The following is a 57,671-nucleotide window of genomic DNA, read 5'->3' on the forward strand; positions in this document are numbered from 1 at the left end:
CAGAGCAGTTTGACAGGACCGAAGACTTTATTCAGGGCTACCTTGATCAGGGATACATGCTAAATGAAGTGATTACCGCTCTGTATAAAGCCAGAGAGGAACAGATCGGATTCGACGAAGCCTTACAAGCCATTCGCCCACAGGAAATAAACGAATCCGCTACAGTCACCAGTGATGTCTATACCGATCCCGCTTTAATCGCCGAAACGCCGATCACCGGCGTGGAAGCCGACCAATCCGGAATTATGCAGCGGTATGAAACGTTTGTGGTAGAGGAGGAACTGGCCTCCCCACCGGAAACAGAGCTACAGAAAGATGAAGAGTCGGAAGAAGAGGAAGACAAGAAAACTGAGGATGAGCAAAACGATCAGACCGATCCAAGTGACAAATCAGAAGACTCATCGCCTGAGGGAGAAACGGAGTCCACAGAAACATTACCACCAGTAGAAACGACGAACAATGATGAGAATGCAGCTCAAACTAATCAGGATGTAGGTCAAGAAACGCCTTCAAGCGAAAATACTATTATCCTTGGAGAGATGCCTGCTGCTGAGCCCAAAGCAACGTCATCGACACAGGGAAACGAAGTTAGTCCAGCTTCAACGTCTAAGGAATCGAAGACTATTTCAGAAAAAATAACCAGAACAAAGCCTGAAAAAGGACTAGCTAAAGAGAATAAGGATGTTTCTGTTACAAATGAAAAACAATCCGGGGTATCGTCTACACGGAAGCAGAAAACGAAATCTGATGTGAAACCGCTGGCAGGACAAACATCTACCAGTATTCCAGACCCAGGAAAACATATTGCGGAAAAAGCACCTGTCTATAGTAAAAGATCATTTAACGAGGCCCCTTATACAGTGGGAGAAAACGGAGAAACCATCTCGACATTAAGTGGCGGTCTTATATTGGAGCATGTCGATGCGTCCTTACCTGGCCGTGCAGGTATGTCGTTTGCACTGGAAAGGCAGTATAACTCTACCTTAGCCCAATTTTATGATCCGGTTGTAGGAACGAATACATATGACTATCCGGTTTATAATTATTTTCTCACGTACCAGACAGTCAAGAAAAAAATTATTACAAAATATCATGTCAAATATAAATTAAACAAGTGGGTTCAGGAAGACTATAATGGCGATGGATTAAAAGATAATGACACAATCGTAGTGGAGACTCCGACTGTACTACAAGGTACATATAGTACTGGGACAGAGGCTCGGAATGCGGCGAATACACAAATTGTATTTTGGAATCCAGCTGAAAGTCGCATAGAGCAGCAAACCCGTAGCGGCAGCATGAGCAGCCTTCCTACAAGTTTAAACTATAGTCAGGGTGGATACAGCGGGACTTTGAACAAGTCAGGTAGTGCCCAGGTCATTTCTGGACAATATCAGCCTGCCCGTACGATAAACGCTCCAACGCAGACGTGTACCAATTCCATTCCTGGAAAATATGATGCCAAAGGTAACTGGACGCAGACCGGTACGGGTAGCCCATGTCCAGAGACGAAAACAGCGACCGTGGAAGGAAAGACGATCACACTCACTCGTTCCTCGGTTACACCTACCAAAACCTGTCCTTCTCCAAACAATTCGGTTACTGCTAATTCAATTTGTACTAAATCGTGGGAAGCTCGCTATGACGGGTCAGTATCGGTTCCAGCTTCAGACACCCGCATCTATTCCCAAACCTATTCCGGTAATGTTGTTAAGGCTGGTCAATATTCTTCAGAAAAATATGATCCTTGGATTGCAGGCAAGGCACCATACCAGTATCGCTATGTCTATACAGTACGAGAGCAGCCATGGGTAGAGCAGGAAATAACAGAAGGCCCGGCTGAAACAATCACTTTATATACCGATGGTACACCAGACTGGTCTGCAGTGAATGATCTGAAAAACAATGTGAATAGTAGCCCTGGATTAGATATCTCTTCTTCTATGATGGATAGTGGTTACAATTATTATCTGGCATCAAATCCGTCTGCGGAGATAAGAGCGTACCAAGTAGGTAGTAACACCGATGTCACATACTATAACAAAACTGTACCTGCCGCTGCGGATAAACGAGCACCACTTGGCAAAGGATGGTCTTGGAAACTGCCTTATATTGAAACCGAAAATAGCAAATCGTATGTTGTCATGACAGATGGCGGCCGCTACGAAATTGCAGGCAATACGCTTAAAGGCTATGACTGGGAAGGCATCACCGTTCGCCCAGACACTTCAGTCAAGGTAGGAAGCGATGTATCTGCGCAAGTAATTGTTTCGGCAGATGGACTGAGTAAGCAGTACTTTAGTTCAGATGGACGGTTACTTAAGTTGTCGGACTCTCGAAATAATGACATTCAATTCTTCTACGAATTCAATACAATATATCAAGGCAAGCTACTAACTAGTGTGAAAGATGCATTGGGCAATACAATCCAAATTGCTTACATGCCATCTGCAGTGACAATCACCCAAGGTGATCGCACGGTTACTTACAACAAACAAATAAAAAATGGCGTGGAATTGCTCGATTCTGTTATTGATCCACTTGGACGCAAGACGACATATGCATACAAACTGGCCGATGCCAAATTCAATCTACTCGGTTTTAGTCCGGAACGGGCCGTAGCTAACCCTTATGCATTATTAACCGGGGTGCAACATACAACTGGAGCCAAAACAGTATATGAATACGAAAATAGCCCGGTGCGTCGTTATATTGGAGCGGACTCTTTAAATGAAGCGTACCGTGTATTGACTCGCAAAGACCAAATCGTGTATGAGAATGGAAAAGTTGAAGACTACAATCGACAAACTCTAAGTTATACGTCTGATATAGGAGCAAGTTATGGGCAAAATGCTACATTTAGCTCGATTATCAGTAGCGGATTGACTGAAAGTCAGTCAACATATCGTAAAGTGTTTGTGAATAATGACACACCAATCACGTTTTATAGAGATCGAACTGTTGTAAGCGCCGAAGGGCGTGTAGAGACATCGACGTATACGTATGGCAAAACCGTAAAAAACAGAGCCTACCCGGTCGCTTTACCTACAGTAACTATGATTAAGGATAATAAGAGCAATGATTCCTTGACCACTACCGTACAATATGACGACTACGGCAACGTGACGTCTATGACGGATGCGACTGGTAGAACAGTAACCAGTACATATGACGGTACACGTCAATGGCTGACTGGTGTTACTGAAATGGTGGATCGGAGCAATAAAAAAGTCACAACGCTCACTCGTAATGAGCAAGGCGATATTACTAGCATTGTCAGTAGGCAGGGGAGCAATAGTGGCGAGCCGTTGCACCAATCGAACTATACCTATGATACCTATGGAAACGTTCTGACCCAACGCATTTCAAATGATACACAGGATCAAGTGACTACCGTGGAATATGATAGTAGATACCAGCAAGCATATCCAACCAAAACAAGTATTGCTGTGACAGACATCGACGGGAAGCTAAGCAACGTGTCTACGGGAGCTCAGTACAGCCCAGCAACCGGAGAATTACTCAGTTCAACGGATGCGGAAGGCCGAACGACTCGGTACCAGCAGGATGCCCTTGGTCGAACCATTGAAGTGGTTCAAACGGATGGAAGTGTATTGCGCGCCATTTACGATGATATCGGAAATAAAATTACTGTTACCGATGAAAATGGGCATCAGCGCGTGACCCAATGGAATGCACTTGGGCAGCAAATCGAATCAGGATATAATTCCGGAGGCAACTACGTCGTATCTAGCCGTACAGGCTATGACCCTTATGGACGTACCATTTGGTCTGAAGATGCGTTAGGAAATCGGACTCGTGTGCAGTATGATAGTTGGAACCGAATTATTTCCACAACCGGAGCCGATGGTGTTGCTATCAACGCGCAATATAATGATACAGAACGAAGCGTAACCACTACCGATGCGGAAGGATACTCTCGTACACAAACCTCAGATATGTGGGGGAACCTCTTGCAGGTGCAGGAGAAAACACAACAAGAGAATTCATTACGTACTTTAGAGAAAAACACCTATGATATCATTAGCGGTAACTTGATGGAGCAAACGGATGGTAACGGGAATACGAAGCGCTATACGTATGATGTACTCTCTAGGCTTACCAAAGTGACCAGCCCCAATGAGGAGCAAACGACATACACTTATGATCGTTTAGGTAATCTGGTTCAAACAACGGATGCGGCAGGCCAGGTCAAAAAACATCGCTATGATGAAATGGGACGCCGGATTCAATCAACGGACAAGTTAGGACAGTCTACCCAGAGCCGCTATAATCCAGACAGCAGTCTTAGCCAATTTGTAGATCGTAATGGTAACATCTTTACGTACGCCTATGATGCTCGTGGCAATCTGATGAGCAAGAGTAGCTCGGAAGAAACAATTCGTTATACCGTTGATGCAGTAGGCAAACGTACAAGCATGCTGGATCAGACGGGAACAACAACATACCAGTACGATCCAGCAACGGAGCAACTGACCCAAATAAGCTATCCTGATGGTTTGTCAACGGCCTTTACGTATGATTTGAACGGAAATCGGACGTCCATGACGAATCCGTTTGGGATAACAGTCTTCTATGGTTATGATGCCATGAACCGCCTAACATCTGTAGGCACAACTCCAGACCGTTTAGATGCGCAGTACAGCTACTACTTGAATGGATTAAGCAAAGAAGTGACATTACAGAATGGTGTGCGCAATGCAAAACAATATAATGGTCTTGATTTGATCGAGATGTCACAGAAAAAAGATGAAGTGACACTGCAAAACTATGGCTATGGCTATAGCTATGATAATAATAAAAACATTGTGGCACTCAATCAGGCTGGTTCTAAGGATACGTTTACGTACGACAATTTGGATCGGATTTTGACCTCAAGCGTGAATAACGAAGGATATCAGTACGACAAACAAGGTAACCGCTTGACTCTCGCTTCCGAAGCTGAATCTAACATCTCAGATGCTTCATATACGTATGATTTAAGGAATCGCTTGACGAACGTACGAAAAGGCGACAATCAAGTCGGTTACACGTATAACGGAGATAATCTACTGGTCGAACGATTGGAAAAAGGCTTAGCTGCACGTTATTACTACGATGATAGTGCACAAATTATTGCTGAAGCTGAGGTACACAACGGTACACCAGTGCTAAAAGCCAGCTACATCCGGGGAGCGAAACTTGATGCAATCCAGTATGCAGATGGTAGTAAAGCTTATGTGCAAGTGAACGGACATGGGGATGTTATTGAACTTCGTGATTCAAACGGAGAGGTTCTCAATCAATATGTGTACGATATTTGGGGAAATATTTTATCCAAAGAAGAGAAAGTGCACAATCCGTTCCGCTATTCGGGTGAGCTGTGGGACGACACGACTGAATTACAATATTTGAGAGCACGTTGGTATAACCCTGGAGAAGGTCGGTTCCTGAATGAGGATACGTATAATGGAGAACTCGATGATCCGCTGACTCAAAATTTGTATACGTATGTGCTCAACAATCCATTACGCTATGTAGACCCCACCGGGAATAAACAATGCGAAGGAGCAACCACGTGTGAAGGCGATCCGGTAGAAACGAAGTTAAGAAATATGATTTACAACAAACTTCAATCCGGTTCGTACAATAATGTGGATCAATTTGCTTACGATATTGGTACGTTAATGATTCATATTGATCAAAAAAAGGCTGGATTAACATTTAATGCGGATACGAGAGATCTATATCGTAAAATGGCTAAATTGGCGGTGTATGGAGCCGAAAAAGAGGCTCGAACATACGGGCAAGTCGATATGGCCAATCTTGCAGCACTATTTTTTGTGGGATCGTTCAAAGGATCAGCCTCCAATGTACTTAGCGGGAAATTCAATTCTTGTAATTGTTTTATAGCGGGAACCAAGGTATTAACATCTGAAGGAGAGAAGAATATCGAAGACATTGAAGTCGGAGATAAAGTTCTCGCTAAGCCTGAATACGATTCAAATGGAGAATTAGCTTATAAGGAAGTCACTGCTTTATATCGTAACCAACGTGATGATATTATTAAGTTACATGTTGGAGAGCAGCTCATTGAAACAACGAATAATCATCCGTTTTGGGTTGAAGGCAAAGGCTGGGTCTTCGCAGATGAACTTCAGGTTGGCGATAAACTCAAAAAGGCTGATGGAAGTAATCTTACGATTGACTACGTGGAGACTGTTAAGCTCGATAAGCCAGTAACGGTTTATAATTTTACGGTTGCGGACTTCCATACGTATTATGTAACTGATTTAGGGATTTGGGTGCATAATACTAATTGTTTCAGTGGTTCAGGGGCTGACTTGGCAAAGTTAGCCAATAATTCTAAGAGTAATGATGGGCTTTCAGGCACTGCTTCTTTAGGTACAGTTAATGATGGTGCGAAAAGCTTTGTAGGCTCTAATTATACTACGTTGAACAAAAACGGATATACATGGTATTATAGCCAGAATGGTACAAAACGAGTGAGAGTTATGAATAAACAAGGAAAAGATGGTATACTTGAAGCCAATTTTGAGACTTTTAATGAAGGTTTTAAATGGAATAAAGTAGGGAATAGACTAACAAATTATCATGTTCAAATAAAATAAATAAAATAAAAGAGGTGACTGACGTGATAAAACCGGTTTTGAAAGATCTCATCATTACTGGAAATCCCAAAATTCATGGGAAGTTACAATTTACAGAAACTGAGGACATCGGAGACGACTTTTATTTGTCAGGTACAGCTTGTATCGGAACTGAGAATTCTAAAGGTGAGGACAATTTTGATTTTACAATCATAACCCCCAAAGCGCTCGAAAGAGAACTTGGAGAAGGCTCAGATATCATATTGGGTGCAGGGTATTTTATTGTAAACAGGCTGGATTTTGAGTTGATTACCAAAGAAATTAATCAAATTCTTCTGAAACATCAAGGGGAGACATGGGAGGATATAGCTAAAAATCTCGCTCCTTATTTCAGCTGGGAATATGCTGATTCCGTACGTTTAAATGGTGAGGAAGAGCTACTTGAGATGATCAAAAGACATTCAAATGAGAGCGAAGATTAGACTTCAAACGCTTGCCTGTTCGGATTGAAGTAGAGTTGACAGCTCATGACGGAATGTAAAGGAAGACGAATTAACTGCTAAGGTACTAATTTAAGATTCCTAAAGATATAACTTCTATATAACTTCTCTTATTAGTTGACTCTAACAACCTTGAGGGCTTTTGCCTTTCAAGGTTGTTTTTTTACTGCCTACACTTGAAAAAAGACACTTATTATACTGTTATATAGAGAAAGTAATGTAATATTGATTGAGTAAAACTTAAATATCATGTATTATAAAGGCATTATTACTGCTATTACTTCATTTTTGTTCCTATTCGGGCGTGTACTTCAATTCTAAGAAGATGCCTTTTGTATGAACAATGGACATGAAATGCTTTACCTCATGGAACAATGAAGATCGACGTGTACCACTCTTCGAGTGAGATGACGTTTTTGCTTTTGAACAGTGTCTTTAAGATTTTTTTTGAAAAATCTAATGAACACTTTTAACAGTGAAAAAGATCTTAATTGTTACTACAAATTCAGAAAATACTAATATCATTGTTTATCTAAAGCGAAATTCCTTTACGGAGTTTCGCTTTTTTTGCGTTCAATGATAAAAGGGGGCCAGAGAATAGAATTCATGTTTGATGAATCAGTTTGATAAATGCTGCGGGTACGAAAAGGTACCGGGCAGAAGGAATTTGATTATTATGACTGAACACATTAATACCAAGGCATTATCCTTGGTTGAAATCGAAGCGGCTTACCAAGAGAGACTAGACTATGTGGGGGACTACATGGAGATTGGGGTTGCTCGGATAGTAGAATCGATTAATAAACGATTAGGGACGAACTGGGTACCGGATGAAAGAAAATCAGCTGAGATGGGGAACCTCCTATCTTATTTGGGGTGTGTATGATCCATTGATTAAAAGATCCTATCTCTCTCTTGATTTTAATTATGAGGAACTTCCAATGGATTCCGGAAGGGGGTTTTACTACAACCTAGTACTTAACCCTTCAGCATCTTCATGTATTGATCTAGGTTTTCCTATGGAATATCTCGTGATAGATGAAGGACAAGTCCAGATTGATGTAATAACAAGTGCTGATGATGAGAATATTGAACCCTTTATCAGTTTTACCAAGCCTGTTTCTAAAAAGTTTCTTTTTGGTGAAGATGCCGCTTATGCCGTGAAAACACGAGATGAAAAAATCCGGAAGATAGAAACAATACCTTGTGATCAGAAATCATATGATGCTGTAAAAAATGTGTTTACATGTTTACCTTCGTATGAAATTGTAGAGCAGGCTCTCCTAGGAAGTAGTGTATTACTACTAGATTGGTATGAAGAAGTAAAGCACCTCGAGGAATCCCCCTTCATGACTCAATATCAAGCGTACCCCACTATGACAATCAAAGGAAGCGGTGAGATAAGATTTATTCTTCCCTTTACTTCTAGGGTTGTACATCTACAGAGATTAAATGAACATTCTACTATGGATGTGATCTTTCCTGGAGTTGGAAGCACCAAAGAATCAATGTTAATCATTGAAGCACTCCGTACATCTGAATGCAGCGGTCGAGTCGTGGAATTCGGAGGTTCTGTTCTCACAATTAGGGAATACATGCCGCTTAAAAGCAGTGAATCAGTGCTGTATGACGTGGAGTTGTACAATGGGTTTGGTGAGAGGGTAGATTTGGAAAATCCCTTGAACATCGTTACAGAGGCGTTTCCCAACAGTAAAATATTGAGTAGACGATTTGAAAATGATCGAGATCTCAATACATATGTTGAGGGGAGTATGAAAGAGTTAATCAGTATCTGTGACTTTAGTGAAGCTATAACGATCGCAAAAATCTACAAATCTTCAGATCACGGTTTTCGTTTACTATTAGGTTTTGCCTGGGCTAAAACACCAACACACAAAGGATGGGAACCAGACTCGAAGTTCAACCTGGCTATCTCAGCAAATTCAGGATTAGAAAATGTATTCGATGTAAGTACATTCAATATCACTCTTTTGAATAATTAATAAATGACCACAAAAACCACCTTTCAAATTCATTAGGTGGTTTTTGTGTTTTTCTATTCAAGTAATAAAGAGCAGAGAGATGTCCATCTTTGTGCATTCAAGGTTTATAGAAAATGAAGCGATGGTCGATAAAAAAATATAACACTAATGGAGGATAATATGAATTACAATCAACTGATTTTGAATGATTTAATTATTGGACTAGTATGGTCTGTTATTGTGTGTGCATTTGTTCTGCGCGGAAAAGGTGAGAAAACGATAAGAAGACTCAAAAATATTGAAAAGAGTATCATATTGTCATTTGTTATAGTTGTATTAGCAAGTGGGGGAGTTGGGTTTATAAGTTCGACCTTGGTGATACCCCACATTCTTTTTGTATTAATAAGCATCTTAATTCCAATGTCTATTCTGTATACTATTACAGTTTCACGGGTGAAAACACTATCCAGAGGCCATCTACACGATTATAAAAAAGGATTCAAGCAGCATCTTTGGTCAGAGAAATCCTATAATTATCTTCAGTCCATTGAATGGGACAATACTGTATTTAAGAACGTACAAAGCAAGGATGTAATTCATTTAAGCCGTGATCCAGAGAATCCATCAATTATAATGAGTGTAAGTGCAAACAGAGCTCAACATGAACTTAAATTGTTTGAGATTACAAAAGATCATTACAGTGTTCGATTTATTTGTTCGGACCTGCAGAATGCAAAGGTTGAAGCGAAGCTAGTTGATGATAAGCGCTTTAGTTATTTAGACGGTAATCGTGACGCATTTAACCTTTCTGAGACATTGTGTGAGTTACAGCTGGAGAAAGTAAATGTCCTGTTAGACAAAAAAGGGGCCCTATGGCATAATGCCTCTCAGGTAAAAGTAGACGAATTCTTTCAAATAGCATATAAACATCTGAATAGTGATGGAGTTTTAATTATAGATGGGAGTGTACAAAGTAGCCTTAAACAAATGGTGAGCTATGTCTATTATCATTTATTTGATAGAATTATATTTCCTACCGAGAGATCTACAATATCGAAAATTAAAAAATACATTGGGCCAGGTAGTTTTGCTGGAGATCACTTTGAAAAATATGAGGTGGGGAGTGGAATGTACCGCGTCATTGTATTCAAAAAGAAAGAATTAAGAGGAGCATAACGTTGAATAAACTTTTTAAGAATTACACCCTGCTAGCGAGAATCTTAATCTTGACTTCAATCAATATTTTATTATTTGGTATCCTGATCATGTTTCTTGGTTACCTCATTCAGAAACACACACTCATAGAGCAGCTGCACAGTCAATTGGTTATCAATAGCCAGGAGTGGGCTTCCAAAATAAATCCTGCTGACGTTGAGCAGGCTCGGAAAGAAGAGAGCTTTGATGATCCGACTCAAACTAAATTACGTCTCTTCTTAGATCAAGTAGGTTATAACAACTCCAACATAGCCCAAGCCTACATATTTGGCGTAGAGCTTGAGAATGGCAGAGATACATCCATTGTAGCTATGCCTACAAACCTGACGAAATCTTTTAATGAGATGGGCATGTCTGTAGGTTCGATGTACGAGCAGCCGATAGAAGTAGCCAACGGAATCAGTAGCATGCTTGATTCGGGAAAGGTGACATTTACAAGCTTCTATGATGATATCTTTGGTACGTGGACCACAATTTTATATCCGTTAAAAGATAATCATGGTGACACCTTTGCTTACTTCGCGATTGACACTAATGCCAGCAGTATTCCAATCTCACTGGGGAAATATATATCAACTGCGCTTTATGTATTGATCGCATTTATTATCATATTCATTAGTACGCAATACTTTACTATGAAAAATATTCTAAAAAACAACTCGATTTAAATATATACTCACATAAAGGGGAATTATAAATGTACACTCAAGAACTATTTGGAATCCGACTGTTTGATTACGAAGAAGTTCAAACGTGGGATGAAGGAACACATTACATTAATACCACTTTCCATCTGGAGGAATTGCAGAAGTACAATGGATTCCCAATTGAAGTCGATCAAGAATGGAATATCAAAATTTGGTCCGTTGATGGTAAACAGGTTAACGTCTTCTGTATTATTGATATAGAAGAATTTAAATCAACTCTATTAAAGCGTATAAATTAACTGTTTTCTTATAGAATTCTTTTTACAATAATCCACTTATTCTTACCGAATAGGTGGTTTTTTCATTTTACTAAAAACTGCAGCAATAAATCTTGACCTTTAACGTGTATTCATATATTACTTTAAATGTAAATCACGAAGAACATTTTGTTTTTTTTGACATCCTTTTCATTTCCCCGAATTGGATGTCTTTTATTTTGTTGATTTCTATGGGTAAAGGAGAAAAATTAAATTTGAATACTAACTCAATAACTCCAAAAGAGGTGATTTCCCTATTAGGAGAACTGCAGTCTGTTGTTTTACGACTTCAGCAAACTACAGCAGCTGCACCAATTCTTGTCCAAGAGGCACTAAGGATCTCTGAAATTGAAGTTGAACTGCCAGGGGATCTGATCATGAACTGGACAGAGAAGTCTATTGTGAACTTAGCATCGATTAAAAATAGTAGTGTCGCTACAGCTAGTACTGAAGGGAGAGAGTTTGATTGATGCCGACAGGATCGTTATTGGGATACTGCATAATTGGGGTTGGCATAATCTTTTGTGTCATTCAGTTCAATGTAAATCGAAGATTAAACTTTGATATATCCAGACTACTTATTCAAAAGTCAGTTGCTGAAGAAATAGCATGGCAAGAAGCTATCTTAACATCGTATCCTCCCTTTCCTGAGGGGGAGATTGGTTGGAGAATCAATAACAAAACTATGTATCTGCTTGGGGACAAATTAAACCAGGCACTTCGAGCTAATTCATATGAGGAAAGAATCAAACAAAATATTCTCATTAGTCATCCGGAAATCAATCTCAATGAACTGAGTTGGCTGTTTATAGAGTTCAAAAGATTCCTTATCCTTCATGAGTTGTTGAGGGTAGCACCAGTGTATTCAAAAAGAATTGATCTAGTATGGAAAGAGGCTATCAAGTTAACTGATGATTATAATCGTTTTTGTTGCCATTTCGCGGGCCGCACAATACATAGAGGCAATAACGCCTTTAGAGTCAACGACTCTGCTGCCAGAGTGATCTATGAGAATGTATATTCCTACCTCTTTGTTTGTCGTACTGAAAATAGGTTACTTTTAGGGGAATTTATAAATCCAATCCATACACTGCCGGCTAAATTTAAAAAGGACTTAAAATCTAGCGGTAATTACTGGATACGTGAAAAGTATTTCAACAAAGCACAATGTAGAGAAGTGAGTTTTATCATCAATCATATAATTGTTTACTTCAAAATTATGCTGAATCCTTCCATACCAACAATAAATGATAAAATGTTGAGCGATATATACATTATGTGACTTAATCCAAGGAGCTGGTATTGCCATGAATAAAGAGAAGAGTGGATTAGAGAAGATCCTGTCGCGAATTGAGCAGGAAAAAGTATCTGTTGTCGAGATTGACAATTTGATTGATGAGAGCAATCATCCATTACAGTACTATACTGTCGTTCAAAGAGGATTCGGTGGTACATATATCACTTTCCCAAAACATAAGGACTTGCGTCCGGAGGAACATTTATTTGCGCTAGCACATGAATTGGGTCATATCATACTCTGGAGAAAGAGGTCTAATTCAATGAACCAGTGGACGAGAGTATCCAGATCTATGATGAATCAAGGTCATCTTATAGGAATTCTATTGGTTATAGCGGAGGAGATATGTGCATGGATTGAAGGTTATAACGTATGCAAAGAAACTGAGATCGAAACGACCCATTTCATTACTCAATCTATTTATTCATTAGGTACCTACGTAATGTTTATCCCGAGAGTAATATATAAACTAGCAAAACAAGTATTAGGTATCTATTTAGGCGCGTTCTTTTTTGTTAAAGTTGCGAGTATGCATCCTCAAATTCAATCCTATTTTGAACTGTCTGGTGTCTTCACTGTTGATTTTAAATGGGTGACGCCCCTTTTCCAGTACTTAATAATCGTGTTCTTCATTGGACTATTTCTTAAGCAGAGTTATCATTTGATACGCGCCATCTGACTGGAGTGTATCAAACGGTAGCTATACTCAAAAGAAAGGATATTGATATTAGATTGACAGTAAACTCAACTATTCTTAGAATTATCATGTGTGCTACTTTACAACTATAAGAGGTATACATAATTAGCGGTAAAGGAAACACTATCATTACAGTAGATAGTGTTTTTTGAAATGAATCGGAGGATAAAAAATGAAGGATAAACAGGATGTAAGTGCCGGGGATTTAATTAAAGAAACAAGAATTAAAAAAGGGTTGACCATGACTAAGGCAGCTGACCTTGCTGAAATGTCACTTTCGACATTCTCTTTGGCTGAGAAAGACAGTGAAAAGCATCCATCCACGTATGACACCATTTATAAAATAGCTCATGTGTTAGATTTAGATCCTTTAGTATTGATCGAAATGTCACCTCATTTAGACGTCACCGAAGCACCTGATATCGCACTAATTAAAGGTGAGTCAAATGATCCAAAGGTAGTTTTAGCAAGAAGATTAAAAGAATTGCGGAAAGATAAAGGGATGACGCAAAAAGAAGTCCGCAGGATAGTGAATATGTCAGAAATTCGGTTTAGCCATATGGAGTTAGGCCGGTACATGCCTGATGAGATAAAATTGGAACAAATAGCTGAAGTGTTAGGAACTACAGTGAAGTACCTGAGCGGGTTATCAGACATTAAGACCGCAGAGTAATTGGAGAGTTGATATTATCAATTGCTATACTATATTTAAGGTTATCAGATTATCAATTAGGGGGTTACGTGATGGATGAGGAGAGACTGCGGGAGATTGAGAACAATATAATCAATAATCCGAAGGTTGATTTGTTTGTGGTACAGCAAGTTTTGCTGGAATGTGTGGATGAAATTCGAACTCTCAAGAATACAGATACGGGAGTACCAGGGAGGATCTTTGATCCAAGGCAAAACATTGGGAAAACGATAATAATTACTAGAAATACTAACTCTCACGAATTCGAGATAGGGCAAGAGTGCGTTATTGTTGAATGGGATAATTTCAGTGAAGAAGTGGATGGACATTCTGGAGTAGAAGCAATGGCTGTAGGGGATGTAGAATGCGACACTTGGTATGTACTGCATTCTGACTATGATTTTAAATAGATATCCAAGATATATGTAAGAATTAAAAGTAGCCTACATAGCTACTTTTTTACTTTAAAGGTTAAAGAATAAAAAATTAAATCAATTATCATCTTATTTTAAACTGGTAATGGATACTGAAATATTGTTTAGTAATAAATCTTTAAAAAAGCACTAGTACTATGTTATAGGAGGGGTTATATGTCAGAAAAGTTGTTCACACACTATAAATCCAATGCATCATTTCAGGCTTTAATATATTCTAAAATGGACAAGTTTTATAATTTCTACAAATTCTTTATTTTCTTTGTGCTTTGTTTAGTAGTATTGGCACTTCTCACGGGTCTGATTCTTCAAAATACGCTGTTTTATATGATTTTTATAACTTCTACCATTTTCCTACTGCTAGTAATTTATCAACTGATTAGGATATTTGATAAAAAGGCTATGGGAGTACTTAAAAATCATTATTCAATTAAATCAAGTCCAAGTGATTGGAGTAGATATGCTTCCGATGTAAGTATTCACTACGTAACAGAATATTTAATAGAAAATAATCTATACTCACGTTGGAAAATAGAAAGGTTAATTTCAGGGTTTGAAAAGGATAATGAAAAAAACAAGATTCCTCCATTAGTTGCTCCTAGCATTATACTTGCTGTTTCAGTCCCCAATCTCACACAATTGCTATTACATGTTTATACTTTCTTCAATGATAATCAAAATATTCCTCTTTACATACAGAATCAAAGTGGAGCAAAGATTATTGTAAATGGTGTTATTTTTGCGGTAGTGTTTTTTATATCTTTGTTGATAGTTTGGGGAATATCTATATTCAATAGACTTAAAGAAGAGATCCGAGAAGTTTTTCTAAATAATGAAGGTTCTAAGAGAAAAGGGTTAATTTCCACCCTTGAAAGTATTTTGTATCAATTTCATGAAATAGAATCCTAATTTTTGAATATACCAGTGATGAATTAGGTTTTTGGCTCGGAATAAAGACAAGAACTTAATTTCTGTGACAGAAATTGATTATTTTGTATTGAGCTTATAGGGGGGAAACATCATTATAATTTTTTTTGATGTTTTCACCAAGCTAAGAAAATATCAAACGATATCAAAATCCTAAAGACGAATTATTCAAATATATACTAACCCAAAAGCAAAGTGAGGTATAATCTATAAACTCTGTAAAATTACCATTTTTCATTAAATAGTAAATCAAAGGACAACGCGAGCATCACACTGTACGCATCAAATTGGCCATTTCAAGTAACATGACCCGTTTTGCCATTCGATAATTCCGAAGTACTCATTACTTGAAACATCATTTATAGCCATATATGCTTCTGAAAGTATATGTAATAGCTGTAGCATTTTATCGGCTCATACTAGCAGTAGTCATCTAGAAGCGAATTAACCATTTTAATCGCTCAAAGATACCCGATTACGGTTAACGGTTGTCCACCAATATATACAATACAGGTGGTTAGCAATGAAATGGTAAGCTCAGGAGAAATATCAATGAGTTTCACATTTGAGAGGGTTTATTAGTGACTTAAATATATAATTTAATTTAAACCTGATTCTCTTTTCACATTTAAATTAATATCGTAATAGTTTTACCCTATTCAAAATCATACTTGAAATCTAAAATTTAGAGGGACACATTAGGAATTACAACACCATGGTGCGCCAGATCTTGAAATATGTAGAGAATAATCTGGATCATTTGCTAAGACGTACATTGGAGAATTAATAACAAAAAGTAGGAGGAGTTCTTGTGAACGTGCAGTTGGATTTTGTTTCAGATTGGAAGGAAATATGCATTAAACAGATGGAAGATGAAGGTCTTCATTTCACGACTAAAACCCAAAAAGATAGATTAATTATACAATATTTGAACTATAGACGTAAAAAGGGTGGTGATCCCCATCCTAGAAATGTTCATTTTTCAAAGGAGTTTTTTTGTCCATCCGCCGTTCAGAATGGGTTAGAACAACTTGTAAATGCAATAGAAACTGGGAAAAATATCTCTCCTTACTTTAGCACAAGAGTAGAGAATATAATTATCTGGACGGTATGTATAATGATTGGGAGGTTCTTCATCTCCATCTTGGAGATCAACCTGATACAAAAAATTCAAAATTCGTAAAGCGTACTAATGAATTGTTATTTCTGATACTGAATCAAAATAGTGCTTATTTTATCAATGTGCTTACTCATAATGGGAACTGGACGAACCGATCTCTTCTCCAAATTGTTTATAATAACTGGCCAGAATTAATTAATCCATACATCATTAATGGTGCCGTGGGTCTGGCTTGGAATTATACAAATGAGCAACACTTCAGACTACGTAAAGCAGGATATAACGTCATTATGGAACTAAGAGACTCGTCCGGTAAATCGTTTGTAATTGGGCCACCAGGACAAGGGATAACTGCGTCAGGTAACTCTTTGAAAGATTCTACCAGATATGATGATATTATTAGCGAAATCTTAAGAATTGAACATATGGTTATGGATAATATTTCTGTTTTTTTAGATGTATGTTCTGTTTCTGAACCTATAAAATTAAAACTAGTGATAATCTCTAATGATTGGTTTGTTGAAGAACAATCTAGCGGAAATATGTGGAAACTGGAAAAGGTTTGTTAACATACTTTAGAACGATGTGTTGGTGAGTCATAAGTCGATTTTACTAGTTAATCTCTTTTTGAAGTTGCCACCTGATGATAACGAATCTAGATATAAAGGTTGCCGCAATCTTTCGTTGCTAACAGCTTATGTAAAATGAGATAAGGGTTATCCCATAGATGCTCTTCTAAGACTTTAAGTACTGTGTTAAGCTCACTATTTGATAGGCAAAGCCCTCGGTTTAATACCTTTAGATTATTTGTATTATCACCTCATTTAGATTTTATTCAAGCACCAGATATTGCAATTATAAAAGGTTAGACAAATGATTAAAAAGTAAAAAGTGCTCTAACAAAAGGTTACGTCTGAAACCTTACAGTGATTTAGAGCTAAGTAGACTCATGCATGAAGGAAAGAAGTTAGAAAAACTAGCTACAACTTTAGAAACTTTTGTGGAATATGTAACTGGCCAAGCAGACAATGAGGTTTTTGGTTGAATCAATCGTTGTGTTGTTATTCTCAATTTTTGTAGTATATTTTGATTAGTCAATTGTTAATGAATTTAAAATGCTCATGATCGTTGATTGATACTATCTTAGGCGAGCGGACGAGAATCGCCCCATTTGGATGTGGGAGATAAAAGTTAACCTTACCGTATCCTCTTCTGGTGGTAGAAAAAGTCCTTATTCATGTTAACAGAATTTTTTAATTGCAACCTTAGTTTGAGCTCGGAACAAGTAATTAAGAAAACCATTAAAAATTTAAAGACAGGAGACGGCTAATGCAGAGAACCTACAAATTCCGATTGTATCCGACCAATGAGGAGAAAATAAACATTCATTTTGTGTTGGAGCGTTGCCGTCTTCTCTATAATCGTTTGCTTGCTGAACGAATCGCTGCCTACAAGCAAATGGGACAGAGCCTAACCTATTACGAACAGAAGGCAACGCTGCCAGAGAGAAAACAATATATTCCTGAACTCAAAAACGTCCATTCCCAAGTCCTTCAACATGTTGTAGAACGTTTGGATACGGCATATAAGGCATTTTTCCGACGCGTCAAGACCGGCGAGAAAGCGGGCTTCCCTAGATTCAAGTCAGAGAGTCAGTACAACTCTTTTACGTACCCGCAAAGCGGGTTTGCCATAGAAGGAAAACATATTCAGCTTTCCAAAATTGGGAAGGTGCGGATTCGACTTCATCGTCAGCCGCAAGGAACAATCAAAACTTGTACGGTCGTGGTCAAGAACAGCAAATATTACGCCTGCTTTTCTTGTAAAGTCGAGAATGAACCGCTCCCATTTTCAGCAAAACAGATCGGAATTGATCTTGGGATTTCCAAGCTTGCTGTTACTTCAGATGGTGAGCAGATCGAGTCTCCCCAATTTCTTCGTAAAAGCGAACAAAAGCTGAAGCTAAAGCATCGTACCATCTCGAGGAAACAGCGCGGTTCTAACCGCCGCCGCAAAGCGGTGAATGAGCTGGCCAGGCTTCATGAGAAAGTTTCCAATCAACGTAAGGATTATGCTCATAAACAGTCACGAAAGTTGGTTAATGAATATGGATTCATCGCTTTCGAGAATTTGGATATACAAGGAATGGTCAAGAATAATCATCTAGCTAAAAGCATTGCAGACAGCGGATGGAAAGGACTTGTTCAATTCGTGACGTACAAGGCTGAAAGTGCCGGTCGTCAGGTTGTACAAGTGAACCCATCGGGAACATCGCAGCAATGCTCAAACTGCGGAGAAATGGTCAAGAAAACACTCGCTGTACGTGTCCATCAATGTTCGTGCGGATATGTTGCGGATCGGGACGAAAATGCAGCGATTAACATTTTGAAACTAGCTTTGAATAATGTATCATAGCCAAAGCAATTCAATCAGGCTAGGAACTAGCCTTCAAGGAGGGACGAGGGTACGAGTCCCGATGATTTGAGAAGCCCTCCATGAATTGGAGAGAGGTTCACTATAATAGTTATGCGTATATTTAAACTATACTTAGATATTAATTTAGAGTAGCTCGTACTGATTGAGAGTGGGGAACATTATAATGAGTTACTGGATGCAAGTGGCTGTGTCACTTGTTTTATCAACTTTTGAGATCACAACCATTTTGATCTTAACGTTTGTGTTGTTCCGTTTCAAATTGAAAAGATACGTGATATCTATGTTGTTAATCGGAGCTGTTCTTTCGTACTGTTCGTATGAGATTAGAGAAGGGTTTCGTCTACCTCTAATAGTAGATACGAGTTTTCAAGTCGTTGCATTATATCTTATATTTCGTTTCATTTATCGAATAGGTTATTTTTATTCTTTTGCTATGATGGCCAAAGGGGTAGCGCTGTACATGGTAATCAACTATGCGATTAGTAAAATTACATTTTTCTCAATCCAGGATTCCACATCAGCATTACACATGAGTTCATACATCCTACAGTTATCTACAATACTATGTGGGCTTATAGCTGCTTACCTGATGCGACGGTTTAATATTGGGGTATCTTATGTACCATTCTCATATAAAGAAAGAGTGATTTACAAAGGGGCTAATAAGCTTATTTTAATCACAGGTTTTTTTGCTACGTTAGTGTTCTGTTCAACCTTAATCAGTATCTATTTACATTGGGACAAGATTTTATTGATGTCAATGATAATCATGTTTATATTATTCATTATTCTAATGCGGTTATCTTACGTCAAAGAATATGATGATCAAGATGGGTAGGCTTTGAAATCATGAAACAAATTGAAAATAGGAAGAAGACATAGCTTCGTGTATGTCTCTTTATAATGATAAAGAAATTTGTATGGGGAAAAGGCACTGAAGGCTGGTTTACATAATTATACATTCAAGAGATGACTGCTTCATATCACTGAACATATATATTATACTACCTTAAGTGGGTAGAGACCTCTAGTTAGCCAGTTGGAAGAATTAGCTACTCTCACCGTCTTATAAATGGGAGGGTTTTACCAACTTTGTGAAAGGAGTATAAGTATGATTGATTCTGATCAAAGAGAAGTGGAATATATAGATAGGTTGTTAGTCTTTAAGTGGGATTCAAAGACAAACGAAACCCAACCTAAGCTTATCAAAATGAGCGATATTTTGTTTTTCTCTACAGATGATATTAACGGCACAACAATTTTTGCAGTGACCAATAATGATGAATATCTGATTCGAAGTTCACTTAAAGAATTGAGCCAATTACCTGGTTTCTATAAAACAGATCGCTCTTATGTGGTCAACTGGAGCCAAGCTTCCTCTTTTGATCCTAAATGGAACCAATTAATGTTTAAAAGTTCTGATAAGAAGGTGAACGTGGCGGGGAGCTACTTCAGAACCCTGAAATCAAAAATACTGGCTTTGCCCAGACATATATAAAACACTCCAATTAGGAGTGTTTTTTTTACATAAATAGAGATATTAACATAAAAAGTAGTGGTCTATAACATATGAGACTTTGGATGTAAACAACAGTTTACAGGTGTGAAGAAACATAGAACATTCATTATACGGGTGTTAAACTAAGTACATAGGTTTCATCTTTTCGTACATAAATTAAGGAGGTTTTAGTTTTGACGTTATTAACATTAGTGTATGACCCGGCTGAGAACGGTCAGCTCACTAATCTTAAATTTGAAGATATTTTATATATTGAATCTGTAAACCGTATTATCACTTATCATCATAAAAACGGGAAAATATATACTGCACCTCACAAATTGGAAGACTTCGAAAAAAGTATCGCTCTAAAGAAAATGAGATTATTTAGACTAGATCATCGAAATTTCGTTAAACTCACTGCAATCAAAACTTATGATAAGAAAAATGGAATTGTTCAATTTAATACTGCTAATAATACTTTTGCTCACATAGCAGAAAAAAACTCTGCTTTTCTTAGTCTCTCTCTAGATATTATTGAAGAACCAGCAGCTTTATTTGCTCTTGTTATAAAGGAAGATAAAGAACTAATGAATATTAATATTAAAGACTGCTTTAAAATAGAATCAGTTAATCGCATCGTTACATATCACCACCTAAATGGATGCATTTATTCGGCTCCCCAAAAACTGAGAGATTTCTCCTTAAGTCGTATATTAAGTTCATTGGGAATAGTTCGACTGGATCACCGTAATTTTGTAAATCTAAATTACATTCGTTTCTATGATGTACAAGAGGGTGTTGTTTATTTTGAAAAAGAGCCAAAACTTTGTAGTCAAAAAGCTCATGTTGCTGCAAAAAATAGGTTCTTCATAGAGACTCATTTACAATTGAAGGAAGTTTAGAATTATAAAAAGTGAGTGTTAATGTGGGAAAATATCTCATCAGTTCATTTGAGCTTTTTACAAATTAATTACTCATATATGAGGGGAATTCATAATTTTGATTTTTCTAAACTATTTACTCAGCACATAGAACAAAACATAATAGATTCACTTTAATCAGTAATTAACTTGAGCACTAATTAAAGCTTTAGAAAGCTAAAATGAGATACTAAGAATATTTTAAAGGAGATAAGTATGTCATCACACAATTTCAGAGATAAACACCAGGCAGATGTTTTCAAGGAAAGACTACAGAGCCGACTAAAGAGATTCAATCCGGAGGAGTACTCTCTTTTTGTTGCCAAAATGATAAATCATATTTTTAATGACAGAAGATTTATGGCTAGGTATCCCATCCATTTTCTCTTACATTCCATCCAGTCGAACGCTTTGTATCATCATAAACATAGGCATGACCCAGTTGATTTAAAGGCATTAAATAAAATTATGAAACATTATACTCAGTACTACGATCCAATTGCTAGACAGTTTTTGTCTGACATAGATGGAGTTGTACCGTTTTTTATCAATATGGCCAGACAACAATTTTATTTACAACAAGGGTTTGGTGTAGATTCAATAGGCAGATCTTTAATGTTATTTGATGCTAAGTACTTTAAGAAAAGCGAAACTTATATAAAAGCAAAGTATGGACTGACATTTTCTCAATGGTATTATACGGGATTTGCTCTTTATGCAGGATTGAATAATAAAGAACTGAAAATTCTTGATAAAACATATCTTTCCTCTTTATATGGTGACCACATCAATGAAACTACAACCGATTCATTTTTTGATATCGTGTCTACGGATACTGAGGGAATTAAAGCAATTCAAAGTGAAATTATAACTAAAGTAGGTGAGCTACAAGGATTATTCTATGACACTTACCTACAGGGAGCTTTTAATTCCAAGCCATTATTGAGATTGAATAATGGTGATTATCTGGCTGTCCATCAAGAGTTGTTCATGAGAAAAGTGATAGAAGGTATTTTTGATATCTGTAAAAAAGAGATCCCAAGCGATTTTGGTATAGAATTTGGGAAATCTTTTGAGCAATATGTGGGATTAGTACTAAGTAGGTTTTTACCTGGTTGTACAATCATAAATGAAAAAGATGTTCGAAGATTTACAGAAAGGAAAGTCTGTGACTACATTGTTGTCCTAGATGAGTGTATATATCTAATTGAATGTAAGGGTGTAGAATACAGTGCATATATCGCTTCAGAGAATGCGATAAAAAACGATAATTCTACCAAAAAAATCAGTACTGGTCACGAACAACTGACATCTGCAGTAAAATTACTTAGAGAAGGGATACTAATTGATCTGGTAGGAAATATAGAATCGAAAAAAATAATTGCATCTGTAATCACTTATAAGCAATTATATCTAGGCAACACTCAATGGTATTTTGACAAAGTTATTGCTCCCAACATTAAAAGTAAGGAAGTAGAACTAGACTCATTTGATATACGTCCACAAATCTTATCCATTATGGAATTAGAGAAACTATTGCAGTTTAGTAAAGAGAATGCCATAAGCATTTTTGATTTGTTTGCAGAGAAAGTTAGTAAAAATGAATACATTGTGGGTGATTGGGAGTCGTATTTAAAAGTAGAAGATTTTAAATCTGATTTTTTGGTCGAGAAATTTAATGAATTTATGGATACTCTTATAAGGGACGTTTCAGAAAAAGAGTAGATTCGATGAATACGGTGCTATATACAGTTTAAAGATATGCTAGCTAAGAAGGATGTAAAAAACAATTATATAGGCCGTAGAAGAGGTCAAATCCATCATGGGATTGATGGACTTGGCTTGGATTCTGTTGATGCTATGAGGTTGATTGAGTTATACTATAGATAAGAGTATGGAAAGACAATCCAAAATGCTTTCTTTCCATATATGCAACTTCCTGGTTCTCGAAAAGTATTTGCAAAGGACAAAACGCAATTATGGCTTGTAATGATTAGTTCCCCTGCTCCAGGGATGGTACAAAAAACAGAGAAAAAATTGAATAAGATTCGTCAAGGACACATAGATAATATAGATAAGGCTAGTTACGTAGACTATGTGAGTAATAAATGAAGAAGTTCAATCATTGTTGAAAAAAGAGAGTCCGCATCTAGTGGAGCTCTTTTTTTTTGGAGTATGGGTTAGATCAAATTGAAGAATCTAGGGGCTCACCGGATATTTACTTCAGTATCCTTATCAGTCTCTTACCATTCAAAATTGTAACAAGAAGTGATTGCTGTGAACATACATATTGCTTTGAAGTCCTAGAATGGGGTATGACTTGATGTGCTCATCTAGGTTAGGTTATATCTAAGGCCGATGCAACTTACCTTAAGTCATAGAATGGTGATTGAGAATATCCTTGGCTGCTTAGGGTAAATCCTCTGCTCGGCTTCGTCATTGATCATATAGCAATTCAACTTTATATTATAAACAATCAATTAGAGGTGGATACTATGTTTTTCTTTTTCTTTCAATATGTAAGTTTTGCTCAAAAGTATGATATTGAGATTAGTTTAGAAGAAATCAAAGAGTTTGAACAATTTCTAATAAAACAGCCTTTATTGGGTACAAAGAACTTAATTGGTGATAAACTGTTTGAGGCTATTCGACGTCATAAACAATCTGGAGAAGGGTTTATTTTAAATAAGTTCGATGAACAAGGAAACAGAAGGGAACTGTTTAGGGGAAGAAATAGAAAAAGTGATTCAAGTTCAAATTTTATTAATGCTGAAATGTGGACACCTCGATCTGGTTATTCGAGTCATGGGCGGTATAATGCTATAGGGGTGCCGGTGCTATATTTGACGGACGATAAAACTGCCTTACCATATGAAATACATACTGCATATGATGAAGAAGTTGTAATAGTAGAATTTCGGTTAGAACGTAATCTTACATTTTTTGATATTGGTGAGTTTGATAATGAATTTGAAGGATTTTTCGAGAATACTCGTATAGATAGTCGTCAGTTAAAACACTCATATTTGTTACCAAATTTTGTTGGGGCTTGTTGTAATTTTTTGGGTTATGATGGAGTTAAATATAATGGAACACGCAGTGAAAATCTTCATTATACAAACTATGCTTTATTTAATTATAAAGACGGCGAAGATGTAAGCATAATGGGTGATCCTATTAGTTATAAACAAACATTAATCCGTCGACTTAAGCTCTAGAATAATATTTCTTACTAAGCTATGTTACTTAGCTCTGTTTGTTTCTCAAGATGGCTCAATCTCGAGCTGGAAATCCTGCCTATATAAAATACATGTTTTTTTAATATTTTTTACTATTTGATTAACTGGGTGGTGTATTATGACAATCACATTACAAGAAGCTTATCATATGCTCACAGAGTCTCGACAAAATTATGGAGATTTAAAGAAATGTGAATTTCACATTCACACGCCTGCTTCACATGACTACAGGTTAGTAGCTAAGAAAACATATAAACAACTAAGCGAGAAAGAAATTGTTGAAATTGCATATGACCATGGTATGTTTTCTCAGGATCTCAGGGATTTTATAATGGCTGAACTTGAGTTAGGTAAATATGAAGGTGCTGAATATCAGCATAGTTTACGTAGTACTCCGTTTAGTAGTTTTAAAGAATATCTTTCATATCAATTAATAGCTCATACTCTTTATAAGAATGATATTGAAGTAGCTGTAATTACAGATCACAATACTATTGAGGGATATAGAAAGTTAGTGTTCGCACTGAATGAGTATTTCAGAAATTTAGATCAAGCTAAAAGTCGAATTAAACTTTTACTAGGAATAGAAATATCTTGTTCAGAGCAAATTCACTTAGTTGGAATTTTTGACGATTTTATGATGAAACAGGTAGAAAAACTGATTGAGGAGCACATCCCTTCCAAAGAATCAGGAACCTACGAAACAAGTCTTTCGATGATTGATAAGATTGAGAAAATCGGAGGCATAAGTTACATAGCGCATATTAACTCTAGTAACTTAAGAAATACAACGAGTTTATATAAAAAAACTTTATTTAATCACGTTGCTTTAAACGTCATAGGGCTAACTTCAAGTGATAGAGAGAAACAATTAAATATAATAAACTCATATGGAATTTCAAAACAATTAGATAAATTTTGTTTTATATATGAAGGGGATTCACATGAGATAAACGAAATTGGCAAAAAAAACACGTGGATAAAAATGAGCATAGTCAGTTTTGGATCATTAAAGAAAGCTTTTATAAATCACAAACTCTCTGTCTTCATAGATAAACCAACGAGTACCAATAAAATAATAAAAGGTTTGTTAATTGATCCAGGTAAACATGGATACCTAAAGAAAAAAAACGGAGAAGACCCTTTTGTTATTAACTTTTCTAGTGATCTCAATTGTATTATAGGGGGAAGAGGAACTGGAAAAAGTACAATTCTCAATGTTCTTGAGGTGGTTTTCACACTAGAGGCTAATTCGAAGTCGGTATTACAATTTATAAGTAGAAATGATCTTATCTTCATTCATTTTGTATATTTAGAGAATGAATATCTCCTGAGATTTATACCACAGTTAAAAAAGGATCATATTTATAGTGATTATAAACCGTTCGAAGAAGAGGCTATCATTGAAGAAGTAAATAGTAAAAGAGTTTTATTAAAACATCATTGGATTGAGCTATACCGAACGAATAAGATAGGTGAATCAGTCAATTTCAAAATGATTGATGATATTGATGAGAAAATGGGTATCTTGAATGGAGTTTACAGAAAAAGTTATTCAATCAATAACATTATTGAGCAAATTAACAATGGAAAGATTGGTGAATTCGTTAAAGAAGTTGTGTTTAATGGACTGCCATTTAAAGAGAGAGATATCTTTCTAAAAACATTTGAAAAGTTACCCAAACGACGAATGAGAAAATTTTTAGAAGCTGAAATACCCAGGATTGATAAAAGTATGGATGCACGGAAAGATAGTATTGAAGCAAGCTTAAAAGAATTCAACTCTATTCATAGAAAGCATTTTAGTATTGTATATTCTCCAAAACTTAATAATTCATTCAAATATATAGATATTCTAGTCGGTGATTTCAATAATCGTCAGTTTCTTTCTGGATATAGAATGACCTGGGGCGGAGTCGAGAGCTTCATAGTGGCAATATGTAATAAAATGGACTTTATGAAATTTCTGACTTTACTAATCCAAAATAAGTTTAAAGAAATTGAAAAACAAGTCTCAATACTTTCTTACCAAGCTGATAAAAATCCTACTTTTTATGATGTTGATCAGAATAGAAAATATGTAGAGCAAAAGGATATAACAGAAATATATCGTACAATACGTGATAAGTTGTTATTTGATAGAGAAAGATTAATCATGTGTTTTCAATTGTACTTTGAAGTAATTGATGATTTTTCAATCATGTTCAATACAAGTGCTAAAGAAATCGTTACAACCATCGCCCCGATAATGAAGGATATTAATGAGATCTCTCTAGGTCAGAAGGTTGTGGCTATTCTAACTTTCATTTTTGAATATGGAAAACATTTTAACGATAACACACCTTTGATTATTGATCAGCCCGAGGATAATCTTGATAATCAATATATTTATAAAAATCTGGTAAATAGTCTTAAACAAATTAAAAATAATCGCCAAATTATTGTTGTGACTCACAGTTCCACGATTGTAACTAACGCAGATGCTGAACAAGTTATCATACTAGATTCTGATAGTAGAAATGGTTGGATTGAGAAGAAGGGCTATCCTGACAATGATGTGGTCACGAAACATATTATTAATTATCTAGAAGGGGGAGAGGAATCCTTTAAACATAAAATTGGGATGTATGAGAAGGTTCTCGTTAAAGTGAACAAAAGCTGAAATTAAAGCAATGCACCAATCTCTAGGAAACAGGGCGCTTCCAACCGTCACGGCAAAGCGTTGTATGAGCTGGCCAGATTTCATGAGAAGGTAACCATTAAAGTAAGGATATAAACAGTCACGCTGGTTAATTAATATGGATTCGTCGCTTCCGAGGATGTGAAAATACAAAGGATGGTCAAGAACAGTATTGCGACAGCGGATGGAATGGGCTTGTTCAATTAATGACTAATGGGGGATAACTACATGTTGAATTATCTGGGTATCATTGAAGATTATATCCAACGTCCAAAGACAAACTACGCGCTAATGATCAATGGAGATTGGGGGAATGGAAAGACTTACTTTTTACAAAACGAAGTATTCCCTCGCTTGGAAGAACTGGGGAAGAAACCTATTTACATTACACTTAATGGAATAAAAACTGTTGAAGAGGTTAGTAAACAAATTTACTTTTCCACCAGCTTTCTTAGCAATGAAAAGGTAAAGAAAGTACTTGACTCTAAATCCACAAAATTTATATCAAATCTTGCAAAAATGGCACATAACGCAGCATCAGTGTTAGGTGTATCTGGAAGCGTAGAGAATACTATTGATTATGAAGAATTAATAGGGTTAAACGAGAACGTAGTGCTTTGTTTTGACGATCTAGAAAGGTGTAAAATTGATATTGTTGAAATTCTTGGTTACATAAATAATTTTGTTGAGCATGATGATGCTAAAACAATTATAGTAGGGAATGAAAAAGAAATAAACGATATAAATATTGACCAGAACAACGAACTTAAGGTCATGGCTGCTACCTTATCCCTTGGTTTAGAAGAAAGCCACGATCATAAAAATATCATTCCACGAATAAAAGATTTATTTAGCGAACAGAAAAAATTCGATGTAGTAAAGGAAAAATTAGTAGGGAAGACTATTTTCTTTGAGCCAGATTTTTCTTACGTAATTGGTGAAATGATTAGGGATTATAAGGACAGCAACTTTGAATACTACAGTTTCTTACTACAGAATAAAGATGTGATATCCATTATTCATGAAGTAAGTTTACGTCGAAACTTAAGAATTTTAAAGCATTCTTTAAGTGACTTTTTAAAAATATTCACCACCTTGTATGAAAGTCTAAATAGTAATCATTATTGGAATAGATTGATTATTAGTTATTTTGTTCCAGCTCTTATTTTGAGTATTGAGCACAAGGAAGGTAAGATAGGGATAGAGACATTGTTAAATAAACTTTCCTCAGTAATTACACCATCTTACCTAATACTCAGCAAAAATGATGCTGCTTATTACGATAAGTATTTAACTGCATTGAATAGCAAACTTGGATATTATGAGTCACAGTATATCACCAGTTATATTGCTACAAGTATTCTCGATGAAGAGAAGCTAATTCAAGACGCCAATATGCTATTATCAGATTGGGATGAGCACGAAAAGGGAAAGGAAATAACATCACTTGAAAAGTTAACTAATTATCTCCTTGAGTTAGACAATGAGGAGTTTGAAGAATGTGTAGCGGATGTTCTTGTAAATGTGGAGAATTCTATATATGAGCTACGCAAGTATAATCGTATTTATAGCTTCTTTGAGACTTTTATCGATGAAGAACTAATTAATATGAGTAAAGAAGAACTAAATAGGGTATTTGACGAAGGGATCAAAGGAGCAGAATTTGATCCAGATACTATTGATGATGATTTACAGCGTTTTTTGATTAGAAATCCGTCTGAAAATCAAAAAATAATTGAAGGCTTAATCCAATCAAAAATTGATGAGGAAAAAAACGATCTGACAAAGAAAGAAATCAGTACACTTATTAATCTGCTCCCAAATAATGTAGGGCAGTTTGTAGATCGCTTTATTCAAAGTTCCAAAGATCCCGCCTACAAAGCTATATTACAATTTGTAGACATGCCTACATTCTATGAGAAAATTAACCAACTAAATAATAGTGATTTACAACAAATTCGATTTATGTTCCAATCTATGTATGATTTTGGTAACCTTAATGCGTACTTTAAATCAGATTATGAAAATTTAAACAAGCTAATCGCACATTTAAAAACTGATCTTGAAAACTCAAATGGGGTTCGAAAATTACAATATCGATATTTTATTGGGAACCTAGAGGAATATGCTAGACGCATTAATCAGTAATAACTATTTTAAAACCTCTATAAACAATAGTTGTTGATGTTAATTCATTTTGGTCCGATATAGACTGAAGTGCACTATATTGTGCATTATAGATTACAATAATGTATTGCAAGAATTACACTAAAGTCGTATAATGAACTTGAGCGAAAGAAATGTAGTTCTTAGTTCTTGTCAAATACTGAATAGAGTGTAGTCTCTAAGAGAGACTACACTCTGTTTTTTATTGGAAGGAGGAAAGGTATCTAGAATCTGACAGTCATAATCCCAATAAGGAGATATCACATGAAAGCTAAGTCGAAGATGTATTTAAAAATGATTATTGGATTGACAGCACTCACTGTAATCGCCACCTCATTTGCCGATAGTAAATTTACGGATGTTCCAGCAAATTATTGGGCTCAAGATACAATCTCGTGGGGCGTAGAACGAAACATCATTCAAGGTTATCAAGATAACACGTTTAAACCGGATCAAAATGTCACAGAAGCCGAATTCATCACGATGTTCATCAATGCTTTTGAAGGTGTTCAAGAGAGTGCAGATACATATTGGGCTTCAGGGTACTATGAATATGCAAAGTCTCATAACTGGGCGATTAAGGGATACGGGAATACCAAAGAAGCAAGTACCAAAATCAATCGGACTCGTGTTGCTGAGATTGTTACTGGTGCTGTAGGAGTTAACTACTCCGGAGATAATGCAATTCGATATATGCTCACAAAGGGGCTGGCGGAAGGTAGAGGCTCAACTCCATCCGTTACAGGTTATCAAGGATCGTCGTTGCTTAAGAGATCCGAGGCTGTACAATTCTTAAAAAACCTGATGGACAAAGGGATAACTGAGGTGAAGGAACGTCCAACTGCTCCTTCCGATCCAAAAGAAATCTCTGCATTACCTGCTGAAAATGGTTCTACTGGTGAGGTAATCCTGAAAGAGTTGAAGAAAAAAGATGCTTCTCCTGACGTGGCAAGAGCCATTGAATTCATGCCTAAAGATGCTGTAAGTGAGCCTTTTGTAAAAGAGTTTTTAAAAGGTGTTACGATTAATAATTATAAAGCATCAATTAGTATTCCAACTTCTATTCCCAAAGGCTATACAGTTTATCTTGCTGGAACAGATGGAACTACAGCGAACTTAACTGTCACGGGTGGAGAAAAGTTGAGTTTTACTATAAAAGATGGGTTTACTCTATTCATGTTTAAGGGTAGTACAGGTAAGCAAAGTGTAACTATCATGAAAAATGGGGATTTATTCTGGGGAGCGAAACACTCATGAATTTTAAAAAAAATAAAAAGTTTTACTCGAAGCGAGCCTTTGTGGCTACGCTTCTTTTAGTTGTAATAATGTCTGTGTTTTTTGCCTGGAGGGTGCTAGCTGCGGCTACACCACCTTCATATGGAAAACAGTTCTTTCCGTATACTCGCGATAGTACACACGTTGTGACAGGTGATTTATCTCCGAGTGGACCAGATCGTCCAGAATTAGAGTATGCACAGCGATCCTCTTATGCACTCTGGTCAGATATCCGATTCAGAGATTTAGTAACCAAAGCATGGAGTGATTCAACGCCTGGCGGGGAGTACAAGGGCGTTATTACCTTTAACATCATCGAGGAAGAGGCTGCGGATGATTTCAATAAGCGGGAAGGATATAACCTCATCCCCCTAAATGAAAACGGTAACTCCTATGAACCTATCAAAATGGTTGCGGAGTGGGCGGACGGTAATCCGGATTACATCATTAACAAAATCAAAGAAGGTTCAGATGAGAGTAACTACTACCTTAGAGCAAGTAATCGTTATTTCGTCGGAACCCCCACCCCCAACAATACCTGGTATAGGCTACCTTCACTCGTAGCCCTCTCGGGCGGTGGATTCAATATGACGACAGATATGGTGGCTCAAACGCCGACTACGAGTGAAAATCGTGGAGTGACGTTTCCATCATTTAAAACCACGTACTCTACAACTCCATGGCCAAAGGTGTTCGCCATCTACGGGGCAGAGGGTAAGGATGAAAGGCAACTCGTGAGCACTTCCAAAGGAAACCTACGGATCAGCACTACGACATCTTCCTATTGGGGGAACAAGCATAAACTGTGGTTTGTGGAAGGGAAATTCTCACAAGAGCAGATTATGGCAGAGATGAATAAAACGACAGCAGCGTCCGGAAAAAAAGATGCTACGAGGTTTGATAGTTTTGCCAAGAATGTGTACAAAGAAATCAGTACAGGTGGTAAACAAACGTTCAGCTACAATACATCGATCCCGGTTACGGACATTAAAAAAATAACCAAAGCGGATGGTACGGTTAGAGACTACACATTGGTAGTAAGTGATGGATACGATCGAATTGCTGTCCAAAACTTTAAACTGGGTGTGTCTGATCCGGATCTGGCGGTTGACCCAAATAGTATTTCGATTACCCCTGCAGCTCCTCAGCCGGCAGGAAGCACAGCGACGGTATCCATTGACGTGCTGAATAACGGTACCAACGATATCGCGAGTACCTATTTATTATGGCGTTGGAACTCAACAACCGCAGTGCAGAAAGTACCGATTGCAAACTTTAAAGCCGGTGACCGGAGAAAGCTTGACATCGAAGTGAAATATCCTAATCATCCAGATGTACTCATTTTTAATATCAATGGGTACAAAGATAATCCACCGAATGAGTCGGATTGGGAGAACAATAGGGCCCAATATAAAGTGGGTACCGGTTCAGTGAACCTGCGAGCGACTGAGATCCGCGTAACGCCATCAAAGCCGCAACCGGGACAGATTGCAAGGTTCCAGGTACTCGTTGAAAACGAAAGCTATACGGAAACAATCACGAACACGTATTTAGATTGGTCTGTTAACGGGGTGGCCAAAGAACGAATTAGCTCCATTACCCTTGCACCACGGGAGAAGAAATGGATAACCGATTTGAAAGTTACAAGTGTTCCACAGGGTGACAAGCTCACGATCAAAGCAGAAATAAATAGTGGCCACAATCGACCCTCCAATGAATATCGAGAGGGAGGCCTAGATCCGTGGGTAGATAACAAGATTGAAAAAGGTTACGACTTGAAGGAGAAGACACTGAATCTCTTTGTTAAGAGTGTAAGCTCCGGTACAGCTACTCAGAGCCAAAATGTGACCACTCGCGTTGAGGTTGGCCGTGAGAATCTTCCCGGTGATGCGATGGAGGCAAAGACTTTCGCTGTTAAGCTCTTCCTCGTTGATGCAAGTGGAAAGGATACACTTGTTGGTACGCAGCAAGTCACTTTCTCTAAACCAGGAGAGAACAAAACCCTCATGATGAGCTGGAATACGGGTGGACGAGACTTAGGGAACTATAACTTGGTCGCAACCATCAATCTACCTCCATCACAAGGGGAAAAAACGTATCAGGATAATCAACTCAGTGCAGGATTCACCATATACGGTCGGGCTACCAACGGTACGTGCAAAGTAACGAATCATACCTCCGACATTTCAGGCACTTATGAATATTGTGCGAGGTATGGAACAGGCTACGACAGTAACGGTAACTCATACTCGTATTGCGCACGATATGAAACAGGTTATTATTATGAATATTTCAACTCCAACTTTAATAAAGCTTTATCCGGAACATTTGTTCAAGAAAATGCAGATGAAATCAATGGAACCGATGTACCGCTTGTCCGGAGTAACAGTACGACCATTAAAGCAGGACAAGGATTCAATTTTGTAATTGACTCGAAATACACGGAGGACCGCGGTAGAACGGGGAACATTTACCGGGCAGTAGCTCATTTCCCTAAAGCAGATGGTACGATCGAGGATATTGAGTTAGTTAAATTATCATCCTCTACGAATCAGGTCCAATGGGGAATACCACTCGCCTGGGTAGCTAAGCATGGTGACGAGGTCATTTATAATGAGGGCGAAAAACCTGGATCTAGAGATCCGGAACAGGACAACTATTACTATCCAGGTGGCCGTGCGTACTATGCATCACTTGCTATGCCTGATGGGATCTATAACATCGGTGTAGATCTATATGCATCCGGAGTTAATAACCTAACACAATGTATCAATATTCAATACACAGTAACAGGAAACTTAATGGACGACTTTTATGTTAGACAAATCATGCCTGAAGATCCGTTTCCATCTGAGCTTTTCCCATCTGGACCAACTATTCCTTGGTTAAATTCAGTGGAAACACTTAATCGGTTGGCTGACTGGGTAAACTTCTCTGAGAATACTATGGATTGGCCGAACTGATTATTTCAATAAGATCTAAATCGTCTAATAGAACATAAAACAACGAAGGAACACTCTTTAATTGAGAGTGTTTCTTTATTTTTCTAACTTATTCAGACAAATCTCCTATAAAGAGTTTGGTGCGATAGTACGAATGGTGATAAACTATGTACATAAAATAGAATTCTATGTACATGAAATTAGGAAAACGTTCATGTTCGGACAAGGAGATGGATTATGACAGCAAAGATTAGAGTGTTGATAGCAGAAGACATTGAACAACAATCTAATATTTTGATACAACATTTAAAAGGGATCGAAAATGTCGAAGTAGTAGACGTGGTTAGAGACAGCCAAGGTTTGTTGAGTCGGTCAGTAGAATTACAAGGGGAGATTGATGCACTAATTCTAGATGTTGAGCTTGGAGAGGGAGGATCAGGTTTAGATACATATATTCGTCTTCCATATCGTGGAGTGGAGTTGCCAGCCATATTGGTCACAGGCGCTAATCCAGAGGCTCCTGTGACCTATGACGTGGGCGTGATTGACGTTGTAAGTAAGCCATACACGTTCGATCGTATGGTGAAAGCGATCACGAAATTGGAGCAGCATTTGAATTATAACCAATATATTCAGGATGGTGGCGTCATGGTACCAGTATACGATACTAAATCCATCATTCAACTCCCATTGTCGGAAGTGATTTATATTCAAGCGGACAAAGGCAATAAGCGTAACTTTGTTAAAACTAAAGATAGCGAATACATTTCAATCATTACTTTGAAGGTGTACGATCCTTTCTTGCTTCCACATAACTTCTACCGCTTAAATAGACATACTATTATAAATTTAAAGTCGGTGAAAGATATAAATAAAGAGCATATTACGTTTAAGGGAAGTGATATTAAACTCGATGTGCAGGAAGAAGAAACATTTAAAGATTTGCTTGCTGCTTGGACTCATGCCCAGACAGGTTAAGTAGAATCGAATGTGAGGTCAACATGTTACCAAGCCTTCAAACGACACAAAGGTTAGATCGCCAAATTATTACCCCGATTGTGATTATTATCTTCGTCATCTGTATTTTAAATATGATTTCAATGATTATGTTTTTGAATAGAGCCGTTGATACCCACATGAAAGAGACTCTGGATTGGATAGCTAAGGTAGGCGGTCTCGCGACCAATATTAGTGAGACTTCGAACAGGGACCTGGAAGAACAACTCGACAATCACTTAGAGACGATCAGCAATAGTCTATTTCATGACTTTAATCGCAAGAACTTTGTTATGAATGATACCATCTTAACTGAATTAGCGTTTAACCATTCTTTAAACGGAGTGTATATTATAAAGAATTACGGCGGTAAACCTTTACTTGCACATTCTGTTAACTTAAAGCGATGGCAAGATCTGATTTCTGTTAATCCCGAATTAACTAATTCTGAATTCTACTCAAAAGTACAAAATAAGGGACTGACAGAGGGACAATATGTTAATAACGTTTGGATTAGTCCATATACGTTGCTTTCGGATGGAGAATACGTGAAGTCTAGTGTAGCTTACGACCAGAGATTGAAAGTGTACTTAATTAGTGTGGTGTCTGGGATAGAGTCTTACCAGGCGAATAACTCCACAAATTTAAATAAAATGATCGAGGACATTTTCGGGAGTAGTCAAAGTATTGAAGAGGCAGCCGTGGTTAATATTCATGATTTTATAAACAGACAGAACGAAAACGATTCATCCAGTGGAACAAATAACGATAATCATGCGACTGTCTACGGTAGATATACCTTTGCAGATAAATCGGATGAAGATTATCTAATAGCTTTGTTGAAATATAAAAAGAGTATTACGGTACCTTTTAACGATGGAGAAAATGAATGGACCAAAGCCTACCTTCCAATAAATGATGATCAAGCAGCAATCGTAATTTTCAATGATCATAGTAAAAAAGATCTGACTAAAATTGTTACTTGGCTGTCTTTAATTTCGAACTTGCTAGTGATTATTGCTGTTAGTTTTTATGTATATATTCTTATTCAAATGAGATTAAAACCTATAAAGCGGTTGGAAGTCCATCTTTCTAATGTAGCAGAAGGAGATTTTACTGGACGGGTCTACATCAAAGAAGGCAACGAATTAGACTCATTGGGTGAAATTATTGATGATATGACGATCCGGATGAAAACGATGATTGATAAACTTAATGAAGCTGCTGCAGAAGATGTCAGAAGCACGGAGCAAGTCTATCTGGAAAACTTTGAATCATTGATGATCTCCATTGATTCATCCAGGCATGATATGAGAAATCATGTTAATGTTTTACATGGTCTGATTCTAGATGAAAAATACGATGATGCTCGGTCCTATATGGAAGAAATGTATAAGGAACTGAAGGAAATAGACCTTTTCATTCAGACTAAAAATCCTAAAGTAGGAACCTTAATAAGAACGAAGGCAAAAGTAGCCAAGACAAACAAGATTGATTTTGATGTAGATATTGATAATGATATGTTTGACTTAGTCAAGCAAACTGATTTGATTAAAATTGTGTCCAATCTTATTGATAACGCAATGGATGCAGTAGTGGCTTGCCCTGAAGGAAGTCGTAAGGTACACGTAGCGTTAACTAGAAAATATCAATTTTATTATGAGATTGTAGTAACTAACAATGGCCCCAAGATTGATGATAAAATCAAAGACAAAATTTTCGACCGCGGATTTTCAACGAAACTTCCTAAAAATTCATCACACCAAGTTGAACGGGGCTCTGGTTTGGCCATAATAAAAGATATTGTGAAAAATTACAATGGAGAATTTAGTTGTAGATCAACGGAAGACAAGACGGTTTTTTCTGTTATGTTAGATGTAAGAGAGAATGAGTAATATTATATGTGTAGTTCTAAGTGCCTATTGATTGTGGTAGGTTCTTTTTTTTACCTAACCTTTTTGGTATGAAGAGAAATAGAAAGATAAAAATTTGGTAACACTGCATTCTAACAGGCTTTTTTATATGTACAAATACCATATTATTTCTAGTTTCGTCTGGATAGAAGAGGTTTTATCCTGACGAATAAGTGTTTATCTGGACGGGAATATGTTTAATAGTGTATCGGAATTTGGTAAAATAGTCCTTGTAGCAAAATGATTTATCATGCGTATTCGACTTTAATCATCATTCACAAGATTCTTTGGTACTATATATAAAGCCACATTGATCATGGGGGAGCGGGATATTATGACAGCATCATATGTACAACATAAAGCGTTGGCGTTAGTCAACAAATATAAATCAGGTGACTTGTATAACATTGCCACAGGTGAAGGAATTCAGATTATGAAAGATCCAATCGATCTGCCTAAGGGAATTGTTCTGGGGATTGCAGCCGTATGTAAGGGCTACAGAAGTATTTATCTGCAAGAATGCTTAGATGAAACTGAGAAGCATACGGCAATAGCACGGGCAATCGGAATACATATCCTTTTCTTATTAGATCTGCAGCCTGCATGTATAGCAGTAATGGAAAATGCCACGGATGAACAGCAAGAAGATGTTATCAATTTTGCTGAAGCCTTACTGAAAGAATTACATGTATCAGCTTAATATCTAGCCTGGCGACCTGAAGACGTGCTCATTAGAGCACGTTTTTTTCTATTTTATAAGAATACAAATAGCTCAAAAAAAAAATGTAGAGGAGTTTTTATCATGCAATTAGTAAAATATTTATTGGTATGGGTTGATGGTGATGGTTCAATGCAAAAATTTATTGTTCAGATGGAGGAACTCCAAGATATATCTATTCGTGACCTGAAGACCTTAGTTTCCATACTTGCAAATAATGAGGAGCTCACAAAATTGTCAGATAGTCAGTTCCAGATCTTTAAGATTACACCTGTTGGTGAGGTTCATTCTGTAGGATGTACATCCGCACCGGTTGAAAAAAGTGTGATGGCGATTGATCTCGCGACAGATAAAGATCCACAGACTCAGCCCCCCTTTGAAAATGAGTTAAGGAAAATTCTTCACGAGCTAGGTCTAGCCAAACATCTTAAAGGATACCGGTACATAGTTGAAGCACTCCAGGAGATGAATAGAGATCCAAAGACTACTAAAAACTTCACCAATGTGTTGTACCCATTGATCGCAGAACAATTCAAAACCACTCCTAGCTGCGTAGAAAGAACGATTAGGCATGCTATCGAGACAAGCTGGAGTAATATGAACCGAGCAACAACCGAGAAATACCAGCTCTACTTTTCAAATGTCGGGAAGAGACCTTCAAATCGCGAATTCATTGTTGCAATATTCGACCATATTTCTTTCGAGGTAGGACGACTGGAACAAACTAGCGTTAATATAAAAGTTATAGACGAACGGTATTCAGCATGATAAATTTATGTAAATCACGAAATACATTTAAGGAGATTTGCTATGGACGCTCTAACAAAATTCGTTATAAAAAAAGGAATTCCACTTTCAACTAGCTTTTCATATCGGATCAAAGACATAATCATTGAATATTCGGCTACTGATATCTTATTGAGATACTCTAAAACCTCAAGCAAAGATGAGTATAAGAACTCCATCTCACATGTAAAAAAAGCTACAAGAGAGTTAGCCCTCAGTTTTATAAATGGGATTGGCCAAAGAAATGCCATTATTGAGGTTTATGGATATGAGAAGTATACACGGTTCGAATATACAACGATGAACTTGAGTTTAACTAACGAACCAATTTTGTTCAGAGTCACAAATCCAGAAGTGGTCATTTGGGTTATGCAAAAGAAAGGGAATGCATGCTATTTGTATCGTCAAGACGAAAAGTTATCGGACCCGATGAGTATAGAACAATTGTTCACCGAACTTTGTACAAGGTTTGACCCGGATGATATTGAGATCGATTTCGTTGATGGCGATAATGGGTCAATAATCAGCGATGAAGTAAAATGAATGATATTGGCAATTTTATAGTATTCTTCATTTTATTGTTCTACTATTTGTTCCTCAAATATGGAATTGCCATTCTGGTGGTAATAGTAGGATATTTTATCTTCCAGAAGTCGAAGAAACTCCGGAGTGAAAATACCACTAATAAGGTTAAACGACAAGAAAACATTAAGCCATGAAGTGAATTAATGGGAGACGAGTTCTTGGAGAAGGATATGATTTTGTTCAACTTGAAGACTGGAACGGGCCATTCCTAAGGGATCACCTGCAGGAAGTGAAATTGACAGAGAGTTGCGTTGAAACCACCGAAGAGTTATTAGAACTGCGGAGAAAGCTTCAGGAGTCACAGAATGATCGATTTGAATACGAAGAGTCTGCTGCAGAACACCAGGCGGAGGCTTCTCGTCTAGCCAGGGTATTAGACTGGTATGCAGACCATGTCAACTGGTCTCAAGGTGAATACTACGAAGGCGACTTCCTAACTTGTGCACAACCTGATAGAGGAACACGTGCTCGCGCTACCCTTACGGAAAAGGAATGATTGGTTTAGTTGTTCTTGTAAGTGAGCTATTGATTATTGATCAATTATAATTATGTGCTAATTAGCGGTTCGTTTGATCAGGAGGTTCATCTAGTGCTTACTAAAAAACAAACCAAAGCGGTCAAAGCTCATCCCGATATTTACAAGTTCGTCCCTTCTAAGTCGACCTTTGATTTCTTAGATTTGAAGGAGCATCTGTACTACCCCATATCTTTTCGAGTAGTTCGGTTTGTCCTGCTGGATGGCACTTATGAGACAGTTATTACGAATCTATCTGACACAGATTTCCCACCCGATGAACTCAGGTCCATCTATAACATGCGGTGGGGAATTGAACCTCGTTAAGGGCATTAAAATACACTGTAAGTCTGACCCATTTTCACGCAAAGAGACGAGAGTCCGTCATCCAAGAGATTTTTGCAAGAATGATCATGTACAATTTTCAGAAATGATGACCTCGCACGCGTCATTTCCCAAAAAGCTAAACAGTACCACTACCAAGTCAACTTCACGGTTGCCGTTCATGTTTGTAGACATTTCCTGCGCTTAAGAGAAGATGCCCCCCGCCCGACATTGAAGCACTGATTCGCAAAAAAACGTTTTGCCAATTAGACCCATTCGACCAGGGCAGCAGAATACGCGCAAAATACGCGCAAAATACGTTAAAAATCATCGGTTAGCTTCGTCTACAGAGTAGCATAAATTCGGTTCGTATGAACACTTTTTTAAGCGGATCATCATCCGTTTGTTTGCTGTACGCTTTTTTTCCTTGCATACACAAAAAAACAAACGACACGGGACTTTTCCCCATGCCGTTTCAGATTTCATTATATTCTCAGTTTAGTCTTTGAGCTAAACTTAATGACATTGCCCATACGGGTCGGTTTTTGTTTGGATAGGGTTACGGTTTCTTCTCGGTTTGATATGCAACCCCATTAAAATACATATCACTACGCTTTCTGGTAAAATAAAGATGACAAGAAAGTAGAGGGGGTAAGAATGGCAGAAATAACTTTGAATTGGCTTCAAAAGCAAGCAGAATCAATGGCAAAGCATCACTGGAGTCTTGATTACATACCGACGATTGTGATCGATGAACGTAACGAAGTTATCTGGCTGAGGGTGCTTATAAACCGAGAGAGTGGTTTAGCTACTCCTTAGCTCCAATCTTATTTAAGTCATCGTATGGGTCAGGTGATATTGGTGACGTGATGACATCTCTCGACTGTTTTGTGAGGATTTGATTGGGAAGATGATGGTATAAGATCAGTTTAGAGTTGGAAGATGAAGAATAGAGGAGAGACTTTCTCGTGAAAAAGAAAAAAGAACGCAAGGACTTTATTTATGTAGAGCTTGAGTTTCAAAAGGAAATACTTCCGATTGGTTCATCTCCGTTAACAAGTGAACTTTATAGAGAGACGATCAAATCCTATATCCATGGCTTGTACATTTCTTCTCTTTTAACAGGGGAAGCCTTTATCGAGAAAGTCATTCGAGATCAAATACCTGAGAGCGGTAGGATTGCATACAATCTACTTTTAGAAAAGGCTAAAGAAAAAGAATTTATCAATGAAGAGGAGACAGTTCGCTTAATTGAGATTCATAGAACAGTGAGAAACTTATATGCACATGAGTCGGCATCTCAAGCAGGATTTAACTTAACTTCCGATGCAGTGCGTGAGACATTAGCAGAGGATTTCCTACGTATTATGAAGTCACTATATACGACAACTAGATCTCACCTTAAGGGTATTTTTGCACCACTTGAAAAGAATGGTGTCAGAGGATTTAAAGACTGAGTTGCGTTATAAAATTTTAAGTTTACCATTAGTTTACAGATGGAGGTTAATTGATGAATTACTTTAACACACCCAAAAGAATAGACCATACCGTAATTAAATTCTGTAAGTCCATTTCACCGCACTCAAAACCTGAGTATATACAATTACGCCCAGAGTTATGGTGTAGACCAAACGATTGCTACAACAATGTGGAGCAGAAGGTTGCTAAATACGGAGGGAAGAGACAGTTGGGGTGGAGGATTCAAGTTATGCCTGACCCTAACCCAAAATTCATGATAGAAGCTGTCCATCACGCGATATGGATAACAGCTACCGGACAAAAAATAGATATTACACCACAACCAAATGTTGTGGGTAAAATTGTTTTTGTATCCGACGATATAACTAAACTTGAAAATCACCGAATTGGAGAAAAGTATCAAGCGTTGCTTGACTGTCCAATCGTTCATGAGTATGTGGGACTTTGCAATTTAGAGAGTGAACATTATACTAGTAAAACGAAGCTAATTAAACAACCCAAACCTCCAGTCGAACTATTAATGAAACAGGAACAATTGAAAGACCTTATATTTAGGAAGCATGGAAGATTATAAAAAAGAGGAGCCACTAATGGCTCCTCAGGCTGTTGAGAAATTATCGGCAGCCTTTTTCATGCCTTTATAATTCATGACGACACCGCATTAATGTTATATATTATAGGTAACTTTTAAGGAATGGATGGTGTTCGCATGCTGCGTTAAAGTTGAGAGAAACAACAAACCTACGAGTTCGTCTCGATCGAAGATCTGGTTCCGTAAAACCATATGCTACGTAAAATTAATCTATATATCGACTTCTCTTTCATCGATGAAAAAGTACGCCCTTTGTATTGTCAAAACGAGGTCGTCCAGCCATTGACCCAACACTCCTTTTTAAGATGATTTTCCTTGGTTACTTTTATGGTATTCGTTCTGAACGTCAGCTCGAACGCGAAGTCCAGACGAATCTCGCTCCGCTGGTTTTTGGGACTTGGACTGACGGACAAGGTTCCAGACCATTTTTAATTTGTAAAATGCATTATGATAACCTTTGAAAAGGTGTAGAACGAGAGGGTGAACACTATGGCATTGACGAGAGACTTGATTTCACTTTTTAGGATAAACAAGCAGAGGAATGAATGGGGTAATTGGCTTGACGATGAGGCTACATGGAGATTTATTAATGCTGTGGGTTCAGATTCTGCATTTATTGATACTATGGATCTAGAATTGGCTGCTGACTTTTTGCCAATATTATTTCAAGATTTTGAGTTCTCCTCGAAAGAAAGCATCGGGGAAAGCGAGGCAAACAATTTTCTTCAGCTATTGAATAAAAATATGCTAATAAATATGTCTGACTATTGGATAGTAATTCCTTTGCTAAATGCTGAAGCTACGGAAAGTATCGAAATCAGTGATAATATTTCGATAGTAGTAGGGGAACGTGAGGAAAAAATGAGGGCATTGTCTCAAATTATGGGTTTAGAACTACGTGAGGTAATATCTCGATTTGTACATACCGAAAAGTCGAGGTCGACTGATTTTTTTAAGGATCCTTTGCTTGTAATAAAAATTAATCATCAGCGTAGAATTGTCCATGAAAATGCAGTAGAAATCGCATATTATACCATCAATTTCATCAATGTTTTATATTGGGGATATATTGCTCCAACTCATAAAGCAGGGAATTCTAAATACTTTCTCAGGGGAGAGAGAAAACAAGTAAATCAGCATGTTGTGATACAATGTGTAAATGACTCTAATTGGGGACACAGACCGCTTAATTTTGAATATAACTGTCAATTTAATTTAGATTGGCTCAATGGAAATGCTTATGGGAGTAAACTAGCAAGTTTAATGAATCTGATTAGTTTTAGTTATGAACAAAATGGGTTAACTAATCGATTTTTGCGTGGAATCCGATTTTTTGTGAGAGGAATTAACGTAAGAAGCGGGCATCGCTTCTTCGATGCAGAATCAGACGCAATACTACTATTAAATATAGCAAGCGAGTGCGTTCTTATTAAAAGCCAGAAGGAAAGAAATAAATCACGGAAAATCAAAGGTAGGCTCTCTAAGTTGGGTAATATCGAGGAAGTTTCCATAGAGTCTCGAAAGCTAATTATTGAGCATATGATCAATCTAAGGGGGAGCTATGTGCATGAGGGTCACTCTAACAATGTAGATCCATACATGGATGGCAAAGAAAAATTAACTGAGCTTGAAGCCTATAAGAAAATAGTGGGGAGATTTCTTAGTGATGCGTTTGAATTAACTGAAAAATGCCGCTCACAGGCTGTTCTTGATGGTAAAGATATCGAAGAAATTTGGTTTCAGTCATTTCAGGATGAAGAAAATTCTTCATAATAATGGATAATAGATAGATAAAGCTACCTGGAAACGATAACTCCATAAATTCAAGTGAAGTCAATCGTAATAGTGATTGGCTTTTTTGGGTTTTAAAATTTCAGTTAAATACATTTAAACTTCCTACTAACTCAAATTGAACATTGTGAAAGTGTTACTTCCCGCAACCATTACTATAGTGTTTTTTTATTCGTGCAGAACCTAAAACGGGCACTTTTTGCACATTACCAAAGAAAAATAGGAATGTGTGTTTGTAGGTGTTTGAATTGGAAGCATAAGCATGCCAAATGGCAAACTTATGGGTTAAGTCTCAATCAGCTTCAGAAGACTAATGAAATTCTTCTCAAAATGTAAATCATGGTATACAATAGTGTGGTAGAATGATTACATAAAAGGATGATAAGAAATGAGGTAGGGCTTTGGAATGGAATTACTGTCGATGATGTACTAACTGGATCAACGAGAAGAAGCTGATGTTGATTAAGAAACGAACATCACGTGATCTGAAGGGAGATTGGTCATATGGTTTTATTGTTGTGGTGGTCGATCAAAATCTTCTAGCCTATGAATTGGATAATAGATCTGTAATGAATGTTAATCTCATTGATATTGCTCCATGTAATCTAGGAGATCGGAAATATAACGAGTCTGTCCTAACTTTTAATGAAAGGAGTGTACATCTGACTCATGAGAATCGAGGTTTATCCTTTGGTCACAATGAAGCCGCCTGTTTATCCGAAAAAAGTTCCGAACTCTGAGCAAATCGTGGATACAAGTTTTGCCGCAATGCTTGTACAGAGTATGGCAGGGACAGTAATCGATACCAGTGAACGTAAGCAAATCTCTAGAAAACGTAATATGTAATTGGGTGATTTTAATGAGTGAATCTTAAATTCTGAAAAGGTGTTTCATGCTATTAACACCACGGCTATTTCAGTAGGAATGAATTCGAGAGTTTAGAACATCATCGTAGAGGCTGAATCAATGGAGCAATTACAGAAATGTGGCGAAAAACTCCACTTCTTTAGATGTGGGGATGAATCGAGGAAGCAACTTAGGTTAAGGGATAGCCTTAGGCCGTCCTAACTGTCCTTAATGAATGGACGCCATTATTGTCATTTTTGGATTGAATGATACTCTTGTTACGAGACAGAAGTATCATTCCCATACGATGTGGAACAAAAGATAAGAAGGAGGTGAAACCATGCAAACGATAACCATTCAAATACGTATATTTCCAGCTCATCCTTCTGTACTTCTGGATATGGGCCAAGAGTATATTCGGACCGTTAATGAGCTCACCAAGCAAGCCGAAGTGTCGGGTACGTTTCCGAAGCTAACCTCGAAGTCTGTTCAAGCCAATCTACCTTCTGCTGTAAAGAATCAAATCATCCGAGACGCAAGAAGTATATTTCAGAAGTTCAAGAAGGATAAGAAACGACCTATTCTCAAAAAGCGGGTGTATTACGTCAATAATCAAAACTATACCATTGGAGACCATCACATTTCGTTCCCTGTGGTTATAGATGGGAAAGTTCAACGTCTGGTTGTCCCCGCGATCCTTCCCGATCGGGAGCGAGTCCTGCTTGCAAACAGTAAGCATGGACTGTTACGCGTTGTTCAAAAGTCCAAGAAATGGTTTGTACAAGTAGCTATTGAAAGGCCGACAGAACAGGCATCGGGTGATATCATGATAGGCGTAGATTTAGGTTTAAAAGTCCCTGCTGTTATCGTCACCTCAAGTGGTAAGACCAAGTTTTGCGGCAATGGCCGCAAAAACAAGTTCATACGCCGTAAGTACAACACCAATCGTCGTAGACTCGGGAAGTTGAAAAAATTATCGGTCATCCGTAAACAAGGGAACAAAGAAGGTCGTTATATGAAAGACCAGAACCACAAAATTAGCCGCCAGATCGTGAATATGGCAATACAGGAGAACGTTTCGGTCATTAAGCTTGAGAAGTTGACCGCTATTCGCAAGACGACAAGAACAAGTCGCAAAAACACAAAGAATCTGCATGATTGGTCATTTTATCAGTTGAACAAGTTCATCGCATACAAGGCGGCACTCGCTGGAATCAAAATTGCGGAAGTTGATCCAGCCTACACTTCGCAAACTTGTCCAGTATGCCTTAGGCGGAACAAAGCCAATGATCGAAAGTATCGATGCGTCTGTGGATATACAGCACACCGAGATCGAGTAGGTGCGATCAACATCATGCATCAACCTGTGGCAGATGGTAACAGTCTGCCAGCCTAGATAGCTATACGCTCTGATCTAGGACGGGCTATTGAACGAGCCCCTAACTTAGCAGCCGGGGCAAAGCGGAAACGCAAGCGCACTTGAACTAGCTAGGAATTCAACCCATTCAAGGGTGTGGAAGTTCAATATTGGAGATTAAAGCAAGACAAATCAATTTCAATGCGTTTACTTGAAGTTAATGGAATAACTTGGAATTACCTTTTGGAAAGCAGAAAATGGTACAGCGATGATACTAATGCCTCTACGTAAGTTGTCCTTTTTTCTGGAAGGTACCGAAGTCATTAGTCTCAAAGGTTCAAAACTTTATATTGGTATTGATCACATAGATGATAACCATAGAAGGTGCTCCCTTGCTTACGGTATTGAGCTGAAAGAGACTAACTAAAATTGATCCTAGAAATTCATTTTGAGACAAAGCGAGGATAACGATGAATAACCAATCAAATGTCATGACTCATCTTGTTGCAACGGGAAATATGACTTCTGCAATCCGCGATTTACTGTGTAATGCGATCAACGAGAAACAAAGTATATTAATTATTGGCCCGCGTAAGGTTGAAGGGAAATTGAAATTGTTGTATTCATTAGCGGAATATCATACTGACACTAGCTTGAAGTCCATGGTTATTGAAGATCATAGACTGGTGAATTTTAATCCAGGTGCACTCAATGCTGTCTATACTGCGACTAACAGACAGATAAAGATATCTCTTATGAAAACAGCTTTATCCATCCGATCATCTTACCTCTTTGTTTCGGAGCTTAGAGGAAGTGAAATTGCTCCCTATTTTGATGTTATATCTGAAGGGCTTAAGGGTACCATGAGCACATTTGTTGCAAAAAATCCTGAACACGCTATCCATAAGTTAAGCAGGCTCTTATCTAAAGATTCAACAGAACTAACTTATGAAGAAGGTAAATTTCTGGAACGATATGTAGCTGCGAAAATCGATCTCATCGTGATGATAGAGTGTACAAACGAGGATGACCTCAATTCATGGATAGTCTCAGATGTCGTGAACGTTAAACAGGATCAATCTGGAGAAATTTCTTATCACAGTGCAATTTAAAAAAGAATAGGTGGGGAACGCATGTCATCAAAACAAAAAATATCATGGGCACCTTTAACGATAGTTGGTACATTGGTGATCATCTTGGGCTTCAGCTCAATGTACACTGTTCAAGAGAAGGAAGTTGCCCTGGTAACAACCTTCGGTAAAGTGACAGATGAAAATACACAGGGATTGCATTTTAAGTGGCCCTGGCCGTTCAAAAAGTTGAAAAAAACGACGTCAATAAAACGCATCGTATTAAGGTTGGGCTCAGATAAATGAGGTTAAAGTGAATACCGTTGGCAAGGAAGCATTAAAGATAACTGGTGATGAGAACATTGTGTCGACAGATGCTATTGTGGAATACAATAGCTTGAATGTTGGAGAAACATGAATCCTATATGAAAATCGGAATATAACACTAACACACAAATTTTAGTTTTTTATTCGTACAAAAAAACGAGAATAAAATTCGCTATTTGCGAATTTTATCCTTTACATGATAAACATTCTAATGCTAAACTATCAATGCAGTGAAAGTGTTGGTAGATTTATCTATTAAACACTAGGTCGTCTCTCACACATTGGAGTGGTGAAACACTCGAGGAATATGCCTCTAGCATATTCTGCCTTATGAGGGCACGCACGTAGCCTTAGCTGCATGGCTGGCCAACGTGATGCGCCAAACTCATTACACCGCGCGCCAGGAGATGCACGCGGTGCGAAAGGAATTAGGTGGGCGTTCTTCTTGCACCAACTTCTTCTCGGGAGGGAACTAAGACAACTATACTATTTAGTTCCAGAGGGAGCTGCATATGCAGAATAAATCACTGACCAAGGAGAATCACTCAATCGGAAAACGCTCAGGTAAATCACGTAAACATCGACATCGAGTCAAGTCGAGTAAAAATTACTGGGGAAATATCTTTAAACCGGAATTTATTTTCAAGTGGACTTTTAAACTATTGGAATATGCTCTAGTAATCGCCAAACTGATAGATGTGATCCGAAATTTCCGAAAGTAATGAGCGCGAATGGGAAACCCACCTAATTTTTATTTTTAGAGCAAATGAAAGGCGGTTTAAAAATGATAGGAGATATCTTAAAAAAAACGCGGAGTATCTATGGATATAAAGCAAAAGATATGAGTATTAAGCTTGATATCTCTCCAAGTTATCTATCTGAAATTGAAACTAATAAAAAAAGACCTTCTTTGGACATTCTTGAAAGATATGCAGAGATTTTTAATATGAAAGTATCTACCCTAATACTATTATCAGAAGATCATGATGAAGCCATCAAAACTAACAAACCTCAAGAGTTTATCAAAAGAATGATGATAAAGCTCATTGATGTGATGTCCAAGGATGAGGTGAAATCCAATGGCAAGAATAGTTAAAAGGTACAGACTGGACCAATGTGCTCTCTATAAATTAAAGAGTAAGAAAAAACTGGCACACTATCTAAATGTTGATTACGAAACCTTTAAGGAAACCGGTGAGCTTATACACTATAGTGCATTCTCATTAAAAGCTGAGGGTAAAAAAGATCGTAGTATAACTGCACCCAACTCGAAACTTAAGAGCCTACAAAAGCGAGTACATAAGCTTTTACTTAAAATTGAACGTCCAGAGTGGCTTATCTCTGGAGAACGTGGGAAGAGCTATATAGATAATGGAAAAATGCATCAGAAATGCAACTATGCGTTGTGTATGGATATAAGAAGTTTCTATACAAATACTAAGCGTGAGTATGTGTTTCGGTTCTTCATAGAAGAGATGTTAATGTCAAAAGATACAGCGAAAATTGTGACTGATATTCTTACATTTAAAGATAGTATTCCTACAGGAAGCCCTGCTAGTCAACTTATTGCCTATTATGGATATCATCGAATGTTTCAAGAGATTGAGTCTATATCCACTAATAAATATGGTTGTGTTTTTTCACTATATGTAGATGATATGACTTTTTCAAGTGAAAAACCTTTTCAAATGAAAGGCTTAAGGAACGAAATAGACATTATCCTCAGAAAATATGGTCACAAACCTAGTTACAAAAAAACAAAATATTATTCACGAAATAAAGCTAAACCTATTACGGGTACTACAGTTTCAAGCAAGCATGAGCTTCTGATACCCAATTCATTACAACTGAAAATTATAAGGGGGGCTGAATTGATTTTAGAGAAACCCCAAGAGTTGAGTAGAGCGCAACTGGCCTCTTTTAGAGGACAAGTACAAGCAGCGAGAATTATCCAGAAACGAGCTTTTCCGGAATTGAATAAGTTAGCTGAGGAAATGCTATCCAATCCTCTTAAAATCCCCACTTAGCTTTTGAGAAAACAAAGGCTAAGTGGGGATTTTAAGATATGCTTTAAAAGAACAGAATAGAATAAGCCATGATGATAGAGTCTGAAGCAGAAAATTCAAAACAACGAAATTACATTTGAAGAACTACATCCAGGTAAGTCCAATCAATTTGATTTGTGGACTGATAATACAGCAGGTGAGAGTGTATCAGTACGAATATTGGTTACAACTAAAACATTACCGGTAAATCCGGACGATATTATAATTAATGTTAAGCATGACAAGGTGGAAATTGAGTTTTCGCTGATTGATGAAGCTAAGGAATACGTCTTACTAGATGAGCATGGTACCGAAATTTGGAGAGGATCAGAGGGTCCTATTGTAATTTCTCCAATTATCCCTGGTAAAGAGTATGATTATGATCTTGTTGCTATAAACGATCAAGGAGCTGCATCTGACCCAAGAAAAGTTGACTTTACCGGTATACCAGGTGCACCGGAGGGAGTTATTGTCTCAATTATATTGGAGTTTAGTATTGGTTTTGATCTTTCAAATGCCAATAAAAAAGGTGCTGAGTCGATTCAGGTTTATCGCGATGGGAAAGAAATAGGGAAAGTATCAGTGACAGATAAGGAATTCTTTGATAAAAAATTGAAAGATGGTACTAAATATTACTATGAGTTTAAAGCAAGTAATTCATATGGAATCAGCAAAGATAGCAAAAAAGTTGATGCAACTACTTTACCCGTAAGAACTCAGGGCGGCGGATCGGGAAGTGGAAATGGTAGTGATCCTATAAAGGTTCCTGACTCGAATGATGCGCAAAATACCGGCGGGGAAGAGTCAACAGATAGTAACGATACAACGAATGTTCCAGTAGGGAATAACGAAGATATCATATTCGTAGATATTGAGAAGAACTTTGCAAGAGATCAGATCGCTGACTTGGCAAACCGTGGAATCTTGAAGGGGACAAGTGCTAACAAATTCGAGCCTGATCGTGCCATTACGAGGATGGAATTCGTATCAATGATCGTAAGGGCATTAGACATATCATCAGATGTCGATGAAAAACCTTTTGAATTTGATGACATTGACTTAGAGAAATGGTACGGACCTGAATTCAAGATTGCATGGGACAATGAGGTAACACATGGTTTTAGTAACAAGAAGTATCGCCCAAATAATCTTATAACTCGTGAACAAGCTTCCAAAATGCTTGGGAATGTAATGAACATCCAGAACGATGCTAACGTCGAGTTATTTAGTGATGGATTTAATATTGCAGATTGGGCTAAGAGTGAGGTTACAGGGCTAACGAGAATGCAACTGGTAACAGGATATCCCGATGGTACCTTTAGACCAAAATCAAACCTCACCAGAGCTGAAGGTGCAGTATTAATTTACCGTTCAATGTCAAATAAGAATAAATAGAGATTTGACAGAGTAACTTCGGTATCTGTTCTATCTTCATCAAGTAGACAAATCATACAAGATGTTATAACACAGCCTTAGTTCAGAATACTTGTGAACTAAGGCTGTGTTAATTTATATGAAATCATTCTTAAATGTTAAAATGGAATTCTTCAAAGTCAATGACCGCTCAAAATGTAAATCATGATTTACATTATATTGGGTGAATGCTATACTTTGTTTAATCATTACAAGAAGAGAATCGGTTAGGGGTGAATAGAAGAACATGGAAAGCAAAAGAGCAATTAAAATGAAATCTTACTTTTTAGGAGCATTTCTTAGCATAGCTCAACTCGGGCTGCTTTTTATAGTATCGTATGGATTTCTGAATATATTTAATGTTTCATTTCAGATGGATATTCCCTTAGATTGGTGGGTTATGGTTGGAATCATTGTGGTTTGTATAATACACTTCATCAGTCACATCTATATCTTCAGCAAAACATCTTAATATTGGAGGGAGGTCGTATGTTGGCCATATTGTGTAGTACGAACGAATTTAAAACTCCTCCACTCTATATTAATCAATCTCAAACAAGTGGATACAGACTAAATTTCTCTCAACTCTATGTCTCAGACTGGATAACGATCGCGGAGCAGCTAATTGAGCTGTATTATGGTTATTTATATGACTATAGTGCCGGTCCTTTACCTCTGTTAGGTGAGCATAATGATTATCTACAAAAGTACGGGTTCAAGCAAAGAGAGTTGAATATTCATCTTCTAGCAAATGAAATAGAATATTGGGGTAAAGTATGGAGGATTCTCAGTGAAGAGGTTCCTATTAAAAGAAACCCCAATCAATATATCAACTCTTTTGACATTCTATTTATGATAAAAGGGCTCACTGTACTTTCGAAACGTGCGAATTGGGATGCTTACTATACTCGATTTTGTAACTTTGGACTGAAAATCATCGATCATTTTTTTAATTCAACCCCAGATCTCAAAGCTAAATTACAACACCTCTATAAAGGGCATAACAATCTAATGAGCAATAAATATCTCTATGGATACAATTTGTCTGTAACCCTGGAGTCAAAAGTCATTACATAGTAAGACACAGCTCCGGTCCGGATAACCCGAATATAATATTCAAAATTCACTTTGCTAGCACTTTCTCTTAATAAGTTATCTGAAGGGGATGTTCAAATGAACAACGAGATTTTTGAATTTCGCAAAAAGTTGACCATCGCCTATCATTATTTGATCTTGGACATGTATATGAAGAAAACAGTCCTTCAGAAGAACCACTCAGCCATTAAATTGCAAAAGGCTTATCAACTGAAAGAGACACTCGAATCTGCTTTAGAAAGTTATGAGGTGCGATAGTTGATAGGACCAGCAATTGGATATATTGTGATTGGGTCAGCTCTATATCGCTTCAGAAAGAGACTAGGCATGGTTCCGCATGCCGAAGGTGAATGGATAGGCTTTGCTTTTTATTGGGGAGGATGGTTTGCCTTACTGTGGAGTATCCTTTCCTGGGTATGCGAGTTTCCGGCACCTTTAAGTTGGTTGGGAATTGTCGCTGCTATCTTTTGGTGCAGCATCCGAGGTCTAAAAGTTGCTAACCACCTAATTAAATCAGATTAATCCTAAGATGTGTGACAATATTCAGTTACATAATTGTGTCACACAAATGATTATTTCAGATATTTATATTAAATAAAGCAAACGGAGTGATAGTAGAATGAGTATCCAGGATCATTTCTTGAATCAATGTCGGAAAGAGAAGGCAGAAGTTACATTGTTCTTATCAATCGGAGTGCCGATGAAAGGGAAAATTGTTCATTTTGATCCACATTCTCTAACCATTGATTTGGACAAACAAAATCAACAAGCCCTCATCTACAAGCACGCTATTTTATCAATTCAACCCAAGATCTCTTTAACAATAACTTCTTCACAGAAATTGAACATGGACCTGAAACAGCATGAGATGTTATCACACTGTGTAACGAAGAAGATACACATAGAACTATATTTGATGAATGGAAAAAAGTTTGAAGGAACCATTTCTCACTTTGATACATATACCGTTATCCTTAATCTAGTAGATCGCAAACAAATCCTTTTATTTAAACATGGAATATCTACAATAATTCCAAAGGGGAAAATTCATCTATCACCGGCAAAACCAAAGTGAATCAACCTAAAATAAATAGAAAAAACATATTTTCTGAGGTTTACAAATTCTTCTGTCTTCAGTATTATGAATATATAATTATTCGCTCGTTGCTTTTCTCATCATTCAAAATCTGTGTGTGGACATGTATAATCATGAAGACATGAAGATGATTTTGTACAGGACTCATGTGTAGTAAACTTACCATGTGGAATTTGAGGGAAGTGGTTGTTATCTTGCATCTGTGGGATGAAAACAACTTATGAGAAATTTTGAGAGGAAAGCTACCAAACTCAGTTTGTCAGTGAGGTGTTTTCCAAGAAAATATTCTTATTCAAAACTGTACACTAATTTCAAAAACACATACTCTTCCTTAAATGGAAACTCCAAAAGAACGTATCTTAATTGATACGTTCTTTTTTTATTTATAGAGAATTAATCCGTTTCATTTCGTTAACTAAGGCTGAGTTGTGTTTCCTAAAATACGATCTAAGATATACATACGTAGTAGTTATATTCGAAAAAATACATAATCCAGGAGGATAATTATGAAGAAAGTATATGCTATCACATTGTTGCTGTTCATCTCTGTTTTAATAATGACTGGCTGCATGAGCTCAAAAATTGAGTCTGAAATTGAATACTCGAATTTACAGCTCGGAGTAATCTCAGATATTCAGAAGGACATGCATGAAAACAATCTAACTGAGATGCCGGTTGAGCTAACTGAAATGAGAAGTGAAATACAAGCTGATCTCCTACTAACAACTAAAACAGATGATGATCAATTACCTGCAGATCTGATTAAAGAGATTGAAAAAATCTCAAATCTGAAATTTATATCTGAAACACAACGGCTTGAAGGACTAGCCGGTCAATCCCACGGAGCATCTGTTTATGCATTAGATAAACTTAACAAAGAGGTTGAATCCAGTTATAAGCATATCTACTCGGAAAAAATCGAGAGAGAGATTGTAATAATAACTGAGCTTGAAGCGAAGGTAGCTGCAGCACAAGAGAAAGACTTCGATAACCTAACTGAAAAGAAAATGCTTTTAGCAAGTACTGAAGAGAAGTTAGAAATCTGGGCACAATCGTTACGTCAAGATGGACTAGATCCATCGGCCACCTTACAATACGCTCATGTGGTACTCACTACGGCAGCGCTAAAATTAGATGATGCTGAAGTTAAAGTACAAGATGCTGGAGCATCGATCAATCAATTTGTAAAACTCGCGAGTGAGATTTTAGAGGAGACCAAATAGTCTCATAACTCTTAATTCTATAGATTTATCAAAAAGGGCAGAGGTGCACCACACCTACTGCCCTTTTATTATTTCATGAAGGAGCATAACCAAAAATGAATATTATCAATACGCCATTATCCAAAGAAGATGTAATTTCTAGTGCAGATACAAAAGGTGAGTTAATCGTGATTGTTTCAGTAACCTTGCCTGACATCATCGCTAGAGATGAAGCAAATTTAAAAACATTTTTAGCCAAGAAGGTGACTACTGCTCGTAATTTTGGTGTGGATGCATTTAAAGTTGCAGGTATCATAGGAAATCATATTTTAATACAAGTCTCTGGCAACGTTAATGCAATCCCAGATTCATTCAACCAATTGCATTTGTTTAAACTGGAGACGCTATTCAGAAGTCCTGGACGCCACGATGAACTGCTTCCTGTGAAGTGGCGGGACGGACTATTGTCTATCTTAAATGAAGCCATGCTGGAGGGTTCTAGTTGTTTAGGGGAATCAGAAGATCAACGCACCTCTAAACAAATGAAATTCATAGAAAAATATTGTACAGAAAGCAATATAGATTATGACATCCAAACTATTGATGGAGAAATTTATCTGGTATTCGATGGCAGAAATCCCTTAACTACATTTCATGTAGATTCATTCCTAAGTAAATTCGAACATTACGTTGATACAGAGTTTGCACTAGGAGACCAAAAGTACGTGGTGAAGAGCTTAACATCGATGAATAAACTCCCCGCGGTTGTGCTTCAACCGATTGGTGGTGGGCAAATTGTCCTTTATACCCTAGACGAATTTCTTAAACAGCTTAGGCTCAATGATACTGATGGAGGCGATACGATATGAACAATCTTTCGGGAACAACAGAAATGTGTAGAGATTTCGCTACTAAAGCTAAAGTTAAAATTGATATCGTTACTGTGGTCCAGGATTATCTTATATTGAGACAGAGTGGCCATATCTATAGTAGTCTGTGTCCTTTTCATGTACCTACAAGTGCAACATTCCAGGTAGATCAGCGGAATCAAAGTTTCCAATGTGTGGAATGTGGAGCAGCCGGTGACTATTATGATTTCTTATTAAATATCCAACAACTCAATAATCCGGATTATTCCTGTGTGGATGCAATCAAAGAGATCCAGACGGTGTACATTGGCCATAACTATAGTCACTTACTGCGTAAAACCTCAGATAGATACCATGAGGTAGAAGAGATCTATTCAGCTCACCAGTTTCTCGCTGATTTATATCACAATTTTCTATTTAGCGAGGATGGAAGACATGCAAGGAAGTATCTTGCAAATAGAAGTATCAGTCTTGAAGCTATAAAAGAATTTAACATCGGTTTTGCTCCTGATATCCCAGGGTTTGCATCTCAGCAACTTGAGGCAGCTGGATATAACATGGAGCTTATGGTTGAAGGAGGATTAGTTGGACGCAATGATCAAACGGGAAATTATTATGATTATTTTCGTTCGAGAGTAATGTTCCCTATCCATAACATAAATCAAAGGGTTGTCGCATTTGGTGGAAGGGCTCTTTCCGATCGTGCTAAACCCAAGTACCTAAATAGTAAAGAAACGCCAATTTTTATTAAAGGTGAACACCTATATAACTTAAGTAGAGCGGCTGGCCAGATTAACAAAGATAATCAGAAATTTTACATCTTTGAAGGTTATCTTGATGTGATCGCTGCATGGCAGGGAGGCTGCTTAACAGGTGTGGCTCCTTTAGGGACATCGCTAACGGGCTCTCAGTCGCGATTATTAACAGAGTACTCGAACCAAACCAGTATTTGTTACGACGGTGACGAAGCGGGGCAGAAGGCCACATTGAAGGCTATCCGAACTCTTCAGAGTTATGGGTTTGGTGTCAGTGTAACGGTTATGCCCGATGGACTTGATCCGGATGAGTTCATTAAGAAATTCGGTGCTGAAGTTTTTCAAACGCACCTTCAAGAATATGAGATGAGTCTCACCGAATATTATTGTTTTCAGAATCGCATCTATTTTAGGCCTGACGAGCCAAGTACTTTCAAGATGATGTTAGATAAAATTATGAAAGCTGTAACGTTAACTCCGAATCTTCCTAGTGAAACAGATGAATCATTTTTGGAGGATCAATTCAACATATCTTTAAAGCAGTGCACGAGGAACTATTATATTCCAATTAAATAATTGTGTTTCATTACAAAGCTAGAAGGTCTTCCCTTTAGGGTGCCTTTTAGCTTTTTTTATTCCACTAAAATCTTAGCTAAGTTGTGATTTTCAAAAACAGATATATGATGCATGTGCAAACAGACTATAAGGAGTGACAAAACAATGCAATTAATTAGAGAAGACTGGAAGCTGTTTAGAAACATCGATACACTGTGTCAGAAAGCAGGAGTTCACAGAGAGTTTATACCAAAGTTAGTAGTGAAAGAACTGGTGGATAATGCTCTTGATGCCACCGGTGATTGTGAACTCGAATTGGTAGATAACCACAGCTTTAGAGTTACCGATAATGGATCAGGTATTGATCCGGACTGGCTGGAGGATTACTTCTCAATTAATCGTCCAATGATCTCATCTAAACTTCTACGCTTACCAACGCGGGGAGCTTTAGGAAATGGACTACGTGTAGTAACTGGAGCCGTAATTTCTACAAATGGGTACCTCACTGTCACTACTCGAGGTCAAACATTTAAAATTATTCCTCAAGATGATGGAACAAGCATTAAACAATTCCTAGGATACAACAACGATTATAAAGGTACTTCTATACTTGTAACTCTGGGGCTCTCGATAACCAAAAGTACATTGTCTTGGGGAAAGATGGCTATTCAATTTTCCAAGAATAGCGAAGTTTTCGAAGGGAAGTCATCTCCTTACTGGTATACTTCTGAAGCATTTTTTGAATTGGTGAATGCGGCAAACATGCCAATCAATGAATTTGTAAGTTTATTTGTGGCGGGACCGATTAAGGCGAAGAAGTTGATTACTGATCTCACTAATGAACTTGAATTTTCTATGTTAGGTACAGCGGATCTGTCGTTTGAAGAGTCAGATCAACTGCTTACCTTCTTGAGAAGTAAAATAAGAAAGACGTTACCTAGAAACTTGGGTGCTGTAAACAAAAATTTTGTGAATACAATGTCTCATAAGACGAATGGTTCATTTAATTTAGAAACTGTTCGTGGAGAACACGATGCTGAAATTCCGATAGTTATTGAAGCTTGGGTTAAATATGACACTGATCAGGATGATGAGAGTCAAAAACATTCAAGTATCAGTGTGCTCGTAAATAAATCTCCTGTCACTGCTGATATGAGAACTTCAACTAAACAAGCAAGCACCACAATATGGGGTGGTGGATTATACATTGACCTTAGATCAAGACCAACGGATTTTTACGTAAGTATAATAACCCCCTATCAACCGATAAAGTCGGATGGAAAAGAGCCAGATTTTCGTCCAATGCATAATGAAATAGAGTATGCGTTGAAAAAAGCAACAGCAAAAGTGAAGAAATTCAACCAAAATATGTCGTCCGGAGGACGTAATGAGCGTGAAATCATTATTCAGAATTTACCGAATGCTATTGATAAAACAAGCGGTGACGGTGAATTCATATTTAGCCAAAGACAGTTATATTACGCGATACGTCCTTTCGTAATGGAAGCCTTTGGTGGTAAACAATTGAATTATAATTATTTCTGTCAGGTTATTACTGATTATGAGGCGGATTATGGAGAGATAGAAGGAATGTATAGAGATCCACGCGGAACGTTGTATCATCCTCATACAGGTGAAGAGATTCCACTAGGCACTATTGCTGTTCAGAAATACAGCAGGCCTACGTGGACGTTCAATAAGATCATCTTTATCGAAAAGGAAGGATACTTTGCTAGCCTGCGGGAC

General features: G+C 37.4%; 48 protein-coding genes and 1 pseudogene (2 of these 49 cut by a window edge). All 49 read left to right on the plus strand.

Annotated features, from left to right (window positions below; translation table 11 throughout):
- Positions 1 to 6,632: the 3' portion of a polymorphic toxin-type HINT domain-containing protein gene (locus HP548_RS12465; protein ID WP_175381817.1), read on the plus strand. The gene continues 178 nt to the left of window position 1, outside the view; only the last 6,632 of its 6,810 coding nucleotides appear in the window; its start codon lies beyond the left edge, outside the window; it ends in the stop codon at positions 6,630 to 6,632.
- A 23-nt stretch (positions 6,633 to 6,655) separates the two neighbouring features.
- Entirely contained in the window at positions 6,656 to 7,093 is a 438-nt protein-coding gene (locus tag HP548_RS12470; protein ID WP_175381818.1) for an Imm8 family immunity protein, read from the plus strand.
- A gap of 848 nt (positions 7,094 to 7,941) precedes the next feature.
- Complete coding sequence (locus tag HP548_RS12475) at positions 7,942 to 9,114, plus strand: hypothetical protein (protein WP_175381819.1); 1,173 nt, start codon at positions 7,942 to 7,944, stop codon at positions 9,112 to 9,114.
- A 159-nt stretch (positions 9,115 to 9,273) separates the two neighbouring features.
- Complete coding sequence (locus HP548_RS12480) at positions 9,274 to 10,269, plus strand: hypothetical protein (protein WP_175381820.1); 996 nt, start codon at positions 9,274 to 9,276, stop codon at positions 10,267 to 10,269.
- Between the two features lie 2 nt (positions 10,270 to 10,271).
- Positions 10,272 to 10,976: a hypothetical protein gene (locus HP548_RS12485; protein WP_175381821.1), complete on the plus strand. Its 705-nt coding sequence runs from the start codon at positions 10,272 to 10,274 to the stop codon at positions 10,974 to 10,976.
- A gap of 29 nt (positions 10,977 to 11,005) precedes the next feature.
- On the plus strand, positions 11,006 to 11,254 hold the full coding sequence (locus HP548_RS12490; protein ID WP_175381822.1) for a hypothetical protein: 249 nt from the start codon (positions 11,006 to 11,008) through the stop codon (positions 11,252 to 11,254).
- A gap of 185 nt (positions 11,255 to 11,439) precedes the next feature.
- Positions 11,440 to 11,742: a hypothetical protein gene (locus HP548_RS12495; RefSeq protein ID WP_175381823.1), complete on the plus strand. Its 303-nt coding sequence runs from the start codon at positions 11,440 to 11,442 to the stop codon at positions 11,740 to 11,742.
- Complete coding sequence (locus HP548_RS12500) at positions 11,739 to 12,554, plus strand: hypothetical protein (protein ID WP_175381824.1); 816 nt, start codon at positions 11,739 to 11,741, stop codon at positions 12,552 to 12,554. Before HP548_RS12495 ends, HP548_RS12500 begins: the two co-directional genes overlap by 4 nt.
- A 25-nt stretch (positions 12,555 to 12,579) precedes the next feature.
- A complete protein-coding gene (locus HP548_RS12505; protein WP_175381825.1) occupies positions 12,580 to 13,248 on the plus strand; it encodes an ImmA/IrrE family metallo-endopeptidase in 669 nt (222 codons plus the stop codon).
- A gap of 190 nt (positions 13,249 to 13,438) precedes the next feature.
- On the plus strand, positions 13,439 to 13,939 hold the full coding sequence (locus tag HP548_RS12510; RefSeq protein WP_175381826.1) for a helix-turn-helix domain-containing protein: 501 nt from the start codon (positions 13,439 to 13,441) through the stop codon (positions 13,937 to 13,939).
- Between the two features lie 71 nt (positions 13,940 to 14,010).
- Positions 14,011 to 14,367: a hypothetical protein gene (locus HP548_RS12515; protein WP_175381827.1), complete on the plus strand. Its 357-nt coding sequence runs from the start codon at positions 14,011 to 14,013 to the stop codon at positions 14,365 to 14,367.
- Positions 14,368 to 14,547: 180 nt separating this feature from the next.
- Positions 14,548 to 15,300, plus strand: a complete 753-nt coding sequence (locus tag HP548_RS12520) for a hypothetical protein (RefSeq protein ID WP_175381828.1) — start codon at positions 14,548 to 14,550, stop codon at positions 15,298 to 15,300.
- Positions 15,301 to 16,129: 829 nt separating this feature from the next.
- Positions 16,130 to 16,501, plus strand: coding sequence for a hypothetical protein (locus HP548_RS12525; RefSeq protein ID WP_175381829.1), 372 nt, complete (start codon positions 16,130 to 16,132; stop codon positions 16,499 to 16,501).
- Positions 16,429 to 17,007 (plus strand): hypothetical protein, encoded by a 579-nt coding sequence (locus tag HP548_RS12530; RefSeq protein ID WP_175381830.1) that lies wholly within the window; start codon positions 16,429 to 16,431, stop codon positions 17,005 to 17,007. The genes HP548_RS12525 and HP548_RS12530 overlap by 73 nt, the downstream gene beginning before the upstream one ends.
- A gap of 760 nt (positions 17,008 to 17,767) precedes the next feature.
- Positions 17,768 to 18,853 (plus strand): RNA-guided endonuclease InsQ/TnpB family protein, encoded by a 1,086-nt coding sequence (locus HP548_RS12535; protein WP_175381831.1) that lies wholly within the window; start codon positions 17,768 to 17,770, stop codon positions 18,851 to 18,853.
- Between the two features lie 1,132 nt (positions 18,854 to 19,985).
- Positions 19,986 to 20,372, plus strand: coding sequence for a LytTR family DNA-binding domain-containing protein (locus HP548_RS12540; RefSeq protein WP_175381832.1), 387 nt, complete (start codon positions 19,986 to 19,988; stop codon positions 20,370 to 20,372).
- 194 nt (positions 20,373 to 20,566) lie between these two features.
- Positions 20,567 to 21,277 carry a LytTR family transcriptional regulator DNA-binding domain-containing protein gene (locus tag HP548_RS12545; protein WP_175381833.1) on the plus strand — a complete coding sequence of 237 codons (711 nt, stop codon included), beginning with the start codon at positions 20,567 to 20,569 and terminating at the stop codon, positions 21,275 to 21,277.
- Between the two features lie 234 nt (positions 21,278 to 21,511).
- The gene (locus HP548_RS12550) at positions 21,512 to 23,020 is read left to right on the plus strand and encodes a hypothetical protein (RefSeq protein WP_175381834.1); all 1,509 of its coding nucleotides are present in this window, start codon (positions 21,512 to 21,514) and stop codon (positions 23,018 to 23,020) included.
- Positions 23,021 to 23,790: 770 nt separating this feature from the next.
- Positions 23,791 to 24,513, plus strand: coding sequence for an RES domain-containing protein (locus HP548_RS12555; protein WP_175381835.1), 723 nt, complete (start codon positions 23,791 to 23,793; stop codon positions 24,511 to 24,513).
- A 139-nt stretch (positions 24,514 to 24,652) separates the two neighbouring features.
- The gene (locus tag HP548_RS33345; RefSeq protein WP_175381836.1) at positions 24,653 to 27,196 is read left to right on the plus strand and encodes a Spaf_1101 family AAA-like ATPase; all 2,544 of its coding nucleotides are present in this window, start codon (positions 24,653 to 24,655) and stop codon (positions 27,194 to 27,196) included.
- Positions 27,197 to 27,442: 246 nt separating this feature from the next.
- A complete protein-coding gene (locus tag HP548_RS12565; RefSeq protein ID WP_175381837.1) occupies positions 27,443 to 29,362 on the plus strand; it encodes a P-loop NTPase fold protein in 1,920 nt (639 codons plus the stop codon).
- A 282-nt stretch (positions 29,363 to 29,644) separates the two neighbouring features.
- Positions 29,645 to 30,637 (plus strand): S-layer homology domain-containing protein, encoded by a 993-nt coding sequence (locus HP548_RS12570; protein WP_175381838.1) that lies wholly within the window; start codon positions 29,645 to 29,647, stop codon positions 30,635 to 30,637.
- The gene (locus tag HP548_RS12575) at positions 30,634 to 33,618 is read left to right on the plus strand and encodes a hypothetical protein (protein ID WP_175381839.1); all 2,985 of its coding nucleotides are present in this window, start codon (positions 30,634 to 30,636) and stop codon (positions 33,616 to 33,618) included. Before HP548_RS12570 ends, HP548_RS12575 begins: the two co-directional genes overlap by 4 nt.
- A gap of 216 nt (positions 33,619 to 33,834) precedes the next feature.
- On the plus strand, positions 33,835 to 34,575 hold the full coding sequence (locus HP548_RS12580; protein WP_175381840.1) for a LytR/AlgR family response regulator transcription factor: 741 nt from the start codon (positions 33,835 to 33,837) through the stop codon (positions 34,573 to 34,575).
- A gap of 134 nt (positions 34,576 to 34,709) precedes the next feature.
- Entirely contained in the window at positions 34,710 to 36,488 is a 1,779-nt protein-coding gene (locus HP548_RS12585) for an ATP-binding protein (RefSeq protein WP_175381841.1), read from the plus strand.
- 352 nt (positions 36,489 to 36,840) lie between these two features.
- Entirely contained in the window at positions 36,841 to 37,206 is a 366-nt protein-coding gene (locus HP548_RS12590; RefSeq protein WP_175381842.1) for a hypothetical protein, read from the plus strand.
- 102 nt (positions 37,207 to 37,308) lie between these two features.
- Positions 37,309 to 37,992 carry a sporulation initiation factor Spo0A C-terminal domain-containing protein gene (locus tag HP548_RS12595; RefSeq protein WP_175381843.1) on the plus strand — a complete coding sequence of 228 codons (684 nt, stop codon included), beginning with the start codon at positions 37,309 to 37,311 and terminating at the stop codon, positions 37,990 to 37,992.
- A 42-nt stretch (positions 37,993 to 38,034) separates the two neighbouring features.
- Complete coding sequence (locus HP548_RS12600) at positions 38,035 to 38,553, plus strand: hypothetical protein (RefSeq protein ID WP_175381844.1); 519 nt, start codon at positions 38,035 to 38,037, stop codon at positions 38,551 to 38,553.
- 277 nt (positions 38,554 to 38,830) lie between these two features.
- Entirely contained in the window at positions 38,831 to 39,091 is a 261-nt protein-coding gene (locus tag HP548_RS12605) for a hypothetical protein (protein ID WP_175381845.1), read from the plus strand.
- Positions 39,092 to 39,184: 93 nt separating this feature from the next.
- Complete coding sequence (locus HP548_RS12610; protein ID WP_175381846.1) at positions 39,185 to 39,436, plus strand: hypothetical protein; 252 nt, start codon at positions 39,185 to 39,187, stop codon at positions 39,434 to 39,436.
- A gap of 654 nt (positions 39,437 to 40,090) precedes the next feature.
- Positions 40,091 to 40,252 (plus strand): hypothetical protein, encoded by a 162-nt coding sequence (locus HP548_RS12615; protein ID WP_175381847.1) that lies wholly within the window; start codon positions 40,091 to 40,093, stop codon positions 40,250 to 40,252.
- Positions 40,253 to 40,401: 149 nt separating this feature from the next.
- Positions 40,402 to 40,890, plus strand: a complete 489-nt coding sequence (locus HP548_RS12620; protein WP_175381848.1) for a hypothetical protein — start codon at positions 40,402 to 40,404, stop codon at positions 40,888 to 40,890.
- 53 nt (positions 40,891 to 40,943) lie between these two features.
- Positions 40,944 to 41,486, plus strand: coding sequence for a hypothetical protein (locus HP548_RS12625; RefSeq protein WP_175381849.1), 543 nt, complete (start codon positions 40,944 to 40,946; stop codon positions 41,484 to 41,486).
- A 183-nt stretch (positions 41,487 to 41,669) separates the two neighbouring features.
- Positions 41,670 to 41,930 (plus strand): annotated as a pseudogene (locus tag HP548_RS12630) (transposase); the annotation flags it as partial.
- 63 nt (positions 41,931 to 41,993) lie between these two features.
- Entirely contained in the window at positions 41,994 to 43,277 is a 1,284-nt protein-coding gene (locus HP548_RS12635; protein WP_175381850.1) for a HEPN domain-containing protein, read from the plus strand.
- 687 nt (positions 43,278 to 43,964) lie between these two features.
- A complete protein-coding gene (locus HP548_RS12640; RefSeq protein ID WP_175381851.1) occupies positions 43,965 to 44,141 on the plus strand; it encodes a hypothetical protein in 177 nt (58 codons plus the stop codon).
- 340 nt (positions 44,142 to 44,481) lie between these two features.
- Positions 44,482 to 45,537, plus strand: a complete 1,056-nt coding sequence (locus HP548_RS12645; RefSeq protein WP_175381852.1) for an RNA-guided endonuclease InsQ/TnpB family protein — start codon at positions 44,482 to 44,484, stop codon at positions 45,535 to 45,537.
- Positions 45,538 to 45,968: 431 nt separating this feature from the next.
- Positions 45,969 to 46,610, plus strand: coding sequence for a P-loop NTPase family protein (locus HP548_RS12650; RefSeq protein ID WP_175381853.1), 642 nt, complete (start codon positions 45,969 to 45,971; stop codon positions 46,608 to 46,610).
- 21 nt (positions 46,611 to 46,631) lie between these two features.
- Positions 46,632 to 46,874 (plus strand): SPFH domain-containing protein, encoded by a 243-nt coding sequence (locus tag HP548_RS12655; protein ID WP_175381854.1) that lies wholly within the window; start codon positions 46,632 to 46,634, stop codon positions 46,872 to 46,874.
- Between the two features lie 787 nt (positions 46,875 to 47,661).
- Positions 47,662 to 47,991, plus strand: coding sequence for a helix-turn-helix domain-containing protein (locus tag HP548_RS12660; RefSeq protein ID WP_246318041.1), 330 nt, complete (start codon positions 47,662 to 47,664; stop codon positions 47,989 to 47,991).
- The gene (locus HP548_RS12665; protein ID WP_175381855.1) at positions 47,975 to 48,922 is read left to right on the plus strand and encodes a reverse transcriptase family protein; all 948 of its coding nucleotides are present in this window, start codon (positions 47,975 to 47,977) and stop codon (positions 48,920 to 48,922) included. Before HP548_RS12660 ends, HP548_RS12665 begins: the two co-directional genes overlap by 17 nt.
- Before the next feature lie 198 nt (positions 48,923 to 49,120).
- Positions 49,121 to 50,335: an S-layer homology domain-containing protein gene (locus tag HP548_RS12670; protein WP_175381856.1), complete on the plus strand. Its 1,215-nt coding sequence runs from the start codon at positions 49,121 to 49,123 to the stop codon at positions 50,333 to 50,335.
- 507 nt (positions 50,336 to 50,842) lie between these two features.
- Complete coding sequence (locus HP548_RS12675; protein WP_175381857.1) at positions 50,843 to 51,430, plus strand: hypothetical protein; 588 nt, start codon at positions 50,843 to 50,845, stop codon at positions 51,428 to 51,430.
- Between the two features lie 96 nt (positions 51,431 to 51,526).
- A complete protein-coding gene (locus tag HP548_RS12680) occupies positions 51,527 to 51,706 on the plus strand; it encodes a hypothetical protein (protein ID WP_175381858.1) in 180 nt (59 codons plus the stop codon).
- Positions 51,707 to 52,067: 361 nt separating this feature from the next.
- Positions 52,068 to 52,523 (plus strand): RNA chaperone Hfq, encoded by a 456-nt coding sequence (hfq, locus tag HP548_RS12685; RefSeq protein ID WP_175381859.1) that lies wholly within the window; start codon positions 52,068 to 52,070, stop codon positions 52,521 to 52,523.
- A 527-nt stretch (positions 52,524 to 53,050) separates the two neighbouring features.
- Positions 53,051 to 53,767 (plus strand): hypothetical protein, encoded by a 717-nt coding sequence (locus HP548_RS12690; RefSeq protein WP_175381860.1) that lies wholly within the window; start codon positions 53,051 to 53,053, stop codon positions 53,765 to 53,767.
- A 95-nt stretch (positions 53,768 to 53,862) separates the two neighbouring features.
- Complete coding sequence (locus tag HP548_RS12695) at positions 53,863 to 54,615, plus strand: hypothetical protein (protein WP_175381861.1); 753 nt, start codon at positions 53,863 to 53,865, stop codon at positions 54,613 to 54,615.
- Positions 54,612 to 55,946 carry a DNA primase gene (gene dnaG / locus HP548_RS12700; protein ID WP_175381862.1) on the plus strand — a complete coding sequence of 445 codons (1,335 nt, stop codon included), beginning with the start codon at positions 54,612 to 54,614 and terminating at the stop codon, positions 55,944 to 55,946. The genes HP548_RS12695 and dnaG overlap by 4 nt, the downstream gene beginning before the upstream one ends.
- 144 nt (positions 55,947 to 56,090) lie before the next feature.
- Positions 56,091 to 57,671, plus strand: partial view of an ATP-binding protein gene (locus HP548_RS12705; RefSeq protein ID WP_175381863.1) — the 5' portion only. Its footprint extends 684 nt past the window's final position; 1,581 of the gene's 2,265 nt are visible here — the first part of the coding sequence; it begins with the start codon at positions 56,091 to 56,093; its stop codon lies beyond the right edge, outside the window.

Source organism: Paenibacillus taichungensis (genome assembly GCF_013359905.1).
Lineage (GTDB): Bacteria > Bacillota > Bacilli > Paenibacillales > Paenibacillaceae > Paenibacillus > Paenibacillus taichungensis.

What these genes read in the sequence shown, in the direction of transcription:
- HP548_RS12475 (WP_175381819.1), top strand. Translation starts at nt 7,942, where the DNA reads ATGAAAGAAAATCAGCTGAGATGGGGAACCTCCTATCTTATTTGGGGT.
- HP548_RS12480 (WP_175381820.1), top strand. Translation starts at nt 9,274, where the DNA reads ATGAATTACAATCAACTGATTTTGAATGATTTAATTATTGGACTAGTA.
- HP548_RS12490 (WP_175381822.1), top strand. Translation starts at nt 11,006, where the DNA reads ATGTACACTCAAGAACTATTTGGAATCCGACTGTTTGATTACGAAGAA.
- HP548_RS12495 (WP_175381823.1), top strand. Translation starts at nt 11,440, where the DNA reads ATGTCTTTTATTTTGTTGATTTCTATGGGTAAAGGAGAAAAATTAAAT.
- HP548_RS12505 (WP_175381825.1), top strand. Translation starts at nt 12,580, where the DNA reads ATGAATAAAGAGAAGAGTGGATTAGAGAAGATCCTGTCGCGAATTGAG.
- HP548_RS12510 (WP_175381826.1), top strand. Translation starts at nt 13,439, where the DNA reads ATGAAGGATAAACAGGATGTAAGTGCCGGGGATTTAATTAAAGAAACA.
- HP548_RS12515 (WP_175381827.1), top strand. Translation starts at nt 14,011, where the DNA reads ATGGATGAGGAGAGACTGCGGGAGATTGAGAACAATATAATCAATAAT.
- HP548_RS12520 (WP_175381828.1), top strand. Translation starts at nt 14,548, where the DNA reads ATGTCAGAAAAGTTGTTCACACACTATAAATCCAATGCATCATTTCAG.
- HP548_RS12530 (WP_175381830.1), top strand. Translation starts at nt 16,429, where the DNA reads ATGTATAATGATTGGGAGGTTCTTCATCTCCATCTTGGAGATCAACCT.
- HP548_RS12535 (WP_175381831.1), top strand. Translation starts at nt 17,768, where the DNA reads ATGCAGAGAACCTACAAATTCCGATTGTATCCGACCAATGAGGAGAAA.
- HP548_RS12540 (WP_175381832.1), top strand. Translation starts at nt 19,986, where the DNA reads ATGATTGATTCTGATCAAAGAGAAGTGGAATATATAGATAGGTTGTTA.
- HP548_RS12550 (WP_175381834.1), top strand. Translation starts at nt 21,512, where the DNA reads ATGTCATCACACAATTTCAGAGATAAACACCAGGCAGATGTTTTCAAG.
- HP548_RS12555 (WP_175381835.1), top strand. Translation starts at nt 23,791, where the DNA reads ATGTTTTTCTTTTTCTTTCAATATGTAAGTTTTGCTCAAAAGTATGAT.
- HP548_RS33345 (WP_175381836.1), top strand. Translation starts at nt 24,653, where the DNA reads ATGACAATCACATTACAAGAAGCTTATCATATGCTCACAGAGTCTCGA.
- HP548_RS12565 (WP_175381837.1), top strand. Translation starts at nt 27,443, where the DNA reads ATGTTGAATTATCTGGGTATCATTGAAGATTATATCCAACGTCCAAAG.
- HP548_RS12570 (WP_175381838.1), top strand. Translation starts at nt 29,645, where the DNA reads ATGAAAGCTAAGTCGAAGATGTATTTAAAAATGATTATTGGATTGACA.
- HP548_RS12575 (WP_175381839.1), top strand. Translation starts at nt 30,634, where the DNA reads ATGAATTTTAAAAAAAATAAAAAGTTTTACTCGAAGCGAGCCTTTGTG.
- HP548_RS12580 (WP_175381840.1), top strand. Translation starts at nt 33,835, where the DNA reads ATGACAGCAAAGATTAGAGTGTTGATAGCAGAAGACATTGAACAACAA.
- HP548_RS12590 (WP_175381842.1), top strand. Translation starts at nt 36,841, where the DNA reads ATGACAGCATCATATGTACAACATAAAGCGTTGGCGTTAGTCAACAAA.
- HP548_RS12595 (WP_175381843.1), top strand. Translation starts at nt 37,309, where the DNA reads ATGCAATTAGTAAAATATTTATTGGTATGGGTTGATGGTGATGGTTCA.
- HP548_RS12600 (WP_175381844.1), top strand. Translation starts at nt 38,035, where the DNA reads ATGGACGCTCTAACAAAATTCGTTATAAAAAAAGGAATTCCACTTTCA.
- HP548_RS12615 (WP_175381847.1), top strand. Translation starts at nt 40,091, where the DNA reads ATGGCAGAAATAACTTTGAATTGGCTTCAAAAGCAAGCAGAATCAATG.
- HP548_RS12625 (WP_175381849.1), top strand. Translation starts at nt 40,944, where the DNA reads ATGAATTACTTTAACACACCCAAAAGAATAGACCATACCGTAATTAAA.
- HP548_RS12635 (WP_175381850.1), top strand. Translation starts at nt 41,994, where the DNA reads ATGGCATTGACGAGAGACTTGATTTCACTTTTTAGGATAAACAAGCAG.
- HP548_RS12640 (WP_175381851.1), top strand. Translation starts at nt 43,965, where the DNA reads ATGAGAATCGAGGTTTATCCTTTGGTCACAATGAAGCCGCCTGTTTAT.
- HP548_RS12645 (WP_175381852.1), top strand. Translation starts at nt 44,482, where the DNA reads ATGCAAACGATAACCATTCAAATACGTATATTTCCAGCTCATCCTTCT.
- HP548_RS12650 (WP_175381853.1), top strand. Translation starts at nt 45,969, where the DNA reads ATGAATAACCAATCAAATGTCATGACTCATCTTGTTGCAACGGGAAAT.
- HP548_RS12655 (WP_175381854.1), top strand. Translation starts at nt 46,632, where the DNA reads ATGTCATCAAAACAAAAAATATCATGGGCACCTTTAACGATAGTTGGT.
- HP548_RS12660 (WP_246318041.1), top strand. Translation starts at nt 47,662, where the DNA reads ATGAAAGGCGGTTTAAAAATGATAGGAGATATCTTAAAAAAAACGCGG.
- HP548_RS12665 (WP_175381855.1), top strand. Translation starts at nt 47,975, where the DNA reads ATGGCAAGAATAGTTAAAAGGTACAGACTGGACCAATGTGCTCTCTAT.
- HP548_RS12675 (WP_175381857.1), top strand. Translation starts at nt 50,843, where the DNA reads ATGTTGGCCATATTGTGTAGTACGAACGAATTTAAAACTCCTCCACTC.
- HP548_RS12680 (WP_175381858.1), top strand. Translation starts at nt 51,527, where the DNA reads ATGAACAACGAGATTTTTGAATTTCGCAAAAAGTTGACCATCGCCTAT.
- hfq (WP_175381859.1), top strand. Translation starts at nt 52,068, where the DNA reads ATGAGTATCCAGGATCATTTCTTGAATCAATGTCGGAAAGAGAAGGCA.
- HP548_RS12690 (WP_175381860.1), top strand. Translation starts at nt 53,051, where the DNA reads ATGAAGAAAGTATATGCTATCACATTGTTGCTGTTCATCTCTGTTTTA.
- HP548_RS12695 (WP_175381861.1), top strand. Translation starts at nt 53,863, where the DNA reads ATGAATATTATCAATACGCCATTATCCAAAGAAGATGTAATTTCTAGT.
- dnaG (WP_175381862.1), top strand. Translation starts at nt 54,612, where the DNA reads ATGAACAATCTTTCGGGAACAACAGAAATGTGTAGAGATTTCGCTACT.